The sequence below is a fragment of the Collinsella sp. TF07-1 genome (assembly GCF_003437235.1).
In the GTDB taxonomy this organism is placed as follows: domain Bacteria; phylum Actinomycetota; class Coriobacteriia; order Coriobacteriales; family Coriobacteriaceae; genus Collinsella.
On record NZ_QSRV01000022.1, the window covers coordinates 1 to 40,787 of the forward strand.

The window sequence follows — 40,787 nt, forward strand, 5'->3', positions numbered from 1 at the left end:
GACCCGGCCATTTATTAAATCAACCCAAAATGCTGCATCGCTGTGACGGTACCGTCGTGTGCGACATCGTCGGTCACGTAGTCGGCGACCGCCTTGACCTCGGGCATGGCGTTGCCCATGGCGACAGCCGTCTCGACGGCGGCAAGCATGCCCAGGTCGTTGCCCGAATCGCCAAAGCCAAAGGTGCGCTCGTTGCCCGTGCGGCCCAGATACTCCAGCGCACGTGCCACGCCCACGCCCTTGTCGATACCCTTGGGGCTCAGCTCGCGATTCTGGCCGCCGGTATTGCACAGCTCAAAGTTGCGATCGATAAAGCCGTCGTCGTTGGCCACGCGAGCCAAGCCGGGCGCGTTGAGGCACACCTTGCCCACACGCAGATGACCGTCGATGCGCATTTCTTCGGCGCTATGCACCACAGCGGTGCCGATCAAAGACGATTGTTCAACGCCCGCAGGCTCCAGCGCAAAGGTTGCCTCGTTGGCCTCGAAAAAGGCCTCGAACCCTGCCGCAACAATGCGACGCGCAAGCTCCTCGACAATGCCCCCGTCAATGCAATCCTCGTGCACCACACGCCCCTCGACCTCGAGCGTGGCGCCCGCCATGGCCACGACACCCGCAGGGTCGAGCGCGCGCAGGCTGTCCGCAATCAGCCACAAGGGACGACCCGTGCAGATAAACGCCTTGTGCCCCGCATCGCGCAGGCGATGAAACGCCTCGATGACCGCCTGCGAGGGACGCACCGCCGAGAAGTCCTTATCGGTCATGCTGTCGGGATCGAACGACGTTAGCGTGCCGTCCACGTCAAAAAAGAGCACAGCGGATTCGGGGCACGCATCAATCATATGGGTTCCTTTCGAGGATAAGGGCAAACGAAGCATCCATCATATAATGGAGCGACGCAACCAGAGAGGTCACCCATGGAATTTTACGCAAGCTGCCCCGAGGGCTTTGAGTCCGCACTCGCCGATGAGCTTAAACGCCTCGGGCTTTCGCATGTCCGCCGCCTGAAAGGCCGCGCTACGTTTGAGGGCGAGCTCGAAGAAGGCTACCGCGCCTGTCTGTGGTCGCGCCTGGCCAGCCGCGTGTTTGTAGTGCTTGGGCGCTTTGAGGCGCAGGATGCCGATGAGTTGTACGACGGCGTTTACGACATCGCCTGGGAAAGCATCGTCCGCCCCGGCGCCACCATCGCCATCACCGCCCGCGGCGTGACCGAGCAGCTGCGCAACGCGCGCTTCTCGGCCCTGCGCGCCAAGGACGCGCTGTGCGACCGTCTGGCCGAGACCACGGGCCGTCGCGCCGACGTCGATGCCGCCGACCCCGATGTTCACCTACTGCTTTCGCTGCGTCAGCGCCGCGCGAGCATAAGCCTGGACCTTTCGGGCGACCCGCTGTTCAAACGCCTGCCGCCCGCTGCGACTCGTGCCGGCGAGGGCGCACACGTGTTGCGCCCCGACTACGCCGCCCTGGTGCTGGCGCAGGTCGGCTGGACCGCACTATGCGAGCGCGAGCTGACGGCCGACGATTACGAGAACGAAGCCCTTCCCACGCTGATCGATGCCTCGTGCGCCGGCGGCGGTCTGCTGCTGGAGGCCGTGAACATTCTGACCGACCGCGCCCCGGGCGCCACACGCGAGCGCTGGGGCTTTGAGGGCTGGCAGCTGCACGATGCCGCCCTGTGGGAGCAGCTGCTTGCCGAGGCGCGCGAGCGCGAGGCGGCAGCGCGCGAGCGCCAGGCGCGCATCGTGGCCGTGGATGTTGACCCCGCCGCCCGCAAGACCGCTGAGCGCATGGTTAAATGTGCCGGCTACAAGCGCTTTGTCGATTTTTGCGCCGCCAAGTCCGCCACCGTACTGGACCACGCGGGCGCTGTCGCCGGCGCCGCCGTGGTCGCGGATACGACCGAGACACCGCTTTCGCTCATGCATGACACCATGACGCTCATCGGCGAGTTGCGCCGCGCGCCCGAGCTTGCCGCGGCGCCGGTCGCCGCGCTCACCCGCGACGGATTGCTGGCCCGCGCGCTCCACACCGAGCCCGAGCGCTCGATCGCCGTCATGCCCAACAACGAAGAGGCGACCGTCGAAGTCTGGCCTTCGCTCGACCACGCCGCCGCAGCGTTTGAGGCTGCGACCAGTGCGGATGCCGAGGCCGAGGCTGCGGATGCCAACGAAGTCAACGATGAAGCCGCCGCTTCCGCCATGCCCGAGCCTGCCGCCATGCTCGACCTGGGCGACGGCAAGCCGCTGCCCGTGCTCATCCCCGAGTCCGAGCAGTTCGCCAACCGCCTGCGCAAGAATGCCCGTCTGCGCCGCAAGTGGGCCAGGCGCGAGGGCGTGAGCTGCTACCGCGTCTACGATGCCGACCTGCCCGACTACTCCGCCGCTATCGACCTGTACGAGGGTTGCCCGCAGACGCCGGGCCGCTGGCTCGTCATCGCCGAATACGCCGCGCCCAAGACCATCGACCCCGCACTGGCCCAGGCCCGTATGCTCGACATTCTGGCCATCGCGCCGCGTATCCTAGATGTTCCCGCCGAGCATGTGCACGCCAAGGCCCGCATGCGTTCGCGTGGCGGCTCGCAGTACGGCAAGCAGGGCGCCGGCAAGGGCGGATCGGGCGAGCGCGCCAACATCGCGCGCCGCCGTCTGCCGCTCATCGAGGAGGGCGGCCTTACCTTTGCCGTCAACTTTGACGACTACCTGGACGTGGGCATTTTCTTGGACCACCGCGTCACCCGCAACCTGGTGCGCGAGCACGCCAAGCAGGCGCGTCGCTTCCTCAACCTGTTTGCCTACACCGGCACCGCCACCTGCTACGCGGCCGATGGCGGCGTCGAGGAGACCGTGACAGTCGACCTCTCCAACACCTATCTGGACTGGGCCGAGCGCAACATGCGCCAGAACGGCTTTGTGGGTCCGCAGCATCACTTTGTGCGCGACGACGTGCTCGCCTGGATTCGCGACCAGCGCCAGACGCGCAACCGCTGGGACCTGATTTTTGTCGATCCGCCCACGTTCTCGAACTCGTCCAAGATGGGCCGCCGCACCTGGGATGTCCAGCGCGACCATGTTGAGCTGTTGGCCGGCGTATCGCGCCTGCTCGCACAGGGCGGCCATGCCATCTTTAGCTGCAACCTGCGAGGCTTCCGCCCCGAGACACGCAAGCTCGCACGCGCGGGCGTGGTGCTGGAGGACATTACGGCGCAGACCATCCCCGAGGACTTCGCACGCAACCAGAAGGTGCACCATTGCTATATCGTGCGCCGCCTGCCCATCGAGGACGCCATGGCCGAGGTCGGCTTTAGCGCCGAGGAAATTGCCGAGCGAACCGAGGAGCTGCGCAACCCCGAGGCCCGCAAGCCCCGTGCGGCAGTACCCGCGCACGCGCAGGCCGGCAACGGCAAGTCCAACTTTGCCGGCAAACCCTCCCCCGCCGGCAAGCCCAAAAAGAAGAAATTCTACGCCAGCAAGCCTAAGGGCAGATAACAAAGTTGCGGTGGAATACGGACTGTTTTGCCTGGAATTAGGCAAATTTAGACCGTATTCCACCGCAACTCATATTGGGATGGTGGTTGGCGATCTAGCCTTGGGTGACTAGGCGGTAGCCAATGCCTACATGGGTTTGGATGTAACGCGGATGCGCGGGGTCGGACTCGATCTTCTTACGCAACGTGCCCATAAAGACACGCAGGCTCGCCAGGTCGCTCTTGGTTGCCGTGCCCCAAATCTCGTGCAGGATAAACTGGTGCGTCAGCACCTTGTCGGCGTTGTGCGCCAGCAGGCACAAAAGCTTGTACTCGATCGGCGTCAGATGTAGTTCCTCGCCATCCATCGTGGCGATGCCGGCATCAAAATCGATATGCAGCTCGCCGGTATCGAACGATCCCGCAGAGGCAACGCCGCCCGTCTGCGCATACGAAAGGCGTCTGAGCGTCGTGCGGATGCGCGCGAGCAGCTCCTCGACCGAAAACGGCTTGGTCAGATAGTCGTCGGCGCCGGCATCGAGCGCACGGATCTTGTCCGCATCCTCGCTGCGCGCCGAGACCACGATAATCGGCATGCCCGACCACGCGCGCACCGACTCCACCACCTTGACGCCGTCCATATCGGGCAGGCCCAGGTCGAGCAGCACAATGCTCGGCGCCTGCGACGAGGCGGCGGCGATGGCGGCATGGGCGGTCTCCACGGCCATATGGCGCAAGCCGTGCGCCTCGAGCGCGGCGACGATAAGGTTGCGGACGGCGGGGTCGTCCTCAACAACCAAGATGAGCGGTTTTACGGCAGAGTTCGGCACAGCGCTACTCCTTATCAAACGAAACGTCGGCGGCGGGAAGCTCAATCGTAAAGACCGAGCCGTGCGGGGCCGCCGCGGCAACCCCTATGCTACCGCCATGTGCCAGCGCAATGGAGCGGCAAAGCGAAAGCCCCAGACCCACGCTGCGCTGGCTATCGGCCAGACCATGGTTGGCGGTGTAGAACGACTCAAAGATGCGCTCGCGGTCCTCGGGCGCAATGCCCGGGCCGTCATCGGCCACCGAGCACGCCACGCATCCGTCGTCGACGCCAATCGAGATCACGATATGCGAATCCGAGGGCGTATAGGTGATGGCATTGTTCACCAGGTTGACCACCAGCTGCACCATCAGGCGCGCGTCGACGTTGACAAGCGCCGGCTCGTCGCACGCCACCACCTTGAGGTCGTGCTCGTGCACGGCCGGGTTTACGTGGCGCAACGCCTCCTCGACGATATCGTCCATAAGCTCGAGCGTGGTCGACAGGTGCATACCGCCGCCCTCGAGCTTGGTGATGGCGAGCAGATTCTCGACGGTAGCGTTGAGCCATTGCGCGTCCGAGCGAATGGATAGGAGCATGCCGCGGCGTGTCTGGTCGTCGAGCACGGCCGTGCCGGTCGAGCCCTGGTCGAGCAACACGTCGGCATTACCCGAAATACTGGTGAGCGGCGTACGCAGGTCGTGCGAGATGGAGCGCAGCAAGTTGGCACGCAGCTGTTCGTTTTTGGCGAGCACCGCCGCTTCCTCGCGAGCCTCCATGGCGCGGGCGCGATCGAGCGCCAGCTCGCCTTCGCTCACGATGGCATCGGCAAGCGTCCGCTCCTCGGGCGTCAGCGCATCGGGCTCGGCGACAATGGCGAACACCCCCACCACCGAGGCGGGATCGCCCGCGCGCACCATGGTGTCGCCCGAGCGCACGGTCAGGTATATGCCGTAGAACGCCGAGGCGCCATAGGTGGCATCGAGCGGCGTTCCCACATAGGCGGACGCCGAGAGCCGCGGCGGCATCTGCGGCGCCAGCTGGTGTACCGGCGCGGCATCGCCCACGGCCGTGTACGTCGTGCGCGGCAGCAGGTCATCGTTATCGGCATCGGCGCTATACCACACGACCGGACAGTCCGAAAGACGCGCCAGCTGCGTTGCCATAGCGTGCACAATCTGTTGCTGATCGCCACACCGCTGCAGCATGCGGTTGGTTTCGAGCACCATCTGCGTGCGACGGTCGCTGGCGGCGGCCTGCGCCAAGGCGCGGCGCAGGGCCAGCGCGATCGAGCTCGATACGAGCGAGACCGCAAACATGATAAAGAACATGCCGGGATAGACGCGGTCGATAAACGACAGCGCGTAGCGCGGGTCGACAAACAAGAAGTTGTAGAGCGCCACGGCGGCAGCCGAGCTCAGCAGGCAGTACAGGCGGCTCCAGGTAAAGAAAGCGCACAGCTGCACGGCAAACACATAGACGATCATGATGCTCGGCGCGAGCCCCGGATGGTCGAGCAGCGCGCCCACAATCGTCGCCGCGGCTAGCAGCCCCGCCGATACGCAGGCGTCATACAGAGGACTGCGACGCGTCAGCGTTGTACGCCGCCACCAAAAGTTCTCGGCAATATCGCCGTCCGCACGGACGTCCATCAGCGCCCCGCCCCTCTCTCAAAAACAAAAACCACCACAAAGGGGACTGGCACCTTTGCGGTGGTGGCCTCCTTGTGGTGGTTTCAAGTGTATAGCCTTTGCAGCCTGCGGTCGCTAGACAAACAGCAGACGTCGACTACGGACGCTCGTCGGGAGCCAGGCGCTGCATCTTGCTCACGGCCTTAAACTTGGTGAACAGCGGCACGTACTCAAAGCTCACGTTGGAGTTCTCCAGGCCGTACCAGCGCGCAGGCGTGCCGGCGGCGCGGCGGATGATGTACTTGAGCGTGATGGCCGTACGCTCGCTGGGCTCCACGTCGCTTTCGGGCGCCAGCAGCTTGCGGATCATGACGAACTTAAACGTACCGATGTTGCCCGGGTCCTTGTAGACCGAGTAGTCATGCGTCTGCGCCGGCAGCTCGCCGCTGGCAGCCAGATCCTGAACAACCTGACGCAGGTAAGCATTGACGCGCTGGTTGATCTTGTAGCCCAGATACAGATGCACGCGGAACACGTAGTCGGTGCCGAACGTCTCGACCGAGTAGGCAAAGGTATGCGGCTCCTCCATGGTCTCGACATTCACGAACCACCAGGCACGAGCGCGCTTGGGGTGCTTATCCAAAATCGAGTAGACGATATCGCGGTCGATATAGTCGGTGTTGGTGTCCTTGGTCAGGTACACGATGTTGTCGCTCATGAGCTCGTAGCGATCGTCGTCGCGCAGGCGTTTGAGCTGCGGCAGATAGCTGCGCAGCGGCAGCAGCGTAAACTGGCGCTGCTCGACCGCCGTGCCGTTGTACCAGCACACCATAATGCCCATGATGAGTGCAGCCATAAGGATGGTGAAGTAGCCGCCGTGGAAGAACTTGGTGAGCGAGCTCACAAAGAAGAAACCCTCGAGCAAAAGGAAGAAGGCAGCAAAGATCCACGGCGCGACCTTGAGATTGCGCTCCACGTGCAGATAGAAGAAGAGCAGCATTGTCGTGCACATCATGGTCAGGGTAATGGCCAGGCCGTACGCGGCCTCCATGTGCGCCGAGTTCTGGAACAGCAGCACCACGACGACGCAGCCCACGAGCATGACGTTGTTGACCATGGGGATGTAGAGCTGGCCCTTGGTCTCGGCAGGATAGAAGACCTGCATATGCGGCATGAGGTCCAGGCGGCTGGCCTCGGACACCAGCGAGAATGCGCCGGTGATGAGCGCCTGCGAGGCGATGATGGCCGCGACGGTGGAAAGGCCGACGGCAAAGGGGCGCAGACCCGGGGCGAGCATCTGGTAGAAGGGGTTGAGGTCGGCGATACCCATGAGCTCCGGGTTGCCGGCGTTGTTGATAAGCCACGCGCCCTGGCCCATGTAGGACAGCAGCAGGCAGCACTTAACGAACGGCCAGGTGGCGTAGATGTTGCCGCGGCCCACATGGCCCATGTCGGAGTAGAGCGCCTCGGCACCGGTGGTGGCAAGGAAGCAGCTGCCCAGAATCATGATGCCCGCATGGTTGTTGGGGCTCAGCAGAAAAGCGATGCCACGCAACGGGTTGAGGCACAGCAGCACCGCGGGATACTGGCAGACAAAGAACAGGCCCGTGCCGCCCAGGAACAAAAACCACAGCGTCATGATGGGGCCGAAGGCGTGACCGATCTTGGCCGTGCCGATGCGCTGCACCAAGAAGAGCGCGATGATGATGGCAAGCGTGATGGCGACGACACGACCCTGGTCGTCACCGAGCACGGCATGGACCGCCGGGATGGTGCGCAGGCCCTCGATGGCCGTGGTGACGGTAACGGCAGGCGTCAGGATGCCGTCGGCGAGGAGCGCCGCGCCGCCCAGCATGGCGGGGATGATGAGCCACTTGCCGCAGCGCTTGACCAGGCTGTACAGGGCAAAGATGCCGCCCTCGCCGTGGTTGTCGGCGCGCAGCGAGATCAGCACGTACTTGACGGTCGTCAGCAGCGTGACCGTCCACACGACAAGGGAGAGCGCGCCGAGCACGAACTCCTGCGTGACGCTTCCGATGCCGCCGTTGCCGGCAACGAGCGCCTTGGTTACATACATGGGGCTGGTGCCGATATCGCCATACACCACGCCCAGCGTGACGAGCATCGCCGAGATGCTCACAGGAATCGCAGCGTGCGAGGCTACTTCCTTTGCCTTTTGTTCCATAAGCCGGTTTCCTCCCAATTTTAACGTTCGACGGGATTATATGTAATCAGCCCATATTTTAATGGCACCGTTTTCCCAGCTAGATAAACATTTATGCGGCCTTTAGGCCACCGCGGCGATATGGAATGTGACAAAGGGACGCCCCCTTTGTCACATTCGTCATTTTCCGAGCCAGTTTTTGAACCACCACTCCATAGAGCGGCTCATCTCGGCCATAAAGGGGCTCGTGTGCTTACGGGTGTAGATGTCGACGACGCGCTCGCCCACCTCGCGGGCGTGCGGGCGAAACATCGCATCCATCTCGGCCACCTGCGCATCCATCGTCTCGGCGTCGGCGCGGCGGTAGTGCTCCTCGTGCACCAGGTTCACCACGGGATGCGCGATTGCCGGGCGCTCCTTGCGGGGCGTGCCGATGATGAGCATCGATAGCGGCATGGTATAGGGCGGCAGATCGAGTAGCCCGGCAACTTCCTCGGCATTCTCGACGATATCACCGATGTAGCAGCTCCCCAGCCCCAAGGCCTCGGCGGCGACCACGGCGTTTTGAGCGGCGATCACAGCATCCTGCGCCGCGATGGCAAAGTCGCCCAAACCCGGCGCGCGGCGGGGCGCCTTGCCCGTGCGCCCGACAAACTCGGGTTCAAAGCAGCCCACGTGCTCAAACAGATCGATCCACTTGGCATAATCGACCACAAATATAAGTGCCCAGGGCGCCTTGGCGATCATGGGCTGGTGATCGCACAGGTCGGCCAGACGGTCCAGCGTAGCCTGCTCGCGAATGCTCACGATGGAATACATCATCATGGCGCCCGCCGACGGCGCGCGACTCGCCGCATGCAAGATCGCCGCCCGCTGCTCGTCGGCCACCGCCACGGGACGGCCGTCGTCATCGCGCGCAAAAGCGCGCGTGGACGAGCGGTGCTCCAAAATGTCCAGTACCGCGTTGCCCGTAGTCTCGACCGGATAGCCGTACGTATCCACGCCCGCAGCTCCGTCGCCGCCCATGTCCGCCTCGCAAACCTGCTCGCTCATCGCCCTACCCTCGCCATTTCTTTAAGAAGCCTTTACGTTTCCGTGTAATTCCCGTCCATTATCGCGCAGGTCGCCACTACATTGCGCCACACCGCCACACGCGCGCGTTAATATGGCTGGTTGGTGTGCGCAGCCACCAATTGCTGCGCATATCTTGGTAACAATCGGGTAAATCCCCGCTTTCGTAGGTTTTAGTTTGTGAGGAGTCTCAGCATGTTCGCTGCCGCCATCTCGCTCGTCGGTCTTGCGGCGACCGTCTACCTTGTCTTGCGCGAGGCCAAGGCCATTTGCGCAAAGTCGGGCACCGTTGCCAAAAGCGCTCTTGGGTGGAGCGTCGCCTTCGGCCTGTTCCAGCTCTTTTTGACCATTTGGGGCGCCATTGGCCTCGTCGCTCAAAACGAGCCGCTCGCCTTTGTGATGCTCATCCTGACCAACGCCATTCTCACCGGATGCGCTTGGGCCAGCATCGCCCGCGACCGCATCGCCCCGCGCGTCTTTGCGTTCGCCTCGGCCGACGCTCCCGCCCCCACTGGCAAGCTCGCCCGCCTGCGCGGCGCCTTTGTGGGCAAACCGCTCGTCGCCGCCGTCTTGTGCCTGCTGCTCGCCGGCGTCTTTGCGCTGCTGGGCATGGAGGTCTCGTCCAACCACGACTTTACCTGGGTCTACCCCCTGTGCATCCTGCTCGAGTGGGCCATCATCACCGTGCTCATGACCGGCCTGTTCTTCCTATTCCAGCGCCACGGCGCAGCTCCCGCGGTCCTGGCCTTTGCCCTCTTTGTCCTGGGCATTGCCGAGTTCTTCGTCATCACGTTTAAATCCATGCCCATCCAGCCGGGCGACCTTTCGGCCATCTCCACCGCCGCCGCGGTCGCCGGCAACGGCTACACCTTCTCCATCTCGCTGTTCTGCGTGCTGTCCATGGGCTTTACCGCCATCGCCATGCTGCTGTGCGAGTACGCCGGCCTGGTGGCACCGCACCGTCAGAAGGGTGCCGCCAACGCCAAGCGCATGCTGCTCACCAACCTGCTCGTGGCCGTGCTGTGCCTGGGCGGCGTGACCGCGCACGTCACGCTTATCGACTACTACAACACTCTCGGCATCACCGTCTACACCTGGCGCCCGCTCGAGAGCTACTGGCGCGAGGGCTACCTGCCTGCCTTTATTAGTGCGGCGCAGTCCATCAAGCCGCCCAAACCCGCCGACTACTCCGTCGACGATGCCAAGGCCACGCTCAAAAAGTACGCCAAGGCCTACGACAAGTCCGACGCCGCCAAGAGCGACGAGCGCACCGCCGCAAAGGAGCAGTTCGACAGCGAGAAGCCCACGGTCATCGCCATCATGAACGAGACGTTCTCGGACCTGTCCATCTACCAGAACATGCGCGCCGGCTACGAGGGCCCGCAGTACTTTAAGAACCTGTCCAACTGCCTCAGCCGCGGCAAGCTCTATGTAAGCGCCTACGGCGGCGGTACCGCCAATACCGAGTTTGAGTTTATGACCGGCAACTCCATGGCCAACCTGGGCTCGGGCGTGTATCCCTACACCATCTACAACATGGAAACGACCGGGAACCTGGCAGAGCAGTTCAAATCGCTCGGCTATTCCACCACGGCCATGCACCCCAACCACGCGACCAACTGGAACCGCGAGAACGTCTATAAGGACTTTGGCTTTGACCAGTTCCTGTCCATCAACGATTTCCAGGGCGCCGATACCCTGCGCGGCATGGTGACCGACCAGGCAACCTACGACAAGATTCTTGAGCTGCTCGACCAGAACGCCGACCCGCAGTTCATCTTCGACGTGACCATGCAGAACCACTCGGGCTACGACACGGGCCTGCTGCCGGTCGACAAGCAGATGCACCTGAACATCGACACGACCGACCTGGACGCCAAGACCGTCGAGGACGGCACGCTCTCCGATGTCGACGAGTATGTCTCGTGCATCGAGCAGTCCGATCAGGCGCTGCGCTACTTCCTCAACGCCCTGAGCAAGCTCGACCGTAAGGTGGTCGTGGTGTTCTGGGGCGACCATCAGCCGTTCTTCCCGTCCAAGTTCAATGACAAGTGGTTTACCGGCGAGGACGACGCCACACACCAGGAACGTCTGTGGCAGACCGACTACATCATCTGGGCCAACTACGACGTTGCCGGTTGCGACCAGACGAGTGAGGTCGACGACCTGTCCACCAACTACCTGTCCACCCAGCTGATGCAGCTGATCGGCGCACCGCTGACCGACTACCAGAAGGCGCATATGACATTGCGCGACTCGCTGCCCGCCATCAACTCCGTCGGCTACGAGGACGCCAGCCTGCGCTGGGCGCTCTCCTCCAACGTCACCGGTGACGACGCCGCTGCCGCAGCCGCCACCAAGGCGCGCGAGGATTACGCCAAGATGCAGTACTACGAGATGTTCCGCGACGGCAAGAACGTGTATACCGAGCACTTCCAGACCGAGGCCAACGAGACCGACCCCAACCTGGCGCCGGGTACGACCAAGATCAAATAGCGACTAGCTGCGAGTTCATAACTGAAACGTCTGTCCGGGCGGAGGCATATAAGGTTCATCGCGAGTTCCGCACGCAAAGAAGGCCACTTAATGTGGCCTTCGTCTTGCGCAGGACTGTAGAGCAGGGAACTTCGTGCCCGCCGCCCGGGAGGGCGTTGCGTTTAGAAGATGAACCTAGCGCTTATCCCTCCGGGACAAAAGAAGTGCGGCTATAAATGCGATGATTGCAAGTGTCAGCAACACCAAAAGCAACGTGAGCGTGTTGTCGCCCGTTGCCGCCAGACCAAGCAAGCCGGGCTTCTTGCTGTCAGCAGACTGCACGGGAATCTTCTCGCCATCGTCCTCGGCGGTAATCTCCCAGCGAATGGTCTTGTTTGCGTCGGCAACCTCGTTGCCCACCGATGTCGGAACGTTTAGCTGCAAATTAAGCACCGTGCTGCCATCGCTCGTAAACGTGGCGATTTGCGTGGGATAAGCGAACGCGCTGCCCGGTGTTCCTGTCTGGAGCCAACCTGCAGAGCCATCGCCCGCCGACGCCGTTAGGGTAATGGGCGACAACAGGCGTGCCGTCTCGCGATCGACAACGGCCCGCACAAACACGCGTACCTGGGACTTTACACCCGTGGCACGAACCTCAATCTGTTGCTCGCGCACATCGCCAGGCATTAGATCTTTAAAGGCTGGAAACAGATCGGGCTCCCCCAAGGCGCCCGTCTCCCCCGAGACCGTCAGCTGGCGCGCATTTCCGTCATAGACAATCGCGGGAGTATCGGCAAACGCGCGGGCAGGAACGGCGAGCGCGACCATGCAAAAAATGGCCGCGACCATGCAACGCAAGGAGCGCGCAACACCTTTGCGAATCGAGAACGCCATACTTACGCACCTCCATGCGGCGGCACCAGCACGCCATCCTCGACCTTGCAGCCCCATGCATCGTGCACGGCCTCATCGGGCGTCGCCTGGATCGCCTGAGTGGAGATATCCACGACAAGATTGCGACCTTCGGTTGCCTTGAGCTCGGTAACTCTATTTATGAGCACGCCGGTTTCCGCGCCGGGAGCGACGGGCGACGTCCAGTAATAGAACCCGTCGCTCGCCTTAACCCAGTTATCAGCCGAGTTCGCGCCCGGGGCATCAGCCACGCTCCACGCAATCTCGTAGTTCGAGCCAGCTTGCGGCTCTTCCCACAGGCGAGCATCGCTCGTCGCATCTTGCCAGTAGATATCCACTGCAGCACGAATATAGGCGGGCGCAGTACCCGTGTTCTGCGCCTTGACATCGCTTTTCACATTGCCGTTGAGCGTTTCCTGAACCAATGGCGTCACCGATCCGATGCCGAACTGGTTGACCAGCACGCCCGTAACCGAAAGCCAGGCCAGCGTGCCTGCCGTACCGGCCAGAAGGATAACCCCCACCAGCAAGGCGATGATGCGCTTGCGCTTGGACATGCTAATCCTCCTTCTTTGCTACGTTGCCGTTGCTCCAAACGTTATGGGCACGATCGCTGCCATCGATCCATTTGTCGTTCACACGCGTGTTCGTGCAGGTGAACGTGGCATCGTTCGCGCTCGATGCAGCGGAGATAGTCGCCTGCGCCTTATCGCCCGGCTGCTTGCCAGGGACGCCGATCTGGCTGCTGTAGCGCCATGCCCACGCTGAATCCTCCTCGACGGTGTAGATACCCGCCGGGACCGCAAGCTCGATAGCGCCGGAGTACCAGGCGGAACCGTCCTTCAGCTGCGCATCCGATGACACCGTTACCTCAACCGTGCGCTCCTCCAAGGCGTTGCCGTCCATGCCGGCCCGGGAAACCTTGAAGCGGAACGTCTTGCCCTTCGCCCAGCTATCCTGGGTTTGCTTGACGATCTTGAGCGTATGCGTAGCGGCGAAATCGAACACCGCATTGCCATCGCTCTGAGTGCCGTCGCCCGTGAGCTTGTAGTCCAAACGATTCGTCAGCTCAAACGAGCCCTCGCCTGAACCCGAACTGTAAAGCGAGACATACTTCCCGTTGACAGGCGCAGGAGTCTGGCCAGGAAGACCATAGCCCACGCGGTCAACGTGCACCGTCAGTTGCGTGCCCATGAAGGGCTTTGCAAAGCAAGCCTTGAACGGCGCCTTATCGCTCTTGTCATCTATCGTGTTCGCGGCATTGGGATCAAGCAACCACTTGAGCTGCCCGGTCACATTCTTAGGGCTCGCATCGTCCGATGTGTCGTTAGCGACGACCTTATACGTCACCGGATACAAATCCATGTTGGCTGTAACCGGTTTACCCTTGAAGTCGCTCCACGCCACAGCTTTGTCGCCATTAACCCACTGCCACTCCAAGAACAACTCCTTCAAGCTGCTATCCGCTCGCTCGCCCAGGAATGCGACGATTGCGGAGTAGGCTTCGGGATCGTAGGCCACTTCCTTTGGCTCCATGACGGGTTCACCCTTGTCGTCATAGACCGGGTTGCCGTTCTCGTCCATCTTGGGCACCTTAACTGTCTGAACAAAGCCGGCATTGCCATCCTGGCCACGCAGAACACTCGTATCGTTCGGGTCTACCGTAGCGGTGTAGATGACGTTGCCTTCGGTGTCGTGATAGCGCACTTTAAGCGGCGTCTTCTTGTACACCGCAGTGTAGGTCACGCTCTCAAAGGGCTCGCTGCCCTCGAGGGGATACTTCTCATCGTCAGTCATCAGGGTGTACTGCCCGTCATTGACATAATCGCGCGACCAGCCGACAAAGTCGTACTTGGTGCCGTCAGTGCCCTCAACCTCCTCGGCGGCCTTGACCTCAAGAGAAATCTGGTCGCCGGAATCAGTGCGGCCGAGGCTACGGACAAGATCGGGATTCGCAAGTTTAGAGTCAATGTTCGATTGAACGGTAACCAGGCTGGGACGGTAGACCGGGTACAGCTCCATGGGGGCCTTGACCACGGTAGAAGCACTCACCATACGGATGCCCTCTGACCAAGCGACATAGCCCTTGCCAGGTGCCGGCTCGGCTTCCGTCCAGCCCACGAAGACGTTGAACTTGCCTGTATCCGCATCGATAGTGCTGACGTCATAAGTAGGCTTCGGGATGCCGCCATTAAGGTTGCCGAGCATATCGTCTTGCTGAGCAACTTTGCCGTCCACATCCGTGGCATTGAGGTGGTACACAACCGCCAACGGCGAATAGTACGCCACGAATGTATAGGCTCCGCCAGGTTCCACCGGATAAGAGCAAGTACCATGCTCCACATCGTAGGGAAGCGTCTTGATCTCGCCGTTCGGAAGCTCGATCTCAACCTTCTGCAACTTATACAGCTCACCGCCTGCTTTATAAACCGGCGTCGTAACGTCAGGGGTCACCGTTGCCGTAGCAGGATTGGTGTCCGCGTTGATAACGGGAGCGATGTTGTAGCTAGGCACATTGACCTTGTCCGTACCCTCAAAACCTGCGCGATGCAGGTTGGTGGTGTAGCTGACGTCGTACTTTGCGTAGACGGGATAGGCATCCTGCCACTGGGTGACCTTGGACTCGTCGGTCGCCAGATACGGCTCTGCCTTATCCGGATCACTCGTCACATAGGAGTCGCCGGCGACGTCGTAGATATACTTCCAGACGTCAGAATCCTTCTGAACCTCGGCGGTCGAAATCCAGCCCAGGAACTTATAGCCAGGCACGGCCATGTCGGCATCGGTCGGAGAGGCTTCGAGTGTCAGACTGGGATTGACGTCACCATCCTTTCCGTCGTAGGGCCTTGTATTAACCGTCCTATCCTTATAGAGATGCGGATAGCAATACAGGAACGTCGGATCTTTACCTTCCGCCGTTTTCTGCTGAAGCAAGTTGCTTTCATAGCGTCGAGTAGCAGCCTGCTTTACGTTGCCATCCTTGTCATAGAAGTTGACGTCCGTGGTCACCATGGCGCGGACATAATATTGCTCTGTCGTTAAAACAGCACTCGAAAAAGGATTCTCTATATACGTCCAAGAACCGTCGTCGGGTCTTTCGAGCGTCCAAAAACTGAAGTGGTACCTATCATGTGCGGGGGAAAATTGAACTTTAATACTTGACGCTTTCCACTCATCACTCAGTTTACCGGCTCCTGGAAAATCAGTGTCGGCAATCATATCCTTGATAGTATTTGCGCCAGTGTCGTTACGCACATTATGCGAGTAGGCGTTAATAGGCGCAACGATTCGCGTCGCATCAGAGAGAACCGTAGTGCACTTATCCGCTGGATTCTTATCATCGTGTAACACGTGAGCGGAATCATCCGTACCAGCACCCCAATGGACAATGTTTTCACGAACATATGTCGCGCCAACGTTTTCCTCAAAGGGCGACTTGTACTTATTCCAAACCGAGCAGAGGAGCTTGCTGTCCGTTAGACCGCTATTTGTGAATGCCCGGATGTAGTAATCCACGCGGTACTCAAAGCGTGCGGTATAGGTATGCGGAACGGTCAGGTCCACATTGCCGGGAAGCTTGTAGCTCGGATCGCGGCTCACGCGAACATCAACCGGGGATCCATCGGCAGCCTGCTTGTTTTCATACCAACCCAGGAAACGATAGCCGTCGGGCAGCTGGCCCTCCTCGGATATAGCTTTACCGGATACGTCGAGCACCTGTACGGTATACGCGCTTGTGCCATCTTCTGCAGTCTCAACCTTAACGTCAGTTTTGCCCACACCGTCGCGCCGAGTCTGATCGTCGGTTGCATCCTGCTCATTGCCCTCAAACACCGTCATGATGTTCGACACATAGTCGGTGTACACCGGATAAAAATCGGTAGGGCCAAGCACAGTGATCTCGGTGCCGGCAGGATAGAACGCACCGGCGTTTTTTAACTCGGCAAGCTCAGGCGAGGTGATGGCCGCGTAACCGCCATGCATCCCGGCCTCGCCGCTCGGCTGCGTCGTCCAACCGATAAAGGTGGCGCTGGGAGACAGAGCGCCGCGGTCCGCAGGGGCAGCCGGCGTCAGGCTAACACCATAGCGGTACCAATCCGCCGACCTGTCGTGCGCAGCACCGCTCTGCCAATCGAGCGTTTTGCCCTTGACGTTATAGAACAGCACTTGCGCCTCGTACGAAGCGATGAACAGGTCGTTGCCCTTAAAACCGTCGGCCCCGTTCGCATTATCGGCGGTATAGGTCGACGTTTTCTCGTGCGTCTCGTTCTTCTGGACCTGCTTGCCAGCAGCCACAGCATCGGCATCGGTCTTGCCGTCAAACCAGCTGTTGTCTTGTCCAATTCGGTTCACACGCACGTCGGGCTCGCGGAACCAGCCCATAAAGCGGTAGCCGTCGTTCGCCTTGCTCAGCCCCTCAGGCTTTGCGGAGGTATCCTGCCTAAACGTCACCGATGTATCGCCCTGGGCCAAGCCCTGAGCCGTTCCCGCCAGCACGGCGCTCACGGCAAAGGCATACGGGTCCGAGGTCGCCTGATCAATACCAAGTTTGGTTGCCTCGATGGTCGCGGTGCCCGCACCGGGAAAATCGATCGTCGCCTTAACGCTCTGGCCATGCACGGGAATCTTCAGCTTGTAATCCATCGCCCACTCATTGGTGTGCTGGCCACCCAGGGCATCGTCGTTGTCGGTCGAGCGCATGGTGCCGGCACAAAAATCGTAGTCGTGCTCCTCCCACAGCTCACGCGTGGTGTAGCGCTCGTCGTCCCATGGACCATAGCTGTCGCCCTTGGTGGTACCATCGCCGCCAAACGAAGGGATCTTTTTCTTAGCCGCGGTACCCTGGCTGCTGCCTTTTAGGCTCACGCTCGGCTTAAAGTAGCATTCGGTAACCGTGGCATCATCCTTGTTGGCACGCGCGGCAATGCCGCCCAGGTTCACATCGTTTTGAATGATGGGGATCACGGCGATGGGATTGTACTGACGTGAGCTCAAGTCACCCGCAAAATGGCTTCGAACGAGCTCGTTGCCCTTTTCGGTTAGAATACGACCCGCCAAGCCACCCGTCCACGCACGCGTCACGGCAACGACGCCCACGTACGACGCGGCATAGCTGTAGCACTGCGCCGTCGAGAAGCAGTCGATAATCTTGGCGTTACCCGCCATGCAGCCCACAAAACCCGAGGCATACACGTTGTTGCCGCCCAATGCGCCAATAGCCACGTCGTACTTATTGGTGACGTCGGTCATGCCCTTCTCAACAATCGAGCCATCCTTGTTGCGCGTAGGCGTCACGCGGCAGTACTCAATCGTTGAGTTTGCAACGTAGCCGGCAAACGCTGCCATATACAGACCCTCGCCGCCAATTGCCTGTACGCCCGAAGTCGTGTTGTTAACGGCACGGCCACCACGGACCTCGCAGTTATAAAGGGTGCAGCCGTCGAGCTCGCCGGCGATGAGACCGCCCTCAAAGCCTGCGTTGGTAATGAGGTTGAGAGCATTGTTGGCGCAGGTCACGTGCAGCGTGCTCTCCATGACCATAACGTTTTCGAAGCGCGTATTGACGGCCTTGCCCACGATAATGCCACCGCGGAAGTCCGCCCACACGTTGGCGTCCTTGACCAGGAAGTTTTTGATGGTGGCACCGTTGGTCTCGGCAAAAAATCCCGTATCGCGCTCGGGGTCAAAAGCGTCTTTATCGTAGTTCAGGCCCTCAACGGTGTGGTTTTGACCATCGAACACGCCCTTAAACGGATGCTCCTTGTTGCCAAACGACAGATGCTTAACGGTGTGCGAGACAATGGTCTTCATGTCGTCACCATTAAGCACGATATCGTTATCGAGATAAACGTGCCAGCCGGACGTATCGCGCTCGCGCGACAGCGCCACACACGACAAAAAGTCAGCCTCGTTTTTGATGTGGTATTCGTTTGTGTTCTCGGGCACGTCCTCGGCATGCACCACCGTTGGCAGCGCCATAACGCAGCAAAGGGCAATCGCCGCGACGGCAACTAGCCTGCTAAGCACGCCCCGGTTCATGTTCTTGATCTTCATAGGCTAGTTCGCCTCCGGCCAGCCCGCGACGTCAAGCACGTCGAGGACGGTATCGCTTGCCTGCTGGTTTTTGGCCTGCACGGCCTGAACATCGATATCGAGCCTGAATGAGCCGCCGCGCGCGGCATCGTGGTAGTCGTCCACAAAGCGCAGCGAGTCCATGAGGCTTTCCGTCATGGCGCCGGGGTCGAGCGTGCCGCCACGCCCGGCCAATCCACGGTAGTAGTACCACCCATCGCCGCCATCGATCCACGGGGACCCCTCGCCCGCGTCCACATGAAACGCAACGTTGCCCGAGGCATCCGCGCACGAGCCGTCGGGTGCCACTGACTTCATGCGCAGGCGCGCGCGAACGTACTCAGGCTGCGAGCCGACGTTCTCCACGCGCACAATGCGGCTGATGTCAGAACCCCCGGCTTTGGTGTCGGGATAGTCCCCGTGCTCGTTGGGCTCAAACGGAATCTCCTCGCCCTGCTCGTTGAGGGTGTATTCGCAGACTCGTACCTTCACGCTGCCAAACGATAGAACGTTGTTCGCCGGAACCATATCAACGGTAAAAGCCAGCGTGCCGCACAGGCACGCCAGGGCCAACAGCGCCATCGCGGCAAGCGCCAAGGTGCGTTTCTGATTGTCGGAAAGATTATTGAGCATTACGTTCGCCAGTCGTCGATAAAAAGGGGGACCGAGATCCCGACCCGAGTATAGGGGTGGGAGCGGGCCGGGATCTCAGTGGAGGGGGTTGGATTACTACAGGCTCTTAGCCCAATCCTTGGCAGCAACCTCAGCAGACGCAGCCGAGCCCTCAGTGGTGCTGTCTGCAGCGTAAACGAAGCAGTTGACCGTCATCTTGGCATCCTTGGCGAAATCCTTTTGCTCGGTCTCCTTGGGCGTAGTCACATTGCTGAACAGCTCACCGGTCCACTTGTCCTCGGTCTTGCTGGCAATAAGCGGAGTTGCCTCGGTCCCATCGCCAACATAAACGAAAAGGCCACCGAGATAATGAGTCGGCTCTCCCTCAACGGTGGTCGCTTCAACGGCCTTCCAGCCAGAGTTAATGGTGAAGTAAGTCTTCCTGGAATTAGGAGTCCCAGCAGACGCCGTCTCGTTCTTCACGAAAACGTACACATAAGCGTTTTCGGATCCCTTGCCAATACCGACATTAGGATTCTTAGGAACAGACACGCCAGGGGCGAGCTTGGAGTTCGCAACCCATTTAGTCTCGGTCAGGTTGCCGTTGACCTTAGTGTTATCATCCGGAAGCGGCTGACTCGGATGATCGGGATCGGTAGTGGGCTTGTTAATGCCCGCAGTAGTGAAGTTGTTGGGCAGGCTCGACTGCGCCGTCAGCCATGCATACGTTCCCACGCCGGCAGCCAATACCAGCAGCAACAGGGCGGCAATGATGCCGTAGCGCTTTTTCTTCTTGTTTTCCATCGTTCTCTTCCTTTCGAGAATCGTTTTCCCCGGCAACGGCCCCTACCGCCGCCGACGCTTTTCCCTGCCGCTATGAACGCCGCTCCCTCGCATGCGCGCGGGCATGCTTGCCCGCAGGCTCGTCGGGAACCACCCGATCGAGCACAATCGACGCCGCGACCAGCAGCGCCAGAACGGCCACCACAACAAGCAAACCGGGCATCGTCGTGCAATATGCGTTAACGAAGCCCAGGTAAGGGACACAAAAAGAAACGACACCGATCACGCGTGAAAAAGGCGTCTGCTCGGCGTCGTGCATGATGGTTCCATCTGCATTTTTGTTTGCGATTCCCTGCGTGCTAATCGTCTGCGCCACAGGGTCGATCTCGTACACCTGATGCGTCACCACGGCACCGTCCGATCGGTAAAAGGTTGCATTGTCGCCCACGGCAATATCCGCTGGCTCAACTTGGCGAACAAACACCATGGAGCCAACGGGAAGCTCGGGTTCCATAGAGCCAGAAAGAACAGCAAAGGGCGTGTATCCAAATGCGCGAGGCACAAAAGAAACAACGGCAAGGGCTATGACAAGCGCGAACGCCAAGCTACTCAAAAGTGCAATAAATCGTTTGAGTCTACGCGCAGCCAAAGTGATAATTCATCCCCCTTGAGGCCCTATTCGACCCATCCAAAGGTCAGCAAGTTTCAACAGGAACCGCAAGGCGCTTGAAAAGTGAGTTCGAAATAAGCCAATTTGGAATCTTTTCCTAATAAAAACATAGCGATGTGCTACACATTTTTCAATGTTTTGTCGTTAAATGCTACTTATTTTGGCGTAAGTGGTCATTTATCCCCAAATTGGTCTGTTTTATCCAATATCTGTGACTAACCCCCTATGCAATTCGTCCATAGAGGGTTAAATATTTTGAAAAACCAAGATATCGTACCCCCCCCCCCACATTAAAAATAAACTGCTGGAAGTACCGTTTATTTTTAACCCTCTTTTTGCAGCTTTATGACAGCCCCATCTAATTCGCAGCCCATAACCCTCTGAAAACCGTGTCCCAAAATTCGCTTGCGAAACGGGATGCGGTTTCCGCTTGTGGCCCCGTTGGGAAGCCACATCCCACTTCGGCCGTAAATTCCGGGTCGCGCTTTCCGCCAGACCCCTCAACCGGAAACCACATCCCATTCCAGAGGCAAATTCCGGGACTCAGCTTCCGCAACCCCGTGTTAAGAAAAAAGCCTCGAGAACTTCGAGGCTTTCACATTTGTATTGTTTTGCACGAAGGACCGCGAACGGCGAAGCTACTCGCCCAGCACGGCCTTCTTTGCAGCTGCAGCCATGTTGTCCAAATCCTCCTTGGTGGGGTGATCCTTCGCGGCAACCCAGTTGTCGAGCAGCATCTTAAATCGGGCGTTTTCGGGATCTTGCTCGAGCATGGCCTCGTAGCGCTGCTTAACCGCGGGACCCATCTTGCCCTGGCACATCGCCCAGCCCGCAAGCTCGGCATCCTCGGCCAGATTGGAAGTTACGCGGTCGACAATCTGCTGGTAATAGCTCTGGTCGGCCCCAAAGCCGCAGGTGCCAAACAGGAACACGCGCTTGCCGTGCAAGGCGGAGAGCAACGCCGCCACCGAGGGCGTGCTGGCACCCTTGTCGCACCAAAAACCGACAAGCACCGTATCGGCAGCGCAGGCACCCTCTGCCTCGTGCGCGACCTGCTCCGGATCTGCATCATCGCTCAGCGCGGCGGCATGGATAAACTCGACGCCTGCAGCCTGCAGGGCGCGCTTGATCGCCCCCGAAACCATCCTGGTATTACCGCTCTTGCTGTTAACCACCATAGAGCATGTCATAGTCACGTTGCCTCGTTTCCCCCGAAACTCGAGCCATTAATGCAATTTGTTAAAAGCATATCTTAGTACTAACGACGCAGATGTAAACCATCTGCCGCTAATCGGCAGCCCCTACTGGGCAAACTGGCTGCGGTAGAGCTCGGCGTAGAAGCCGCCTGCCGCTAGCAACTCGTCGTGCGTGCCGCGCTCGATAATCTGGCCGTCGCGCATAACCAGAATGCAGTCGGCATTGCGGATCGTCGACAGGCGGTGCGCCACCACAAAGCTCGTGCGGCCAGCCATGAGCTCGTCGAATGCCGCCTGCACCTGCAGCTCGGTACGCGTATCGATGCTCGACGTTGCCTCGTCCAGCAGCAGAATCGCCGGATCGGTGAGCATGACGCGCGCGATGCACAGCAGCTGTTTTTGACCTTGGCTAAACGTGCCGCCGTCCTCGCCGATCACCGTATCGTAGCCGCCTGGCAGCTGCACGATAAACTTGTGCGCGTGCGCGCGCTTGGCGGCCTCGACAATCTGCTCGCGCGTGGCATCGGGGCAACCGTAGGCAATGTTTTCGGCCACCGTGCCCTCGAACAGCCAGGTGTCCTGCAGCACCATGCCAAAGACGCGGCGCAGGCTCGCGCGCGTATAGTCACGCGAGGAGCGACCATCGACCGCGATGCGCCCAGCATCGATATCGTAAAAGCGCAGCAGCAGATTGATGAGCGTCGTCTTGCCACAGCCCGTGGGACCGACGAGGGCAAAGCGCGTACCGGGTTTGGCCTCGATGCAGATATCCTGCAGCAGCTTGCGGTCGGGCACATAGCTAAAGTCCACGTGTTCAAAGGTCACCTCGCCCTGCGGGGCGGCAAGTTCCACGGCATCCGCCGCATCGGGCTCCTGCTCGCGCGCATCGAGCAACGCAAACATGCGGCGCGCCGAGGCGTACGCGGTCTGGATCTGCGTAATGACGTTGGTGACCTCGTTGAACGGCTTGGTGTACTGGTTGGCATAGGACAGGAAAATCTGCACGCCGCCCACCGTAAGCGCCGCGGGCACGCCCGTGATCACGCCCACGCAGCCGATCACAGCGACCACGGCATAGATGATGTTATTGATAAAGCGCGTGCCGGGGTTGGAGAGCGAACCCATAAACTGCGCGCGCTCGCCCGCGGTGTAGAGCTCAGCGTTGAGGGCATCGAAGCGCTGCTGGGCGTTGGGACCATAGGCAAAGGCGTCGACAAGCTTTTGCTCGCCTACGTACTCCTCGATATGACCACCGAGCTGCCCTTGAATACGCTGCTGTGCCGTAAAGCTTTTGTTGGAGAGCTTGGCAATAGCACCGGCTGCAAAAATGGAAAGCGGCGTGACGAGCACCACCACGAGCGTCATGGTCAGGTTGATGGAAAGCATAAACGCAAGCGTGCCCACGATGGTAATGACACCGGTGAAAAGCTGCGTGAAGCCCTGCAGCAGACCGTCGCCCACCTGGTCGACGTCGTTGACCACGCGGCTCATAAGGTCGCCGTGGGCGTGGCTGTCGATAAAGCTGAGCGGCATGCGGCTGAGCTTATCGCTCGCCTCCACGCGCATGTCGCGCACCGTTTCGTAGGACAGGCGGTTGACGCAATAGCCCTGCAGCCACTGGAAGGCCGCAGCACCTACGACGACAATCGCGAGCTTGGTAACGAGCGGCAGTAACGCATCAAAGTCCACCTGGCCCGTCGCGACGATCAGGTCGATGCCCTCGCCGATGAGAATAGGTGTGTAGAGCTGCAAGATCACCGAGATGGCAGCGCTCACAAACGACGCCGTAAACGAAATGCGGTGTGGGCGAACATAGTCAAGCAGGCGGCGGGTCACCGCGCCCACGGGATAGCGCTCGGGGTCGCCGGGCTGGCGCGGACCGTCTCCCAGGTCGTTGAGGTTATCGTTACCGGACACGTTGGCCGTCATCGTGGCGACCGACCCGGAAGAAGTGTACGGATTCATTTAGCAGCCCTCCTTTGCGCAAACAGATGCAGGGGCGGTCTGGGCGGACGCGAGCAACGCGCTCCCTTGCTGGCCCTCGAGCTCTTCGCGGCGCAGCTGCGACTGGCAAATCTCGCGATAGAGCTGGCAGGTCGCGTACAGCTCATCGTGCGTGCCCAGGCCCGCGACCGAACCGTGGTCGAGCACGCAGATCATGTCGGCGTCGCGCACGGTCGAAACGCGCTGGCTCACGATGACGGTCGTCAGCGGCAGCCCGCCCTCGGCGGCACCGCGCATGCTGCGCTCGCGAATGGCACGGCGAAGCGCCGCATCAGTCTTAAAGTCGAGCGCCGAGGCGGAGTCATCCATAATCAGGATTTGCGGCGAGCCCACCAGAGCGCGCGCGATGGTCAAGCGCTGGCGTTGGCCACCGCTGAAGTTCTTACCGCCCGCCTCGACCGGGGCATCGAGCCCCTGCGGCTTGTTGCGCACGAACTCGCTCGCCTGCGCCATGTCGAGCGCCGCCCAGAGCTCCTCGTCGGTTGCCGCCTCGTCGCGCCAGGTTAGGTTGCTGCGAATGGTGCCGCTCACCAGCGACGCTCGCTGCGGAACGGTCGCGACCACGTGGCGCAGCTGATCGAGCGGCCAGGTGCGCACGTCGGCGCCCATCACGCTCACGCTGCCGGTGCCCGCATCGTACAGGCGCGGGATGAGCGAGACGAGCGTGGACTTACCACTGCCCGTACCGCCAATAATGCCGAGCGTCTTGCCCAGCGGGAGCTCCAGGGTCACATCGTTGACGGCGTTGGCAGCGCCCGCGCCAAAAGAGAAGCTCGCATGGCTCAAGCTCAGCGCAGGAACTGGAGCGACATTGCCCGGCTTGAGCAGCGCGACCGGCTGGTTGCCCCCGTCGGTGATGCTCGGCTCGCAATTGAGCACCTCGTTGATACGCGACGCGCTGGCGCTCGCCTTGGTAAAGACCACGACCAGGTTGGCGACATACACGATGGAGGTCAGGGTCTGCGTCATGTAGTTCACAAACGCCATGACCTGACCCTGCGTTAGCTCGCCCACGTTGACCTGGATGCCGCCCACCCACAGGATGGCGCACACGCCCAGGTTCATCACAAGAAACGTGACGGGGTTGAGAATCGACGAGAGCTTACCCACCGCGATGGCAGTATTGGCCTGGTCATCGGCGGCCTGGGCAAAGCGCTCGCGCTCGTGGTCCTCGCGCACGAAGGCGCGAACCACGCGAGCGCCCGAAAGCCCCTCGCGGCAAATGAGCGCGATGCGGTCGAGCTTTGCCTGCAGCTGCTTGTAGTACGGAATGCAGCGCGCCATGACAAACCAAAACACCAGGCCGATGGCGGGCGTGCAAATCAAAAAGATCATGCCGAGCTTAAGGTCGATGACAAGGGCCGCGCACATGGAGCCCACCGCCAAGAAGGGCCAGCGGATGAGCATGCGCACGCCCAACGCCACGGCAAGCTGCACCTGGTTGACGTCGTTGGTGATGCGGGTGATAAGCGACGGCGTGCCAAAGCGGTCGAGTTCGGCATAGCTCAGTTTGTTGATGTGCTCGTAGAGCGCGCCGCGAATGTCGGTGCCCATGCCCTGCGAGGTCAGCGCCGCCATCTTTTGGCAGACGAGCGTAAACGAGATGCCGATCACAGCCATGGCGCCAAGTACCATGCCGTAGTGGACGACGGCGTCCACGTCGTGCGAGCCAATGCCCTTATCGATCATCTGGGCAATCACCAGCGGCGTCAGCAGGTCAAAGATCACTTCGATCAACTTGCACGCAGGGCCGATCACCATATATCGGCGAAACTTACCACCAAAACGCCTGAGCAACTCAATCATGTATAGGCGCTCCCTATCATCATCCACATTCAATTCGAACCATGATAGTACCGCCACCCCAAAAGAAGCGTAAACAACTCGTCATTTCTAACGGGATTCAGTTTTCAGAGAAGCGGAGAGGTGCGCATGCCCGGTCAGCGGCGCGCCAATCGCTTGGTATACTTACAGTAGTGCTACCAGCCGAGCCGCCGACCCTTGAAATGAGGTGCCGAGATGAACGACATTCTCGCAAGAAGTGCAAGACGAGCAACTGTGGGCATCGCCCTTTCCGCGGCACTTGTCGCGGGAATCGCCCCCGTAACGGCGATCGCGGCAGAAACCAGCTCCCCCACCGGTGCAGTTGCCTTGCAGACGGAAGATGCGACCGCCGCAAAAGAAAGAGCGTATGCAGCCATGCAGGAAGCGCTCAAAAACCTCGAGGCCGCAAAAGACGCCGCAAGTACTGAGAAACTTGCGGTAATCGATGATGACATTGCCGCTTTTCAAGAGATCTACGACATGGTGGTGACGGAAGCCGCCAAACGGAGGGAACGCCTTCCCGCCATGCAAGCGAACGTCGATGCAGCCCAAGCCAAATACGATGAGGCCCACGACCGGACAAGCGGCCTTCAGGCAGAATTAAATAAGGCAATCGACGACGGAGCTTCTAACGAAACTATTAAGCAGTTGCGAAGTAAGATCATGTCGGCAGAAAGGCGAGAAAAATCTTGTGAAGATGATCTTCACCACTGCCAACGCCGGCTCGAAAGCCAGAAAAAACAGGTTCAGTATTTCGAAAGTGAGGCAAAGGAAGCTAAAGCCCACATCGACGAGGACATAGCCAAGCGAACTGCGCTCCTTAGCGATTTGGAAAAGGCGCAAGCGGCCTATGACGACGCCTGCAAGGCATACGAAGAGGCGAAAGCCGCGGCAGACAAGGTCACCTCGCCCGAGATAACGCAACCGACCGAGACGACGCCTCCCTCCAACTCGGCGCAACCCGCCGAACCGGCACCGCCCGCCAGCTCGCCCGCGACCGGCAAAGGCGCCACACCGAGCTCCACCAAGCAAGCGAACGCGAGCAGCGGCAAGCCCGGCAAGCTCGCAAACACGGGCGACACTGCACCGAGCGCAATCGCACTCGCAGCAGTCGCCGCCGCAGGCCTCGGAATAACCGCCACGGCTACACGCCGCATCAAGAACTCAAAATAGCTGCCAGCGGTTATTGTCTTCGCCAATCCACAAGCCCAGAAACAAAGCGAGGCCCGTTTCCCCAACCCAGGAAAACGGGCCTCTTTACTTGGAAAAACAGATGATAATGCCACCGTCTCTTGAACCACGCAGCCATCAATGCCCAGACAACACTAGCAAGCCGCGTTCCTTAAGGGATAGATTTAATGGCTGTTAATCAAGGGATATACGCGCACGCCCGATCAATGGCGGGCAAACCGCCTGATATACTTACATTAGTGCTACCAAGTTAGTCGCCGACCCTTGAAATGAGGTGCCGAGATGAACGACATTCTCGCAAGAAGAGCAAGACGAGCAACTGTGGGCATCGCCCTTTCCGCGGCGCTTGTCGCGGGAATCGCCCCCCCCCCGTAACGGCGATCGCGGCAGAAACCAGTTCCCCCACCGGTGCAGTTGCCTTGCAGACGGAAGATGCGGCCGCCGCAAAAGAAAAAGCGTATGCAGCCATGCAGGAAGCGCTCAAAAACCTCGAGGCCGCAAAAGCCGCCGCAAGTCCCGAGAAAATTGCGAGATTCAATGATGACATTGCCCGTTTTCAAGAGCTCCGCGACAAGATGGCGGCGCAAGCCGCCGAATTGAGGGAATCCCTTCCCACCATGCAAGCGGACATCGATGCAGCCCAAGCCAAATACGACGAGGCCATCAACCGGGCAAGCAAGCTCCAAGCAAAATTAGACATGAAACTTGAGGAGCTTAAGGCAGTCGAAGCACTCGGCGACGAGGAGCTTGCCGAAACTATTAAACAGCAAATAAAGTCGTTGCGCCAAGAGATCGTAACGGCAAAAGCGCGAGTTGACTTTTGCGAAATGGAGCTCCGCGAGGTCCAGGACCGCCTCAAAAGGCAGGAAAGACAAGTTAATGACTGTGAACGTTCTGCAGAGATGTATAAAGCCCATGCCGACCAGTTCATAGCCTGGCGAGATGCGCTCCTCGACAATTTGAAAAAAGCGCAAACGGTTTATGACGACGCCTGCAAGGCATACGAAGAGGCGAAAGCCGCGGCAGACAAGGCCACCTCGCCCGAGATAACGCAACCGACCGAGACGACGCCTCCCTCCAACTCGACGCAACCGACCGAGACGACGCAGCCCACCGGCTCGTCCGCGACCAGCAAATACGCTCCATCGAGCTCCACCAAACAAGCAGATACGACCGCCGACAAGCTCGCGAACACGGGCGACACAGCGCCGAGCGCAATCGCACTCGCAGGAATCGCCGCCGCAGGACTCGGAATAACCGCCACGGCCACACGCCGCATCAGGAACTCAAAATAGCTGCCAGCGGTTATTGTCTCCGCCAATCCACAAGCCCATAGACAAAGAGGCCCGTTTCCCCGACCAAAACCAGGGAAACGGGCCTCTTTACTTGTAAAAACAAATGGTAATGCCACCATCTCTTGAACCACGTAGCCATTGATGTCTTGGCGCAGCCAGCGAGCGACATCCAGGGCGAACAAGTTGGCATGAAAAAGGCAAGGCATAGACCTTCTGGTCATGCCTTGCCTTTTGAATGACAAATTGTCGCTCTGGGTGGCGCGCAGCGTCGAGCATTGCGCGGTTTGGTAAAACCGCGCAAAAAGAAAGCCCGTGCGCTCGATGGATTCGGATGCCCGACAGAGGCTCCTTATGGCTGCTTCCTTCCGGACCTGACCAGATTCGGAACATGTCGTCATCCGAACCCATCGAACGCGCTAGGCGCTCGGTATATCTTACCCGCTCCCGCCCGCCACGGCAAGTGGGGCGAACCCATCGGATGGATTCGCCCCACTCGTCCATATCGTTAGCGGCGCTTGCGGTACAGGACCGCGCCGCCCGCGACGGCCAGCGCACCGATGCCGGCCATGGCGCCGAGTGCCTCAACCGGCAGGCTGCGGTCGCCGGTGTCGGGCATGCCGCCCTTGGAGCCGTCGCCGGAGCTGCCGCCGGAACCGCTATCGGAACCGCCATCCGAGCCACCGCCCGGCGTGCCGGGGTTCTCGGGGGTGCCGGGGGTCCCGGGATTCTCGGCGTAGCTGTTGGTGAAGACTGGCGGCAGGTTGGCGTCGCCCTCGTAGGAGACCTTCGCCGACAGATAGCCCGTCTTGGTGCCATCTGCCGCCTCGTCGCTCACCGTGACGACGATCTTGTGCACCGCCTTGTCGTAGGTCACGTGCGCCTGGCCGTCGTCGACCTCGCTCACCGTGAAGGTGTAGGTGCCAGCCTGCTTGAACGTCAGCGCATCGAACGTGACGCTGCCGTCCACGGCATTCTTGGCGGTCGACATGACCTTGCCGTCCCGGCCCTTGAGCTCAAAGCTAAACTGGCCCGCCTTGAGCTCGGCGCCCTTGAGCACCTTGGCGGCGCCCAGCTTGAGGGTGACGGGTGCGGCCTGGTAGCCGTTGGTGAAGGTCACCGAGGTGTCGTTCGCGGGATTGCCCTCGGCATCCATGAGCTCGTGCTTGACGGTAAGCGTGCCGTTTTTGGCATCGGCAACCGTCGTGCGCACGCAGTACGTCGTCTTGTCGTACGTCACGCCGCCCGCCGTGCCGGCGACCTCGCGCAGCTCGTAGCTGTGCGTGCCGGGCGCGGTGTAGGTGACGGGGCTAAGCGCGACCGTGCCGTCGGCGGCGTTCTTGCCCGTCGCCGCGACGCTCTCGCTGCCGTCGGCGGCAAGCTCGACCAGCTGGAACTCGAACTCGCCCTCGGCCAGGTCACGGCCCTTAAGCTTCTTGTTCACCTTGATCTGGTCGGTGACGGAGCTCGGCGTCGGGTTCACGCCGTAGGTGTTGGTGAACTCGAACGCACCCCTGCCCTCGGGCGTGCCCTCTGCGGGCAGGACCTCCGCGGCGAGCGTGCCCGCATTGGTGTCCTCGACGACCCTGACCGTGAAGGTCCTGGTCGCCGTCGCGTCATTGACCACGCCGTCGACCGAGCCGGACTCGCTCACCCGGTAGGCGAACGTCTTGGTGCGCAGGCCGTCGCCGTCGATCTCGACGTCATCGAGATCGCTCGGCTGCCTGAACGTGACGTGGCCCAGCACGACATTGCCGACGGCGTCGTTGGTCGCCTCGGTCACCGTCTTGCCGGAGGCGTCGACCGGTGCGGGCGCGCCATCCAGCGGCTCAATCTTAAAGGCGTACTTGCCCTCGATGTCGGCCTGCGTGAGGCCGAGTCCAGCCTGGCCGAGCGCCAGCGTCTTGGTGCCCGCGAGGTCGACCGTCGCCTCGCCGGCGCTATAGCCGTTCACGAACGACAGCGTGCCGTCGGAGCCCTCGGGGTAGACCACGGCCACATCCAGCCTGCCCTTGCCGTCATCGGTCACCTTGACCGTAATGCCGAAGCTCGATGCGGCCGCCGTCACGCCCGCGGGCAGCCGGCCCGTGCCGTCCTCGGAAACGGTATAGGGAATGACCCAGGAGCCGTCGGCGGCCCTGGTGGCGGTGCCGTCCGCCACCATCTGCTCGAGAGCGTCGGTGGTGTAGGCGATGGACGAGAACGCAAGTCCCGCGGCCTCGCCGTCGCCGGAGGCCTGGTTGGTCGCGATCGCGACCACATTACCCTGGGCATTGCGGACGGAGAACGAGAACTCGCCCGCCTTCGCGGCGCGGCCCGTCAGCGTCTTGGTGGCATTAATTGCCACGTTGCCCTCGCCGCCGAGCTTTCCGGTGGCCTCGTAGGAGTTCTCGAACGCGACCGTCACGGGCGCGGGCGCCGCCGTGGCGCCATCCGCTGTGGAGACCTCGCTGCGTGCGACCTCGACACCGTCCTTGGCAACTGTGGTCGTGACCGTAAGCTTGCCCGTCGCGGCATCGTAGGCGGGCGCGATGGTCACCGTGCGCGGCGCGGTGTCGTTGGTGTAGCCCTCGCCGCCGAGCTTGGTCTCGGTGACGGTGAAGCGATAGACCTTGCCCGCGTCGGCGTCGGTGAACTTCACGTCGCTCTCCGCGGTCCCGCCGATGAGGTCGACCAGGCCGGCCGCACCGTCATCGACCGCGGCCACGGCGTAGGCGTCCTTGCCGGTCTTGAGGCCGAGCTTGGCGGCCGTCTCGGCGTCCGCGGTCACGGTGAAGGCGAACTGCCCCGCCTCCATGGCGCGGCCGGAGAGCGTCTTGGACAGGCGCACTCCCGCGCGGGCCGAGTAGTCGAGCTCGGTCGTGTAGGTGTTGACGAAGTCGCCGCCGCTCGCCTGCGCGATTGCGGGCGTCGTGGCCGTGAGGTTGCCGGAGCCGTCGTCGGTCACGGTCACCGTCATCGTGGCGGTGTGGCCGTCGTAGGCCACACCAGCGATGGCGGAGCCGTCATCGGGCCTGACCTCGCGCACCGTGTAGGTGAAGGTCTTGGCGCGCACGCGCTTGCCGCCGATCTCGGCGAACCCGGCGTCCTTGATGTCATCGAGCGTGTAGCGGATGGGGCCGAAGTCGAAGGCGACCCTATCGCCCGCCTTGGTGCCGGCGCCGGCCGTCACGCTGACGGTCTTGGAGCCGTCGGCAGAGCCCTCGGGCATGGGGGCGCCGTCCTCGCCCGCGAGCGTGAACTGGAAGCTGTCGCCCTCCGCCCAGTCGCGGCCCTCGAGCGTCTTGGTGAAGAGCCCCGCGGTGGAGACGTCCCTGCCCTCGGTGGCCGTTCCGTACGTGTTGGTGAACGCGACAGTCGCGCCGTCCTCGGTCACGGCGCCTTCGGCCCCCTCGGCCGTGGTCGCGTAGCCCTCGGCGGCATCCTCGGTCACGGTATAGTGCGCGCCCACGGGTAGGCCGGAGATGATCTTCTCCCCGCCATCCTTAAGCGTGAAGTTCGCCTTGCCGCCCGCGAACGTCACGGCGTGCTCGCCCTTGCCGAAGGTGCCGGAGACGGGCTCGCCGTCCCCGTCGGTCAGCGCGACCGTAAAGCCGAACTCTCGCTGGCTGTCGCCGCCGACGACCGTCTTCTTGACGGTGAGGCTGCCCTCGCGGGACACGCTGTTGTGGGTCGTGTTGGTCTGGGATTCGTTCTCCCCCACCTTGACCGTGGCGGTGTTGGAGATGTCGTCGACCACGGCGGCTTCGGCGGAGACCTTCACGTCAAAGCTGAGCGTGCCCGTGGCGCCCGCAGCCTGCTCGCCGAGCGACCAGGTAAGGGTGCGCGTCGCGGCGTCGTAGGCGGCACCGTCGGCAGAACCCTCAACATAGTTAACGCCCTTGGGCAGGACATCGGTCACCGTCACGTCAGCCGCCTGCGCGGCGCCCCTGTCGTCGACGCTGTTATTGGCCCAGCCGATGGTATAGGTGAGGGTATCGCCCACGCCCACCAGCCTGCCATCCACATTGACCTTGGCACCCGAGGCGTCCGCCTTGGTGACGGTCTTGGTGTTGTCGTGCGGCGTGAAGGTGTTGGTGAAGGTCTTCTTGCCCCGCTCGTTGAAGATCTCGGCCTTAAGGCCGGCACCAGTCTGAGTCACTGCGATGTCGAAGGTGAAGGCATGCGCATCGTCCTCAATCAGGACATCGCCGCTTGCTTTCTCGGTCACGGTCGCGTGGTAGGTGCCCAGATTGGTGAAGCTGAGCTCGCCAAAGGAAACCTTGCCGTCCTTGTCATTCTTCGCCTCGATTGGGTAGCCCTCGAGGACATTGCCCGCGCCATCGGTGAGGGAGAGCTCGAAGGTGAATTCCCCCTCCTGGAGGCCGGGCTTGCGGCCTCCAGCGAGCACCTTGGTGAGCTCGGGGACGGACGCCGTGGCGGGGGCGGGGTCGAAGGTGTTGGTGAAGGCGGCGGAGGCGACCTGATCGGCCGAGATGGAGCCATCGGCCCTGGATCCCTCGGCTCCGTTCACCGCGGTCGTGTAGCCCTCGGCGGCACGTTCGGTCACCGTGTAGGCAGTTCCCTCGGGCAGCCCCGTGATCCTCGCCGTTTGGCCATCTTTGAGCTTGAGGGTCGCCTTGCCGTCCTCGAACGTCGCGTCACCGTAGGTGCCGGATACTTTGCGGCCCATGGCATCGGTGGCCTCAACCACAAACTTAAATATCTTGTCCGCGTCGACCGCCAGGCCCTCGCGCGCAACGACGGTCTTGGAGACGTCGAGCTCGCCCGTCTTCACAGTGTTGGTCACGGTGAAGCCGCGCTCGGCGTCGCCGGTGACCTTCGAGCTGTAGCCCTCGACGGGGTCCTCGGCCACGGCGTAGCCGATCACGGAGCCGGACTTGGAGTACTTGGGCAGGCCCCCGAAGGTGTGCTTCCAGCCGTTGGACTTCGACAGCTCGGCCGACTCGCCGGTGTCCTTCCCGTCGGCGAGCAGGCGCACGGTGGCCTTCTCGGCCGCCGGGCCGACCCACTTCTTCTCGACGGGCACCGAGACCTTGGCCGTGGAGGTGTTGGTCACGGTGAAGCCGCGCTCGGCGTCGCCGGTGACCTTCGAGCTGTAGCCCTCGACGGGCACCTCGGCCACGGCGTAGTCGATCACGGAGCCGGACTTGGAGTACTTGGGCAGGCCCTCGAAGGAGTACCTCCAGCTATTGGACTTCGACAGCTCGGCCGACTCGCCGGTGTCCTTCCCGTCGGCGAGCAGGCGCACGGTGGCCTTCTCGGCCGCCGGGCCGACCCACTTCTTCTCGACGGGCACCGAGACCTTGGCCGTGGAGGTGTTGGTCACGGTGAAGCCGCGCTCGGCGTCGCCGGTGACCTTCGAGCTGTAGCCCTCGACGGGCACCTCGGCCACGGCGTAGTCGATCACGGAGCCGGACTTGGAGTACTTGGGCAGGCCCTCGAAGGAGTACCTCCAGCTATTGGACTTCGACAGCTCGGCCGACTCGCCGGTGTCCTTCCCGTCGGCGAGCAGGCGCACGGTGGCCTTCTCGGCCGCCGGGCCGACCCACTTCTTCTCGACGGGCACCGAGACCTTGGCCGTGGAGGTGTTGGTCACGGTGAAGCCGCGCTCGGCGTCGCCGGTGACCTTCGAGCTGTAGCCCTCGACGGGGTCCTCGGACACGGTGTAGTGCGCGCCCGCGGGCAGGTTGGAGAAGACGCCCTTCCAGTCGTTGGACTCGCTCAGGGTGATCGAATCGATGACGGTATCGCCGTTCTTGAGATTTACTTTGACCTTATTAGGATGGGGAATCCTGGGGTTCTCCCAGACCTTTTTGATGGGAATGTCGATGTTCTCGGACTTGCCGATGATGACACCGCCGTTGGCGCCGATGCCGCCTCCCCGCTCGGCCGTATTGCCAGAGATCGTCAGCGACGTCTGACCGCGGCCGAGGTTATACACATCCTCGCTCATCACAGATTTAAGCGCGACGTTCGGCGTGGCGTCGGTAAAGGACAGGGGCTCGCCGTTGCCACCGTCGGGAGAGAATCGCGGGATTTCGGTGTTTGTTTCCGCATAAGTGCCTTCGGGGTTAAACAGCCCACCGTCTCTGTACCAGCTGACCTTTCCGCCGCCCGGAGCGCGGTTGGCCAAGGTCAGTTTGTATTTGGCGTCTTTGAAGCCGGTGAAGACGAGGTCGTCTCCCGCCTCATCGGCCGAGTTCCTGGCGATCAGGCCACCGTTCTGGACGTAGACCTTGGCATCTCCGGTCGGGCAGAACCACATGCCGCCGCCCTGCTTTTTCGCATGGTTATCAACAACGAGAGCGTTTTCGATATGGAGCGTGCTATAGACGAGATACTCATTGCCTTCGCTATATACGCCGCCACCCATATTCCGAGCAGTATTGTCCTTGATCTCGCCCGCACTGAGCTTGACGTCATCTGAATAGGTATAGATGCCTCCGCCGGCGGAAGCGGAGTTACCCGATACGGAGCCACCTTTCATAGTGAAAGCGGTATGGTCCCTACCACCCTGCTGCAGGCCGCGATCGACCACGCACACTCCGCCGCCTTTGCCATCAGAATACGCAATATTGTCCTCGATCTTGCCGCCCTTGAGGGTAAACTCGGCATTCCCTTCGACGTGCACTGCGCCGGAGGGAGTTCGATTCCCAAGCTTATAGCCTCTGTTGCGCACAAGCTGACCACCGGTCATCTCAAAGGAGGCTCTCTGGTTACGAGCCTCGCTGTACATGACCACCGCGCCGCCCTGATAGCCGGCGTTATCCTCGATACTGCCGTTACTCATCTCAAGGTGGGCATCGCCCATCAGCATGATGCCGGTAGACGAAAGGTAATTACCATCGCCGTCTGCGGAGAAAGACACGTGATTCTTACGGATAACGCCGCCCTTCATGACAACATGAGCGCCGTCTTTCGCGTGGACAGCGCCGCAATACGCGTCCTTAAGTTCGCACTGCTCGATAACGCCGCCCGTCATGGTAAGCGAAGCCTTGTCTCCCGACACGTCGATGACACCCGTATTGACGGTGTTCGCAGCGCCGTCGCACACAACGGCCTCGTCAGAGAGCACAACCGCTCCCCTGCTAGAAATAATGGCGCCCTTGTTGTAGCGACCACTCAGGGACACTTTCCCCGACAGCTCGAGGGATGCCCCCTCGGCAACATTGACCAGTACGGAGAAGCCGCTTTTCTTTGCCAAGATGGTATAGGGCTCATCCGACGTGATCTTAATCATCTTCCCGGCAGGAATCGTGAGCGTGGAGCCAAGCTTCACGTGCTTTTTCAGGGTGATGACGGTTTCCTTGTCATAGGGGGCCTCGTCGACCAGATCCTGAAGGGTCTTGGTGCTGTCATCGCTCACGGTACCGCCGACGCCGTCATCGATGTGCTCGCGCGTGTAGACGATATCGACGCCAGAGGACGGGAGGTTCTCCGAGCCGGTGATGTCGTCCATGCTGTTTTCGATTGTGATCTTCTGAACCGTGCTGTCGTCAAACATACCCAAGGGTATTTTGGTGAGGCCGCGCCCGATCGTCACATCCCTCACGCCACCTACGCCCGAGAAGGCTGCCCTGCCAACGGAAGTCACGGAATCCGGAATGGAAAGCTGCTCCGGCAACGTGCCGTAATAGAAGGCGTAGTCGCCAATTGTCTCAAGTGTCCTGGGAAGCTGGACGGCGACGTTGCTCTGGATAAAGGCCCAGTCACCGATACTCTTCAGGTTGTCGCAAAGCCCCACGATCTTAACCGGCGTATAGCAAAACGCATAGCCCGGAATGCTCTGAAGCGAGGACAGGTCCACGGACGCCCGCAGATTTTTGCACTCGCGAAAAGCCCCGCTGCCCATCTTTGTCACCTTGCTTAGATTGGGCACACTCACCAGGCTGGCACACCCCTGGAAAGCAGAGGATCCGATGCTCGTCAATGTGCCCGGGAAATCAATTCCGGTTAAACTCGAGCAATTCCGAAACGCCCCATCCCCGATGGACTCGATTTCGCTCAGCGCGGTGACGGACGTGAGAGAGGTGCATCCGTCAAACATGTGCGAGGGGATCTTGGTAACCGAAGCGGGCAACGACACGCTTGTCAGAGACGTGCAGTCTTCGAACACGCCCGTTATGGTGTCGGAGAAGGCGACATCTTTTGGAAACTCGATGCTTGTGAGGGCCGTAGCCCCCTCGAAGGCGCCCGAGCCCGAAATCATTTTGAGGGTGGAGGGGAGATTGATCTCCGAAAGGCTGCTGCAGCCATTGACCATCATGTTGGCGCTAATCTCCTCGACGCCCTCATCAAAATAGAGCTTTTCGAGCGAGCCAGCGTTTTGCAGCGAGCAACCGAAGTTCTTGATGGAGCCAGGGATATGGAGCTCCTTGACCTTTACGAACTTCCGGAAATACCATCCGCGCACGTTTTCGAGCGTGTCGGGAAGCGTCAGCTGCTCAACATTCTCGGCCACGATACCAGACGAGAAATAAAGTTTGGTGACTTTGTAGGTCTGGCCACCATGCTCGATGGAGCTGGGCACACTCACCGCGGTCACACTGTCGTCGGCAACAATACCTGTGATTTCCGCCGTGCCCTTATCCGTGGTCTCGCACGAATAGGTCACGCCGTCCTGGGTGATCTCAAACTCCTCCGCAGTATACGCAGTCCGCGATTCCGTGGCCGCATATGCGACACCGGCCGTCGCGCCAACGGATAAACATCCGAAGCCGAGAACCAGCGCAAGGCAGAGAGCAGCGACTCTCTGCCCCCCCCCGCCGAAAACTTTCCTCTCCAATTCCCTTCTCCCCCTCTGGTGTCGCCTTCTCTTCCCACGAGCGATCTATTGATTAAGGACAGTTAAAGACAACATTATGACCAAAGAGGCCCATCATGGAGATAATCCACGTCTTCGCCCGAAATGGTAATTAATTGGCATGATTAATTGGCGAACAACTGAACGAAGAGCAATCTACTAATGGCACATAAATGGCGGCGTCAACACCTGAAGTGCAAAAAGACTACTTTTCTAGATGCGGCCGAGGTCGTAGGCTCGCGCAACAGACTCGCCGGCACAGATGAGGTTGGTTGTGGCTTCTTGCGAATCGAGTGCCCGCTCCAGGTCCATGGGCTTGCGGCAGATCGGCAAAACCAAGTCAATACCCTGCCCATATACCGCATCCAGGTTGACAGCGCGACCGCCCACGACAGCGATCACCGGCTTGCCACACCGCTTGGCACGGCGTGCCACGCCCACCGGCGCCTTACCGGCGGCGGACTGCTCATCCATATTGCCCTCGCCTGTAATGACCAGGTCGACATCGCGTACACGCTCGTCAAACCCCACGAGATCGAGCACCGTCTCCACGCCCGAGCGCAACTCGGCACCGAGCGCCAGCAGCGCGGCACCTAGGCCGCCGGCGGCACCTGCGCCGGGCACGCCGAGCACCGAGCCAAATGTCCGTGCGCCCTCGGGTGCGCGCAACAATCCCTGGACTCGAGCTCCGGCAATCGCAGCGTCGAGCAAGCGGCCGTAGCCGACCATCCAGCTGTCGCACCTGCTCAGCGCCTCGGCATCATCAGCCGGCAGACCCTTCTGTCCGCCGAACACCGCAAGCGCGCCGCGACGCCCCACGAGTGGGTTCTCGACATCCGAAAGCACAACGATACGAGCGCCATCCAAAGCCTGCAGCGCGGGCGCCAAATCAACGCTCGCCACCCGCTCAAGGCCTGCAAGACCGGGGGCGACATCGCATCCCTGATCATCGACCACACGCGCGCCCAGCGCCTGCAGCATGCCGGCGCCACCGTCGTTGGTGGCACTGCCGCCCAGACCAATATAGATAGTCTTTGCCCCAGCACGGACTGCGCGAAGCATGAGCTCGCCCACGCCATAGGTTGTAGCAACCAGCGCCGACGACTCCGTGCAAGGCGAATACCCAATGCCAGCCGCCTCGGCCATCTCGATGACCGCGGACTCGCGCTCGACATCAACCAGCATCCGGGCAGACGTGCGCTTGCCCAGGGGACCTGCCACCTCGCAGGTCACAATCTCACCGCCGCACGCGGCAACGGCATCGAGCGTTCCCTCGCCACCATCTGCCAGCGGCAAAGCGTTCAGCTCGGCATCGGGCCAAACGCGGCGCACGCCTTCGGCAACCGCCGCCTCCGCCTGCGCGCTCGAAACGCTGCCCTTAAAGGAGTCGATCGCCAACAGCACACGGCGGGGTCGGCGGCACGCAGGACCAAAGTCAACCGCCGTGTCAGTATCCTCACCGACACCTGCAAGTGCTGCGGCGTGAGCGGCGTGTGCTTCAAGATCGGCCCCACAACCGCAGCCAGCACCATCGGTGCCACGCAGCCTACTAAAATAGCTGCTCAACGCCTCACGACACTCGTCTGCCAGCACGCCGGCGGTCACGTTAAACCGATGATTCAGGCGCGAATCGGCATTCAGGTCATACAGCGAACCCAGAGCGCCCGCCTTGGCATCAGCCGCGCCATACACGCAGCGTCCTACGCGCGCGTTAACCATAAGCCCCGCACACATGCAGCAGGGCTCGAGCGTCACGTAGACCGTACAGTCGGAAAGGCGCCAGCGACCGAGCGACCGAGCGGCAGCGCACAGGGCCGCGAACTCTGCATGCGCCGAAGGGTCCTGATCGAGCTCACGACGATTATGCGCCCGCGCGACAATCTCACCCGCGCGCACCACCACAGCGCCAATGGGCACCTCGCCCACCGCCGCGGCGGCGCGCGCCTCCGCCAACGCCTCGCGCATGAACTTCTCGTCGATTTCGGTGCTCGTCATCGTTCGCCTTCCCTGTTGCAAATTCAAAACGATGCTATCATTACGACTCACGGAGAGATGGCAGAGCGGTTGAATGCGGCGGTCTTGAAAACCGTTGAGCGCGAGAGCGTTCCGGGGGTTCGAATCCCCCTCTCTCCGCCACTTTTAATGATGCACCGGTGTCATGGTCCGCTCAAACAGCGCATCGACCACGTCGGCCATCTCAGGTCGACGCTCAAGATCGTGGCCCGATTCCCACCATATCGTGAAAAGTCGAATAATACCGCCGGCGACAAACTCAGACGTCGTCTCGAGTGACACGGGGGCCAGGGCATCCTCGGCAAGCACGTTCATCACACGCTCGCGGATGGAGCGGGCAATGCGGTCGCAAATAACGTTTGTCAGCATGCCCGACATGCTGCTTGCCAAAATGTTATCCATGAGCTGCTCGTGCGCCAGAATCAAATCCATGGCATCGTCCAAAATCGCGTGCCGAAGCGCGCGCACGTCCTCGGCAGACACTGCGCCGGCCTCATCGGGCTGTTTTTGCGGCAAGCCCGACATGAGCTCATCGATATAAAAGGCAAAGTAATCGTTCTTATCGCGAAAGTGCTTGTAGAACGTCGTGCGGCGAATCATGGCACGGTCGCACAGCATGGCAACCGTCAGGTCCTCAAAACGATGCTCCTCGAGAAGCTCGGTGAAGGCATCGAACAGGGCGCGGTAGGTTTTCTTAATGCGAAGGTCCACTGGTATCGCCATCCTCAGGGCAAAGACAACGTTCGTCAATCTGTCGCATATCTTACACCTGTACCTCGCGCGCTTTGCCCCGGTGCCAACCCCGCCGAAAACATAACGCTTACCGGAAAGTTCGGCACGACAAAACGTTGCGGGTATACTAGTAGCGTTATACCAACGGCAGCTGGCGCATGCCGCCGCGGCCATTCGAAACGGAGACATCATGATTACCGTCATCATCGGCATCGTTGTTGTCATTGTGATTGTCTGCGCCATCGCCGGCATCTACAACAACATGGTCACCAAGCGTAATCGCATCGATAACGCCTGGCAGAACATCGATACGCAGCTGCAGCGCCGCAACGACCTGATCCCCAACCTTGTCGAGACCGTCAAGGGCTACGCCAAGCACGAGCAGGAGACGCTCTCCGCCGTGATCAGCGCGCGCAACACCGCCGTCAAGGCCACCACGCCCGAGGCCAAAATGGAAGCCGACAACGTGCTGACCGGTGCGCTGCGCCAGCTCTTCGCCGTAGCCGAGGCCTACCCCGACCTTAAGGCGAACACCAACTTTACGCAGCTCCAGGCATCGCTCGAGGATACCGAAAACAAGATTAGCTATGCACGCCAGAGCTACAACGATTGCGTGCTCAGCTACAACAACGCCATTCAGACGTTCCCGGCTGTCATCTTTGCCGGCATCTTCCAGTTTAAGGAGCGCCAGGGCTTCGAGGCCGCCGAAGCAGCCCGCCAGGCACCGACCGTCAAGTTCTAGTAGTTTGGCAGCGCATCCTTAATCGGCCAAATGTATAAACCGCCCCGTCGAACGCATACTTCGACGGGGCGGTTTCCTTTTTCGCGAAGGTCCCCCTCTAAGCGCCGTGCATTTTTAGGAGTATTCAACATAACCAAGGGCTTCGGGCACCGCGATAAATGCCAAAGACCGCGAATATCCCTGCAAATCAAACGCTGTCAGCCCATAACCCCGCCCATCATTCGTAGAAAACATCAAGAAATCCCGATTTTTGCCCGAGGTCGGTATGCAGGGGCCTTCGATTGCAGAATACTCGCAAAAATGCACGTCGCCATCACCCCCACATG

Annotated in this window: 23 protein-coding genes, 1 tRNA gene and 1 other RNA gene; 6 read left to right on the top strand and 19 right to left on the bottom strand. The window is 60.9% G+C overall.

What is annotated here, in order from left to right; all coding sequences use genetic code 11:
* Window positions 1-14: 14 nt before the first annotated feature.
* Window positions 15-842 carry an HAD-IIB family hydrolase gene (locus DXC67_RS08245; RefSeq protein WP_158551324.1) on the bottom strand — a complete coding sequence of 276 codons (828 nt, stop codon included), beginning with the start codon at window positions 840-842 and terminating at the stop codon, window positions 15-17.
* A gap of 75 nt (window positions 843-917) precedes the next feature.
* On the opposite strand from DXC67_RS08245, the gene rlmKL reads away from it, so the two are divergent.
* Window positions 918-3,485 (top strand): bifunctional 23S rRNA (guanine(2069)-N(7))-methyltransferase RlmK/23S rRNA (guanine(2445)-N(2))-methyltransferase RlmL, encoded by a 2,568-nt coding sequence (gene rlmKL / locus DXC67_RS08250; RefSeq protein WP_117638032.1) that lies wholly within the window; start codon window positions 918-920, stop codon window positions 3,483-3,485.
* Between the two features lie 94 nt (window positions 3,486-3,579).
* Here rlmKL and DXC67_RS08255 read toward each other — a convergent pair whose 3' ends face one another.
* The 4 genes from DXC67_RS08255 to DXC67_RS08270 form a co-directional block, all read right to left on the bottom strand.
* Complete coding sequence (locus DXC67_RS08255; RefSeq protein ID WP_117638033.1) at window positions 3,580-4,293, bottom strand: response regulator; 714 nt, start codon at window positions 4,291-4,293, stop codon at window positions 3,580-3,582.
* Between the two features lie 4 nt (window positions 4,294-4,297).
* Window positions 4,298-5,923, bottom strand: coding sequence for an ATP-binding protein (locus tag DXC67_RS08260; protein WP_117638034.1), 1,626 nt, complete (start codon window positions 5,921-5,923; stop codon window positions 4,298-4,300).
* Between the two features lie 136 nt (window positions 5,924-6,059).
* The gene (locus DXC67_RS08265; protein WP_117638035.1) at window positions 6,060-8,087 is read right to left on the bottom strand and encodes a KUP/HAK/KT family potassium transporter; all 2,028 of its coding nucleotides are present in this window, start codon (window positions 8,085-8,087) and stop codon (window positions 6,060-6,062) included.
* Between the two features lie 159 nt (window positions 8,088-8,246).
* Complete coding sequence (locus DXC67_RS08270; protein WP_117638036.1) at window positions 8,247-9,119, bottom strand: nitroreductase family protein; 873 nt, start codon at window positions 9,117-9,119, stop codon at window positions 8,247-8,249.
* 213 nt (window positions 9,120-9,332) lie between these two features.
* On the opposite strand from DXC67_RS08270, the gene DXC67_RS08275 reads away from it, so the two are divergent.
* Window positions 9,333-11,633, top strand: coding sequence for an LTA synthase family protein (locus tag DXC67_RS08275; protein ID WP_117638037.1), 2,301 nt, complete (start codon window positions 9,333-9,335; stop codon window positions 11,631-11,633).
* 174 nt (window positions 11,634-11,807) lie between these two features.
* Here the strand turns inward: DXC67_RS08275 and DXC67_RS08280 are convergent, their stop codons facing one another.
* From DXC67_RS08280 to DXC67_RS08320, 9 genes are all read right to left on the bottom strand, one after another.
* A complete protein-coding gene (locus DXC67_RS08280) occupies window positions 11,808-12,506 on the bottom strand; it encodes a hypothetical protein (protein WP_117638038.1) in 699 nt (232 codons plus the stop codon).
* 2 nt (window positions 12,507-12,508) lie between these two features.
* Window positions 12,509-13,081, bottom strand: coding sequence for a hypothetical protein (locus tag DXC67_RS08285; RefSeq protein WP_117638039.1), 573 nt, complete (start codon window positions 13,079-13,081; stop codon window positions 12,509-12,511).
* Window position 13,082: 1 nt separating this feature from the next.
* Window positions 13,083-18,578: a hypothetical protein gene (locus DXC67_RS08290; RefSeq protein ID WP_117638040.1), complete on the bottom strand. Its 5,496-nt coding sequence runs from the start codon at window positions 18,576-18,578 to the stop codon at window positions 13,083-13,085.
* Window positions 18,579-18,581: 3 nt separating this feature from the next.
* Window positions 18,582-19,229, bottom strand: coding sequence for a hypothetical protein (locus tag DXC67_RS08295; RefSeq protein WP_117638041.1), 648 nt, complete (start codon window positions 19,227-19,229; stop codon window positions 18,582-18,584).
* A 96-nt stretch (window positions 19,230-19,325) separates the two neighbouring features.
* The gene (locus tag DXC67_RS08300; RefSeq protein ID WP_117638042.1) at window positions 19,326-20,012 is read right to left on the bottom strand and encodes a SipW-dependent-type signal peptide-containing protein; all 687 of its coding nucleotides are present in this window, start codon (window positions 20,010-20,012) and stop codon (window positions 19,326-19,328) included.
* Between the two features lie 70 nt (window positions 20,013-20,082).
* A complete protein-coding gene (locus DXC67_RS08305) occupies window positions 20,083-20,640 on the bottom strand; it encodes a signal peptidase I (RefSeq protein WP_369831368.1) in 558 nt (185 codons plus the stop codon).
* 659 nt (window positions 20,641-21,299) lie between these two features.
* Entirely contained in the window at window positions 21,300-21,851 is a 552-nt protein-coding gene (gene bilS / locus DXC67_RS08310; RefSeq protein WP_117638043.1) for a flavodoxin family protein BilS, read from the bottom strand.
* A 111-nt stretch (window positions 21,852-21,962) separates the two neighbouring features.
* Window positions 21,963-23,822: an ABC transporter ATP-binding protein gene (locus DXC67_RS08315; protein ID WP_117638044.1), complete on the bottom strand. Its 1,860-nt coding sequence runs from the start codon at window positions 23,820-23,822 to the stop codon at window positions 21,963-21,965.
* Entirely contained in the window at window positions 23,823-25,667 is a 1,845-nt protein-coding gene (locus DXC67_RS08320; protein ID WP_117638045.1) for an ABC transporter ATP-binding protein, read from the bottom strand.
* Between the two features lie 213 nt (window positions 25,668-25,880).
* Here DXC67_RS08320 and DXC67_RS08325 point away from each other — a divergent pair, with 213 nt between their 5' ends.
* Together DXC67_RS08325 and DXC67_RS08330 are read left to right on the top strand one after the other, a co-directional pair.
* Entirely contained in the window at window positions 25,881-26,858 is a 978-nt protein-coding gene (locus tag DXC67_RS08325) for a hypothetical protein (protein WP_117638046.1), read from the top strand.
* A 437-nt stretch (window positions 26,859-27,295) separates the two neighbouring features.
* Window positions 27,296-28,171 carry an LPXTG cell wall anchor domain-containing protein gene (locus DXC67_RS08330; protein ID WP_147327777.1) on the top strand — a complete coding sequence of 292 codons (876 nt, stop codon included), beginning with the start codon at window positions 27,296-27,298 and terminating at the stop codon, window positions 28,169-28,171.
* Window positions 28,172-28,486: 315 nt separating this feature from the next.
* Here DXC67_RS08330 and ffs read toward each other — a convergent pair.
* The 3 genes from ffs to tadA all read right to left on the bottom strand — a co-directional run bounded on the left by ffs (window position 28,487) and on the right by tadA (window position 38,969).
* Window positions 28,487-28,582: signal recognition particle sRNA small type (ffs, locus tag DXC67_RS08335), an RNA gene on the bottom strand.
* Window positions 28,583-28,676: 94 nt separating this feature from the next.
* Window positions 28,677-36,785 carry a Spy0128 family protein gene (locus DXC67_RS08340; RefSeq protein ID WP_147327778.1) on the bottom strand — a complete coding sequence of 2,703 codons (8,109 nt, stop codon included), beginning with the start codon at window positions 36,783-36,785 and terminating at the stop codon, window positions 28,677-28,679.
* Between the two features lie 402 nt (window positions 36,786-37,187).
* Entirely contained in the window at window positions 37,188-38,969 is a 1,782-nt protein-coding gene (gene tadA / locus DXC67_RS08345) for a tRNA adenosine(34) deaminase TadA (protein WP_117638049.1), read from the bottom strand.
* A 51-nt stretch (window positions 38,970-39,020) separates the two neighbouring features.
* On the opposite strand from tadA, the gene DXC67_RS08350 reads away from it, so the two are divergent.
* Window positions 39,021-39,110: transfer RNA gene (locus DXC67_RS08350), tRNA-Ser, on the top strand.
* A gap of 3 nt (window positions 39,111-39,113) precedes the next feature.
* Here the strand turns inward: DXC67_RS08350 and DXC67_RS08355 are convergent.
* A complete protein-coding gene (locus DXC67_RS08355) occupies window positions 39,114-39,698 on the bottom strand; it encodes a TetR/AcrR family transcriptional regulator (protein ID WP_158551589.1) in 585 nt (194 codons plus the stop codon).
* 211 nt (window positions 39,699-39,909) lie between these two features.
* Here DXC67_RS08355 and DXC67_RS08360 point away from each other — a divergent pair, with 211 nt between their 5' ends.
* Window positions 39,910-40,461 carry a LemA family protein gene (locus DXC67_RS08360; protein ID WP_082421874.1) on the top strand — a complete coding sequence of 184 codons (552 nt, stop codon included), beginning with the start codon at window positions 39,910-39,912 and terminating at the stop codon, window positions 40,459-40,461.
* Window positions 40,462-40,575: 114 nt separating this feature from the next.
* On the opposite strand, the gene DXC67_RS10675 is transcribed toward DXC67_RS08360, so the two are convergent.
* On the bottom strand, window positions 40,576-40,787 hold a 212-nt coding region (locus tag DXC67_RS10675), incomplete at its 5' end, for a hypothetical protein (protein ID WP_233503211.1).

Bases quoted from the DNA above. Each gene is read 5' to 3' on its own strand.
- DXC67_RS08245 (WP_158551324.1), bottom strand. From the start codon at position 842: ATGATTGATGCGTGCCCCGAATCCGCTGTGCTCTTTTTTGACGTGGAC.
- rlmKL (WP_117638032.1), top strand. From the start codon at position 918: ATGGAATTTTACGCAAGCTGCCCCGAGGGCTTTGAGTCCGCACTCGCC.
- DXC67_RS08260 (WP_117638034.1), bottom strand. From the start codon at position 5,923: ATGGACGTCCGTGCGGACGGCGATATTGCCGAGAACTTTTGGTGGCGG.
- DXC67_RS08265 (WP_117638035.1), bottom strand. From the start codon at position 8,087: ATGGAACAAAAGGCAAAGGAAGTAGCCTCGCACGCTGCGATTCCTGTG.
- DXC67_RS08270 (WP_117638036.1), bottom strand. From the start codon at position 9,119: ATGAGCGAGCAGGTTTGCGAGGCGGACATGGGCGGCGACGGAGCTGCG.
- DXC67_RS08275 (WP_117638037.1), top strand. From the start codon at position 9,333: ATGTTCGCTGCCGCCATCTCGCTCGTCGGTCTTGCGGCGACCGTCTAC.
- DXC67_RS08280 (WP_117638038.1), bottom strand. From the start codon at position 12,506: ATGGCGTTCTCGATTCGCAAAGGTGTTGCGCGCTCCTTGCGTTGCATG.
- DXC67_RS08285 (WP_117638039.1), bottom strand. From the start codon at position 13,081: ATGTCCAAGCGCAAGCGCATCATCGCCTTGCTGGTGGGGGTTATCCTT.
- DXC67_RS08290 (WP_117638040.1), bottom strand. From the start codon at position 18,578: ATGAAGATCAAGAACATGAACCGGGGCGTGCTTAGCAGGCTAGTTGCC.
- DXC67_RS08295 (WP_117638041.1), bottom strand. From the start codon at position 19,229: ATGCTCAATAATCTTTCCGACAATCAGAAACGCACCTTGGCGCTTGCC.
- DXC67_RS08300 (WP_117638042.1), bottom strand. From the start codon at position 20,012: ATGGAAAACAAGAAGAAAAAGCGCTACGGCATCATTGCCGCCCTGTTG.
- bilS (WP_117638043.1), bottom strand. From the start codon at position 21,851: ATGACATGCTCTATGGTGGTTAACAGCAAGAGCGGTAATACCAGGATG.
- DXC67_RS08315 (WP_117638044.1), bottom strand. From the start codon at position 23,822: ATGAATCCGTACACTTCTTCCGGGTCGGTCGCCACGATGACGGCCAAC.
- DXC67_RS08320 (WP_117638045.1), bottom strand. From the start codon at position 25,667: ATGATTGAGTTGCTCAGGCGTTTTGGTGGTAAGTTTCGCCGATATATG.
- DXC67_RS08325 (WP_117638046.1), top strand. From the start codon at position 25,881: ATGAACGACATTCTCGCAAGAAGTGCAAGACGAGCAACTGTGGGCATC.
- tadA (WP_117638049.1), bottom strand. From the start codon at position 38,969: ATGACGAGCACCGAAATCGACGAGAAGTTCATGCGCGAGGCGTTGGCG.
- DXC67_RS08360 (WP_082421874.1), top strand. From the start codon at position 39,910: ATGATTACCGTCATCATCGGCATCGTTGTTGTCATTGTGATTGTCTGC.